General features: G+C 50.5%; 46 protein-coding genes. 40 read left to right on the top strand and 6 right to left on the bottom strand.

What is annotated here, in order from left to right:
• Positions 1–317: 317 nt before the first annotated feature.
• The 5 genes from ACTHRH_RS20065 to ACTHRH_RS20045 all read left to right on the top strand — a co-directional run bounded on the left by ACTHRH_RS20065 (position 318) and on the right by ACTHRH_RS20045 (position 6,875).
• On the top strand, positions 318–1,202 hold the full coding sequence (locus ACTHRH_RS20065) for a carbohydrate ABC transporter permease (RefSeq protein ID WP_144939186.1): 885 nt from the start codon (positions 318–320) through the stop codon (positions 1,200–1,202).
• The gene (locus ACTHRH_RS20060; protein WP_144939207.1) at positions 1,202–2,032 is read left to right on the top strand and encodes a carbohydrate ABC transporter permease; all 831 of its coding nucleotides are present in this window, start codon (positions 1,202–1,204) and stop codon (positions 2,030–2,032) included. Before ACTHRH_RS20065 ends, ACTHRH_RS20060 begins: the two co-directional genes overlap by 1 nt.
• A gap of 35 nt (positions 2,033–2,067) precedes the next feature.
• A complete protein-coding gene (locus ACTHRH_RS20055) occupies positions 2,068–3,360 on the top strand; it encodes an ABC transporter substrate-binding protein (protein ID WP_379286474.1) in 1,293 nt (430 codons plus the stop codon).
• A 106-nt stretch (positions 3,361–3,466) separates the two neighbouring features.
• Positions 3,467–5,314, top strand: coding sequence for a cache domain-containing sensor histidine kinase (locus ACTHRH_RS20050; protein WP_440417329.1), 1,848 nt, complete (start codon positions 3,467–3,469; stop codon positions 5,312–5,314).
• Positions 5,292–6,875 carry a response regulator transcription factor gene (locus tag ACTHRH_RS20045; protein ID WP_440417327.1) on the top strand — a complete coding sequence of 528 codons (1,584 nt, stop codon included), beginning with the start codon at positions 5,292–5,294 and terminating at the stop codon, positions 6,873–6,875. The genes ACTHRH_RS20050 and ACTHRH_RS20045 overlap by 23 nt, the downstream gene beginning before the upstream one ends.
• 454 nt (positions 6,876–7,329) lie before the next feature.
• Here ACTHRH_RS20045 and ACTHRH_RS20040 read toward each other — a convergent pair whose 3' ends face one another.
• Positions 7,330–8,211: a polysaccharide deacetylase family protein gene (locus ACTHRH_RS20040; protein ID WP_440417323.1), complete on the bottom strand. Its 882-nt coding sequence runs from the start codon at positions 8,209–8,211 to the stop codon at positions 7,330–7,332.
• Positions 8,212–8,525: 314 nt separating this feature from the next.
• Here ACTHRH_RS20040 and ACTHRH_RS20035 point away from each other — a divergent pair, with 314 nt between their 5' ends.
• From ACTHRH_RS20035 to ACTHRH_RS19990, 10 genes are all read left to right on the top strand, one after another.
• Complete coding sequence (locus tag ACTHRH_RS20035) at positions 8,526–8,975, top strand: MarR family winged helix-turn-helix transcriptional regulator (protein WP_440417347.1); 450 nt, start codon at positions 8,526–8,528, stop codon at positions 8,973–8,975.
• 122 nt (positions 8,976–9,097) lie between these two features.
• Positions 9,098–9,496 (top strand): DoxX family protein, encoded by a 399-nt coding sequence (locus tag ACTHRH_RS20030; protein ID WP_379286483.1) that lies wholly within the window; start codon positions 9,098–9,100, stop codon positions 9,494–9,496.
• Between the two features lie 132 nt (positions 9,497–9,628).
• Positions 9,629–10,579 (top strand): ring-cleaving dioxygenase, encoded by a 951-nt coding sequence (locus tag ACTHRH_RS20025; protein ID WP_440417320.1) that lies wholly within the window; start codon positions 9,629–9,631, stop codon positions 10,577–10,579.
• On the top strand, positions 10,576–11,184 hold the full coding sequence (locus ACTHRH_RS20020; RefSeq protein WP_144939175.1) for an alpha/beta hydrolase: 609 nt from the start codon (positions 10,576–10,578) through the stop codon (positions 11,182–11,184). Before ACTHRH_RS20025 ends, ACTHRH_RS20020 begins: the two co-directional genes overlap by 4 nt.
• Positions 11,181–11,792 (top strand): flavin reductase family protein, encoded by a 612-nt coding sequence (locus tag ACTHRH_RS20015; RefSeq protein ID WP_379286487.1) that lies wholly within the window; start codon positions 11,181–11,183, stop codon positions 11,790–11,792. Before ACTHRH_RS20020 ends, ACTHRH_RS20015 begins: the two co-directional genes overlap by 4 nt.
• 138 nt (positions 11,793–11,930) lie before the next feature.
• Entirely contained in the window at positions 11,931–12,500 is a 570-nt protein-coding gene (locus tag ACTHRH_RS20010; protein WP_379286489.1) for a TetR/AcrR family transcriptional regulator, read from the top strand.
• A gap of 131 nt (positions 12,501–12,631) precedes the next feature.
• Entirely contained in the window at positions 12,632–15,805 is a 3,174-nt protein-coding gene (locus tag ACTHRH_RS20005) for a bifunctional cytochrome P450/NADPH--P450 reductase (protein ID WP_440417317.1), read from the top strand.
• Between the two features lie 617 nt (positions 15,806–16,422).
• Positions 16,423–17,199 (top strand): delta-lactam-biosynthetic de-N-acetylase, encoded by a 777-nt coding sequence (gene pdaA, locus ACTHRH_RS20000; RefSeq protein WP_440417315.1) that lies wholly within the window; start codon positions 16,423–16,425, stop codon positions 17,197–17,199.
• Positions 17,200–17,464: 265 nt separating this feature from the next.
• Positions 17,465–18,826, top strand: coding sequence for an extracellular solute-binding protein (locus ACTHRH_RS19995; protein ID WP_440417313.1), 1,362 nt, complete (start codon positions 17,465–17,467; stop codon positions 18,824–18,826).
• A 215-nt stretch (positions 18,827–19,041) separates the two neighbouring features.
• Entirely contained in the window at positions 19,042–20,538 is a 1,497-nt protein-coding gene (locus tag ACTHRH_RS19990) for a DHA2 family efflux MFS transporter permease subunit (RefSeq protein WP_440417311.1), read from the top strand.
• 256 nt (positions 20,539–20,794) lie between these two features.
• Here ACTHRH_RS19990 and ACTHRH_RS19985 read toward each other — a convergent pair whose 3' ends face one another.
• Complete coding sequence (locus tag ACTHRH_RS19985; protein ID WP_260982144.1) at positions 20,795–21,910, bottom strand: ATP-binding protein; 1,116 nt, start codon at positions 21,908–21,910, stop codon at positions 20,795–20,797.
• A 262-nt stretch (positions 21,911–22,172) separates the two neighbouring features.
• Between ACTHRH_RS19985 and ACTHRH_RS19980 the strand changes: the two genes are divergently transcribed.
• From ACTHRH_RS19980 to ACTHRH_RS19860, 25 genes are all read left to right on the top strand, one after another.
• Positions 22,173–22,997: a M55 family metallopeptidase gene (locus ACTHRH_RS19980; protein WP_440417309.1), complete on the top strand. Its 825-nt coding sequence runs from the start codon at positions 22,173–22,175 to the stop codon at positions 22,995–22,997.
• A 440-nt stretch (positions 22,998–23,437) separates the two neighbouring features.
• The gene (locus ACTHRH_RS19975; protein WP_440417307.1) at positions 23,438–24,460 is read left to right on the top strand and encodes a hypothetical protein; all 1,023 of its coding nucleotides are present in this window, start codon (positions 23,438–23,440) and stop codon (positions 24,458–24,460) included.
• Positions 24,461–24,468: 8 nt separating this feature from the next.
• The gene (locus tag ACTHRH_RS19970; protein WP_440417345.1) at positions 24,469–26,010 is read left to right on the top strand and encodes an ATP-binding protein; all 1,542 of its coding nucleotides are present in this window, start codon (positions 24,469–24,471) and stop codon (positions 26,008–26,010) included.
• A gap of 144 nt (positions 26,011–26,154) precedes the next feature.
• A complete protein-coding gene (locus ACTHRH_RS19965) occupies positions 26,155–26,847 on the top strand; it encodes a hypothetical protein (protein ID WP_144939161.1) in 693 nt (230 codons plus the stop codon).
• An 86-nt stretch (positions 26,848–26,933) separates the two neighbouring features.
• Entirely contained in the window at positions 26,934–28,544 is a 1,611-nt protein-coding gene (locus ACTHRH_RS19960) for a DUF4127 family protein (RefSeq protein ID WP_440417305.1), read from the top strand.
• A gap of 286 nt (positions 28,545–28,830) precedes the next feature.
• Entirely contained in the window at positions 28,831–29,406 is a 576-nt protein-coding gene (locus ACTHRH_RS19955) for a histidine phosphatase family protein (protein WP_144939157.1), read from the top strand.
• 53 nt (positions 29,407–29,459) lie between these two features.
• Positions 29,460–29,927 (top strand): GNAT family N-acetyltransferase, encoded by a 468-nt coding sequence (locus ACTHRH_RS19950; protein WP_144939155.1) that lies wholly within the window; start codon positions 29,460–29,462, stop codon positions 29,925–29,927.
• A gap of 50 nt (positions 29,928–29,977) precedes the next feature.
• Positions 29,978–30,514: a shikimate kinase gene (locus tag ACTHRH_RS19945; RefSeq protein ID WP_440417302.1), complete on the top strand. Its 537-nt coding sequence runs from the start codon at positions 29,978–29,980 to the stop codon at positions 30,512–30,514.
• An 831-nt stretch (positions 30,515–31,345) separates the two neighbouring features.
• On the top strand, positions 31,346–31,495 hold the full coding sequence (locus ACTHRH_RS19940; RefSeq protein ID WP_379286508.1) for a hypothetical protein: 150 nt from the start codon (positions 31,346–31,348) through the stop codon (positions 31,493–31,495).
• Positions 31,492–32,613, top strand: coding sequence for a hypothetical protein (locus tag ACTHRH_RS19935; protein WP_440417300.1), 1,122 nt, complete (start codon positions 31,492–31,494; stop codon positions 32,611–32,613). The genes ACTHRH_RS19940 and ACTHRH_RS19935 overlap by 4 nt, the downstream gene beginning before the upstream one ends.
• Before the next feature lie 217 nt (positions 32,614–32,830).
• Positions 32,831–33,634, top strand: a complete 804-nt coding sequence (locus ACTHRH_RS19930; protein ID WP_440417298.1) for a hypothetical protein — start codon at positions 32,831–32,833, stop codon at positions 33,632–33,634.
• The gene (locus tag ACTHRH_RS19925) at positions 33,586–35,613 is read left to right on the top strand and encodes a right-handed parallel beta-helix repeat-containing protein (RefSeq protein WP_440417296.1); all 2,028 of its coding nucleotides are present in this window, start codon (positions 33,586–33,588) and stop codon (positions 35,611–35,613) included. Before ACTHRH_RS19930 ends, ACTHRH_RS19925 begins: the two co-directional genes overlap by 49 nt.
• A 24-nt stretch (positions 35,614–35,637) precedes the next feature.
• The gene (locus tag ACTHRH_RS19920) at positions 35,638–37,716 is read left to right on the top strand and encodes a hypothetical protein (RefSeq protein ID WP_440417294.1); all 2,079 of its coding nucleotides are present in this window, start codon (positions 35,638–35,640) and stop codon (positions 37,714–37,716) included.
• A gap of 12 nt (positions 37,717–37,728) precedes the next feature.
• Positions 37,729–38,736: a hypothetical protein gene (locus ACTHRH_RS19915; protein ID WP_379286516.1), complete on the top strand. Its 1,008-nt coding sequence runs from the start codon at positions 37,729–37,731 to the stop codon at positions 38,734–38,736.
• A 167-nt stretch (positions 38,737–38,903) separates the two neighbouring features.
• Complete coding sequence (locus ACTHRH_RS19910) at positions 38,904–40,691, top strand: cache domain-containing sensor histidine kinase (protein ID WP_440417292.1); 1,788 nt, start codon at positions 38,904–38,906, stop codon at positions 40,689–40,691.
• Positions 40,669–42,150 (top strand): response regulator transcription factor, encoded by a 1,482-nt coding sequence (locus ACTHRH_RS19905; RefSeq protein ID WP_379286520.1) that lies wholly within the window; start codon positions 40,669–40,671, stop codon positions 42,148–42,150. The genes ACTHRH_RS19910 and ACTHRH_RS19905 overlap by 23 nt, the downstream gene beginning before the upstream one ends.
• Positions 42,151–42,245: 95 nt before the next feature.
• Complete coding sequence (locus tag ACTHRH_RS19900) at positions 42,246–43,160, top strand: ABC transporter permease (RefSeq protein WP_379286522.1); 915 nt, start codon at positions 42,246–42,248, stop codon at positions 43,158–43,160.
• A gap of 129 nt (positions 43,161–43,289) precedes the next feature.
• The gene (locus tag ACTHRH_RS19895; RefSeq protein WP_440417289.1) at positions 43,290–43,571 is read left to right on the top strand and encodes a hypothetical protein; all 282 of its coding nucleotides are present in this window, start codon (positions 43,290–43,292) and stop codon (positions 43,569–43,571) included.
• A gap of 33 nt (positions 43,572–43,604) precedes the next feature.
• Positions 43,605–45,884: a hypothetical protein gene (locus ACTHRH_RS19890; protein ID WP_440417287.1), complete on the top strand. Its 2,280-nt coding sequence runs from the start codon at positions 43,605–43,607 to the stop codon at positions 45,882–45,884.
• 380 nt (positions 45,885–46,264) lie between these two features.
• Positions 46,265–47,671: a cytochrome ubiquinol oxidase subunit I gene (locus ACTHRH_RS19885; protein WP_440417285.1), complete on the top strand. Its 1,407-nt coding sequence runs from the start codon at positions 46,265–46,267 to the stop codon at positions 47,669–47,671.
• Positions 47,655–48,671, top strand: coding sequence for a cytochrome d ubiquinol oxidase subunit II (gene cydB / locus ACTHRH_RS19880; protein ID WP_440417283.1), 1,017 nt, complete (start codon positions 47,655–47,657; stop codon positions 48,669–48,671). The genes ACTHRH_RS19885 and cydB overlap by 17 nt, the downstream gene beginning before the upstream one ends.
• Positions 48,671–50,413 (top strand): thiol reductant ABC exporter subunit CydD, encoded by a 1,743-nt coding sequence (cydD, locus tag ACTHRH_RS19875; protein WP_440417281.1) that lies wholly within the window; start codon positions 48,671–48,673, stop codon positions 50,411–50,413. Before cydB ends, cydD begins: the two co-directional genes overlap by 1 nt.
• Positions 50,410–52,179 carry a thiol reductant ABC exporter subunit CydC gene (cydC, locus tag ACTHRH_RS19870; protein WP_440417279.1) on the top strand — a complete coding sequence of 590 codons (1,770 nt, stop codon included), beginning with the start codon at positions 50,410–50,412 and terminating at the stop codon, positions 52,177–52,179. The genes cydD and cydC overlap by 4 nt, the downstream gene beginning before the upstream one ends.
• A gap of 187 nt (positions 52,180–52,366) precedes the next feature.
• On the top strand, positions 52,367–53,128 hold the full coding sequence (locus ACTHRH_RS19865) for a class I SAM-dependent methyltransferase (RefSeq protein WP_379286534.1): 762 nt from the start codon (positions 52,367–52,369) through the stop codon (positions 53,126–53,128).
• Positions 53,129–53,371: 243 nt separating this feature from the next.
• The gene (locus ACTHRH_RS19860) at positions 53,372–54,298 is read left to right on the top strand and encodes a lysophospholipase (protein ID WP_440417277.1); all 927 of its coding nucleotides are present in this window, start codon (positions 53,372–53,374) and stop codon (positions 54,296–54,298) included.
• A gap of 21 nt (positions 54,299–54,319) precedes the next feature.
• Here ACTHRH_RS19860 and ACTHRH_RS19855 read toward each other — a convergent pair whose 3' ends face one another.
• From ACTHRH_RS19855 to ACTHRH_RS19840, 4 genes are all read right to left on the bottom strand, one after another.
• Positions 54,320–54,901 (bottom strand): hypothetical protein, encoded by a 582-nt coding sequence (locus ACTHRH_RS19855; protein ID WP_440417275.1) that lies wholly within the window; start codon positions 54,899–54,901, stop codon positions 54,320–54,322.
• Positions 54,902–55,111: 210 nt separating this feature from the next.
• The gene (locus tag ACTHRH_RS19850) at positions 55,112–56,230 is read right to left on the bottom strand and encodes an NADH:flavin oxidoreductase (protein WP_379286540.1); all 1,119 of its coding nucleotides are present in this window, start codon (positions 56,228–56,230) and stop codon (positions 55,112–55,114) included.
• Between the two features lie 56 nt (positions 56,231–56,286).
• Positions 56,287–56,685: a MerR family transcriptional regulator gene (locus ACTHRH_RS19845; RefSeq protein WP_440417273.1), complete on the bottom strand. Its 399-nt coding sequence runs from the start codon at positions 56,683–56,685 to the stop codon at positions 56,287–56,289.
• 273 nt (positions 56,686–56,958) lie between these two features.
• On the bottom strand, positions 56,959–57,513 hold the full coding sequence (locus ACTHRH_RS19840) for a MarR family transcriptional regulator (RefSeq protein ID WP_379286544.1): 555 nt from the start codon (positions 57,511–57,513) through the stop codon (positions 56,959–56,961).
• Between the last annotated feature and the right edge of the window lie 158 nt (positions 57,514–57,671).

Here is a 57,671-nt window from a genome sequence, read left to right as displayed (position 1 = left end):
GGAAAAAGCCGCGCAGTGCCTTATTCTAAAACGATAATGCAGGTCCTTGGAGCGGTTTTGTGCGGAATGGCCCCATTTAGAGAAAAAGACCTGCACATTTGAGCGTCTTTCGCCTTCTTTTTGGAAAAAGGCACGATTTTAATGCATTTTTGCTCGTCTTTGCGGCGTGTTTTTTCCGACCCGGGTGCGACGTGCGGCTTTCCCTTGCTCATCAGCAGTCGGATTTTTCCACCTTTTTATCCCGATTTGTACGTGTATTTGCTTTTCTGTTCTTTGTACACTAGGAATCGATGCTTCGTCGAAAGGAAGGTGAAAACATGCGGTACGGCAGAAAAGGGAAAACGCTCGTCAACCATCTGGTGTTTGTCGGACCGGCTTTTATATTCTTTGCTCTCATCGTCGCCATTCCGTTTGTGATGGGGATGATCTATTCGTTTACTTCCTGGAACGGAGTCAGTGGAGAAGTGCAGTGGGTCGGCTTCGAAAATTTCAAAAAGATATTTACGAGCGATAAGCAATTTTTTGCTTCATTCTGGTTTACGATCCGTTTTACGGTTGCGGCTGTCCTGCTATCTAATGTGATCGGTTTCATTCTTGCGTTGCTGTTAACGGGGCCGATCAAAACGAGAAATATGCTGCGGACCGCCTTCTTTTTACCCAATGTCATTGGCGGATTGATTCTCGGTTTTGTCTGGCAGTTTATATTCGTGAAAGGTTTTCCTTCAATTGGGGAGGCCACCGGAATCGGATTTTTCAAGCTCCCTTGGCTGGGGGATGCATCAACGGCGTTCTGGGGTCTGGTCATTGTGTTCGTTTGGCAGATCGGGGGATACCTGATGGTTATCTATGTGGCGGCTCTGCAAAATATCGACGATTCCCTGCTGGAGGCGGCGCGAATAGACGGTGCCAATCGCATGCAGATTTTGTTCAGAATGATTCTCCCGCTCGTTGTTCCGGCTTTTACGGTTTGTTTGTTCCTGACCTTGTCTTGGGCGTTCAAAGTGTTTGATTTGAATCTGGCTCTGACTAACGGCGGGCCGTATGGATCTACGGAATCGGTAGCCATTAACATTTATCAGGAAGCTTTCCAATATAACCGTTATGGACTAGGCACGGCCAAAGCCTTCCTGTTCTTCCTGATCATCGCGCTGGTGACGACCGCTCAAGTTTACTTTACCAAGAAGAGGGAGGTCGAATATTGATGGAAACCCGGTATCGGCCGCGAACGTTCGTTGCCGAAGCACTGTTGATTGTGATCGCCATCATTTATCTTGTTCCCTTCTATTTTGTGCTGCTGAACTCCTTCAAAACATTAGGGGAAATTATGGTGGATACGGCAGCTTGGCCGCAAGCTTTTACACTCAAAAACTTCTCGGCATCGTGGGAGGCGATAGATTTTCCGAAGGTGCTGCTCAATTCCGTCCTCGTCACTTCACTAAGTGTCACGGGAATGGTGATTATCGGGGCGATGGCGGCCTGGAGGCTGGTGCGCTTTCCCGGGAAGGTCAGCACGGTCCTGTTCATTATGTTTATATCGGCGATGGTTATCCCGTTCCAGTCGATTATGATTCCACTGGTCCAACTGACCAAAAATATCGGGTTGATCAACAGCATTCCCGGCCTGATCGTCATCTATTTCGGCTTCGGAGTTTCGTTTACGATCTTCCTGTTCCATGGCTTTGTCAAAAGCGTGCCGTTAGAAGTCGAAGAGGCGGCGATCGTGGACGGCTGCGGCGATCAGCGGTTATTCTGGTCCATCGTCCTCCCGCTGCTTAAACCGATGATCGTGACCGCTTTGATCTTGAACAGCCTTTGGATATGGAATGACTTCCTGCTGCCTCTGCTGATGCTGCAGGATCGGGAATTGCGCACCATTCCGATAGCGCTCTATTCCTTTTTTGCCCAATATTCCAAGAAGTGGGATTTGGCTATGGCAACCTTGACCATGTCGGCAGCGCCCATCATCCTTTTGTTTCTCAGTTTGCAAAAATATATCATTAAAGGGATCGCTGCGGGTTCAGTCAAGGGATGATCATAGATTATAATGATGAGGAGAGGGGATCGCAGGTGAAAAAATATTTGGCAATCGCTGTCGTCCTGGTTCTAATGGGGACCTTGTTCGCCGGATGTGCAGGAGGCGCGAACAATAGCGCGGGGGACGGCACCAAGCAAGAGGAAGGACAGAAGGGCTCCGGCAAGAAGAAGGAGCTTACCGTGTTCCACTTTAAAGTCAATATCGACAAGGAATTTCAAGAGCTGCTTAATGTCTATAATGAGCAGCATCCGGATGTTAATGTAAGGCAGGAGGTTATCGGCGGCAGCACGGACTGGCGCGCCCTGCTCAAAACCCGCTTCGCCGGGGGAGAGGGTCCAGACATCTTCGTTGTGGAAGGCTTGTCCCAATTGGAAACCTGGAAGAATCAGGTCGTAGACCTGTCCGGGGAGCCATGGGCAGAGAAAGCGTTCGAGACGGCCAAGGCCGGTGCGATGCTGGACGGGAAGTTGCTGGCTATGCCTTACAATATCGAAGGCTATGGATTGGTTTATAACAAAGATATATTCAAGCAGTTGAACATCGAGCCTCCGAAGACGCTATCCGAGCTGCGTGAGGCCGCAAGAACGCTCAAGGAAGCAGGATACATTCCGTTTGCCACGGGATTCGGGGAATGGTGGGTCATCGGAATTCATCTGATGAATGTCGCCTTTGCACATCAGCCGGATCAGGATGCTTTCCTGCAAGGCTTGAATGACGGGTCCGCCCATTTTGCAGACAATCCGGTCTTCCAGCAGTTTAAGGACTTGTTCGACACGATCATTGAATACGGCGATCCGAATCCGTTGACCAATGATTACAACACGCAAGTATCGTTGTTTGCCACCGGCAAGGCCGCGATGATGCAGCAGGGCAACTGGATGGAGCCGCAAGTATTCGAAATCAATCCGGACATGAATATGGGACTGCTGCCCATTCCGATTAACGATGATGCGGAAGCGATGGATAAGCTTCATGTCGGAGTTCCGTTCAACTGGGTCATCAACAAGGATTCCAAAAATATTGATGAAGCCAAGCAATTCTTGAATTGGCTCGTGACCGATGAAACGGCACAGAGCTATATGACCGAGAAGTTTCTGTTCATCCCTGCTTATAATCATATCGAAGCCGACAATCTCAAAGGCTTGTCGCAGGATGTTATGAATTACTCCAAAGCCGGTAAGACATTGCCGTGGGTATTCCCCAAATGGCCTGAAGGGGTAGATAATCAGTTCAGTTCGGCCATGCAAGGCTATGTAGGCAAGCAAAACAGCTACGAGGAAATGCTGAAGCAAATCCAGTCCTCCTGGGATGAGTTGAAAAAATAAGGAGCCCCTGGGTCTTCATCAGGCTGTATCAAGAGAAAACATGCCCATTCCATCTATGGATACATGGCGCATGTTTTCCCTCGTTTTACGAAAAGGATGATCTGACATGCTTCGTTCGAGTATTCGCAACAAGTTAATAGCTCTCTTGCTTCTGGTAGTGGTGATTCCTTCGGGTATCTCCATTCTGCTGACTTATCTCCATACGGTAAAATCGACGCGGGAGCAAACCATACAGGAAAATATGCGCCTTCTGTACCAGGGCAAGAACAATATCGAGAATTATTTGGAAATAGTAGACCGACTGACGCTCTCCGTCTACAAGCATCCGGATTTCATGAACGTGCTGACGACGGGAAACCGGATGAATGATTATGAAAGCATCCAAACGATCAAAAAAATACTGTCCTCAATGTATCACTTCAATGATGATATTGAGCAGGTTTTCTTGTATTTGGACAAAAGGCAGCAGGCGTACTCGGTCTCCAAAAAATATGTGTTTAACGCCAAGCATCTGGACATCCGCGAGCACCCGGTGTTCGAGCCTGCGTCCGCAACCCGGGGTCATTCCTGGCTGGAGCCCCCGCATGTCATGACCCATTACGGAATCGGCGGACAGATTGTCGACAATCCATCCATGGTGTTCAGCCTTCACCGATTGCTGGCGAATTACCCGGATAAGACGCCGCTAGGCTATTTATCGATCGATTTTAGTACAGAGACGGTCCATCAGTTAAGCGAGCATCTGTACGATGAGGACAAGGAGCAGTTGTTTCTGGTGGCGCCGGGCGGGGTGGTGTTCTTCTCATCCGGTGAAGCCGATGAATCCGGCGAGTCGGCCGGGATGGGAGAATGGCTGAGGGCGGTTGAAAACGCTTCGACAGATAGCGGTTATCTCCATTGGCGCGATGACGAATTCAACGGAGTGATTTTCTTTGAGAAGCTGTCCGAGTCCGTAGGCGGATTGTATTTGGTCAAAAGAATACCGAACGAGGTCATGTTCGAGAGTGCGCAGAAGATGATCCGGATGAATATTGCCATCGGCTGCATTATGCTCGTTCTGGTCATTGCCGCGACGACGCTCGTCACCTTCCGCATCACCTCGCCGATTCGCATCCTGCTTCGCACCATCCGCCGTGTAGAGAAGGGGGATATGGATGTGGACTTCGGGGTGCAGAGCCGGGATGAAATCGGCCTGTTAAGTTTGCGCTTCCAATCCATGATCCATACGATCAAGCATTTGCTTATGCGCGAGCAGCGGCTGGAGCTGCAGAACCGAACGAATCAGTTGAAGGTGCTGCAATCGCAGATCAACCCTCATTTTCTGCATAATGCCCTGCAGTCGATAGGCTCGCTGGCGGTGGACAAAGGAGCGCCCGAGGTGTATAAGCTCCTACGTTCCCTATCCTCCATCATGCGTTACAGCATGGAGACAGAGGAAAATCTGGTTCCGCTGTCCAAGGAAATAGAGCATGTGCTGGCTTATCTGCACCTGCAGCAGGAGCGGTTCGGAGAACGGCTGTCCGTCGAGGTACAGATCGATGATAGGGCCAGAAGCTGCATCGTGCCCAAGATGATTCTGCAGCCAATCGTCGAAAATTACTTCAAGCACGGCTTCCAAGCTTCCAAAAAGGCCGGGAGCCTGCAGCTGGAAGCGGCTTTGCACGAGAGCGGGGAGCTGCAATTGATGGTGCGGGATAACGGTCCCGGTCTGACGGAGACGGACCTTAACCGTTTGCAGAAAGGACTGAACGAAAACCATCTCGGACATGAGCTGAAAGGAATGGGACTGACGAATACGAATAACCGTCTGAAGCTCTATTTCGGGGCAAGGGCTCGTCTTCGCCTTGAACCGACGCCGGGCGGGGGATTGACCGTTTGGCTGATACTCCCGGCCATTACGGATGCATCCGAGCTGGAAGGAGGGATGAACGATGAAGGTGCTGCTGATCGATGATGAACGGCATGCCCGTTCCGTCTTGAAGAAGATGGTGGATTGGAGCGCAGCAGGAGTAGCCACACTTTTGGAAGCGTCTGACGGGGAGGAGGCCATAGCTGTCATCGAACGGGAAAGGCCGCAGATCATCCTTACGGATATGCGTATGCCCGGCAAGGACGGGGTTTCGCTGCTGGAATGGCTGGACACCTGTCCTTATCCTCACAAAACGATCGTCATCAGCGCTTATAGCGAGTACCATTATATGCAGCAAACGATCCGATACGGAGGCTTCGATTATTTGGTCAAGCCGGTGGACCCGGAGGAGGTTGCGGAGAGAGTACGGAAAGCGGCGGAGGAGTGGCGGGAGGAAGAACGGGAACGGCTGGAGAGCATCGAGAATCGGATTCGGGTGAACGAAGTCACCCCGCTCTACTGGGCCCATGCTTTTGCCCAATATGCCAAACAACCGGATAACGGGTCCGTATTGTTAACCCGCCTGCAAAGCGAATTCGGTTTTGTTCCCGGACAAACTCGGGGCCGGGTCGGGCTGATCGCTTTCGAGCCGGCTGCCGAGAGGGTGCGGGAGAAATTTCGCGACCGTGTCGATTTGCTCAGGTTTGCGGTGGAGAATATCGTCAACGAAATGATCGGTTTCCCGGAGAAGGGGCTTGCCTTTGCCATGCTCGGGGAGGAGGGCTTCGTGCAAATCTTGATGAAGGATACGGGCATCGAGTCTCTATGGTTAGGTAAAATAGGTGCCGCTGTGCGCAGGATTCTGGGCGTGGAGATCGAGATCATTCTTGGCGAGGAAGGGCCTTTTCCCGGTTTTCTGCAAGAGATCGGTTCCCCGCTTATAGATATTTACATGCATCGCAATTTGCTGAAGCCCCGTACGGAATACGTATATACCCGAGCGGATATGGAGGAAATGAAGGGCAGGCCGCTTACGGAAGGCGGAGACTTGAAGGCCGCCGTTCTGGGCGGAAATGAATATGCTATCCGGCAGCATATCGACTCCCTGATGAGCTCGCTGGAGCAAGGGGGAGGAACGCTCCAGCGCAAGCAAATCGCGATTTGGGAGAAGGAGCTGGATTTGCTGCGGGAGCAGTTGTCAGAGCAGGAAGCGGAGAGCACCCGTCCGCTGGTTTATTGGGCGGAAGACGGGTGGTTCTCTCTGCCCCGATTAAGAGCCGATTTGCTGAACCGGCTTTTGGAGCTGGCCGGACGCGTGTCTGCCGAACGTGAATCGGGGTATAAAGTGATCAAGCAGGTGCGGGAATATATCGACGAACATTACGGAACGCCGGTCACTTTGCAGGAGCTGGCCAGCAAGTTCAGGCTCCATCCCGATTTGCTTGCCAGGCATTTCAAGAGAGAAACCGGCCATAATCTCAAGGATTACTTGACCCGATTGCGCATGGACAAAGCCAAGACCTTGCTGTCCGGCCATACCTTAAGGGTGCATGAAGTTGCAGAGGCCGTCGGCTTCGCCGATGAGAAATATTTCAGCAAGGCGTTCAAAAAACATGTCGGCCTCACTCCAAGCGAATATAGAAAACGCCGCGGAAACGGCGGCTGATGCAGGCGGTATCCAGGGATATGGAAGGGATTGCCAATCGGTTTTATCCCTATCTGCCAGCCCGGTCTGACGTGGCGCTTAGCGGTTCGGTGCGGTTCGGCTCGGCTCGGTGATTCCGTGGTTCGGTTCTGAATTTCTGCTCTTTTGACTGGTATCCCCTTTAATCAGGAGCGACTCGAAATCCGACAGGCCAAAGTTTTTGGTTCGGGATTCTCTCGTCCAATAAATGAGATAACGAACACGACATACCGGTAAAAGATCACCCCATGTATCTGGATTCTGAGCAGAGGGGATAACAGTCCAAAGCCCGAAGCGAAGATTGATTGATCTGATAGGGTTGATTGAAGGGGAATCACATCGCGCAATTTAGAAATGCGGTTGTATTTGCGAGACTCTTATCTCCAAGGAACGGATGTCCGGGAAGCCGGGGAATCGGGAGTACTCCTTCCATGGGTTATTCCTTATAAGCAGGGATGCCGAGCAGTTCCGGCAGAGAGGCGAAGGAATACCCTTGTTTTCTCAACGTTTCAATAGTGTAGGGGAGAGCATTGACGGTGTTCTGAAGATTTCCTCCTGTACCGATGGCACTATGCTGCAGGATAATAGCGCCGGGCCGCGCATGCGAAAGAATATTGGTGGCGACCTGCTCCGCCGTTAATCCCGACCAGTCAAGACTGTCAACATTCCACAGAATTATTTTGTATTTCAGGGCCATGGCCGTTTTAATCAACGGATCGCTTAACGCACCGTAGGGAGGACGGAGCAGCGCCGTTTTCCTTCCGGTCAAACGGTTGATTTCGCTCTCGGTCCGGAGGATTTCATTCCTCACCTCGTTAACCGGCAGCTTGCTCAGATCCGGATGATTCCACGAATGATTCCCGACGACATGCCCTTCTCTTACGATGCGTTTCAGAGAATCCGGATATTTCTGAATCCGCCATCCGACACAGAAGAAGGCCGCTTTCACCTTATGATCCCGCAGCACATCGAGAACCTGCGGCGTCCATGTTTCATCCGGCCCATCGTCATAGGTGAGGGCGATCTTCTTCACCGCCGGACCGTGCAGGATGACTTCATTCGGATAAAGGGCGGACCAGTCTATTAACTGCGGCTGAGGAGGCCGTTCTTGCGCGCTCTCCGGTCCTCCGGCATGTTCCTCCGGAATTCGATACCCTCCATGTAGGGGAACCATAGGATGACCGACAATATAAGGATAGTACGGTAAAGCAGGAGCAGAGGGGGAATAACCGCGCCATAGCCCATGGGGCGCCGGGACTGGGGAACCGGACGTGCCGCAGCAAGGACACGCGGGAACATAATAAAAGGGGTATCGCATGGGTCACCTCTCCTTGATCTCATTCTTATAAGTCTATGCCCGCCGGCTTTTCCACATCCCTGCAATGATATGATGAAGCCGTCTATGCTGCACTTAAGAGGATAGCAATCGTCCAATTAAGTTATCACTAATCATTCGTATATAAAGATCAGCCACAGGGCTGTTGACAAACTTTGTCCCAAGAAAAGCTATCTTTTTAAGCGATTATCGTTTCTCCAAAAAAACCAGAAAGAGAACCCTTGACAATTATATTAAAATCAATTATCTTTAATTCAAGATAATCAAATCCGAGATAAATGAAAGGAGGGAGCATGATGCCGCAATCTTTCGATCCGCATACTTCGGTTTCTTTGAAGCTGTTCATTGTGTTGTCTAAGGCTTACAAAACCATTATGGAGCGGGCGGTTCAGGACATGAAGAAGTATGGTCTGACGCCTACGGAATTTATGATTTTGGAAGTATTGTATATCAAGGGAAAAATTCCTCTGCAGCAAATTGGCGAGAAGATTTTAGTTACAAGCGGGAGTATAACCTACAATATCGACAAGCTTGAAAGCAAAGGACTCTTGCAGCGAATTCCCTGCGACAAGGATCGGAGAGTCATTTATGCGGAAATGACCCGGCGAGGCAAGGAATGGTTTTCCGATATTTTCGATAAGCATGTTGAGGTGGTTGTGTCCATGACGGATGCTCTAAGCATGGATGAAAAAAGAGAGATTACAGAACTGCTGAAGAAGCTGGGTAAAGGAGCCGAAGCCGGATAGCGGGTCTATAGTCTATAAGCTTACGGCGGTGAAGAAGTTATAACGACTGGAGCCATATTTTTTTGCATAATATCTTTAATTCAAGATTATTAATTTCAAATTAAATTTAGGAGGTCATTTATATGACAGCATTAGGACTTTTGATTATTCGTTTGGTTATTGGTTTATTGTTTATCGGACACGGGGCACAGAAGCTTTTTGGCTGGTTCGGTGGTTATGGACCTAAGGGGACGGGCGGCTGGATGGAATCGGTCGGAATCAAGCCCGGCGTGTTAATGGCGGTATTGGCCGGATTGATGGAACTGGTCGGCGGAGCGTTATTCGCCCTAGGTTTTCTCACTCCATTGGCGGCTGCGCTTCTGGTGTTGACCATGCTGGGGGCTATTGTTAAAGTGCACGCTCGCAACGGGCTGTGGTCGACCGCCGACGGTATCGAATATCCGCTTGTGCTGCTGGTAGTGCTCATTGGCGTAGCAATGATCGGCGCAGGCACTTATTCCTTGGATTTTCTGCTTCAATAAGCCGGCAAGTCCCGGAATTTGGTTCGGTGTTTAAGAATGGGGTAAGGGGAGAATATATTCCAAACAGCAGCAGCGGGAACCCGTTCTTCCCCTCCCTACTTCAAGAAAATCAAACAAAAAGGAGAGAGAATTATGTCGTTACAAACGGCTGGAATACACCACATAACTGCTTTTGCCAGAGATCCGCAGGCGAATGTCGATTTTTACGCAGGGGTATTGGGTCTGCGGCTTGTCAAAAAAACAATCAACTTCGACGCCCCCGAGGTATATCATCTTTACTTCGGGGACCAGGCGGGCAGTCCCGGAACGATCATGACCTTCTTTCCATGGCCGAACTCGCGCAGAGGTCGGGTTGGAGGGGGGCAAGTAGGAGTTACCACTTATGTCGTCCCGCCGGGAACGCTGGAATTTTGGGAAAACCGCTTGAAAAGCTTCGGAATCTCCACGGTGAAGCAAACCCGTTTCGGCGAAGAATACGTTCAATTCTCGGACAATGAAGGCCTGCGGCTGGAGCTCGTCGAACGGGAGGAAGGTCCGAACAGCGAATGGTCGTTCGGAGGCATTCCGGCGGAGAAGGCCATCAAAGGCTTTGGCGGAGCCATTCTGTTTAGCACGGATGCGGCCGCAACGAGAAAGACACTGGAACAAACCCTCGGCATGAAAAAGATAGGCGAGGATGTGGGGTATACCCGGTACCGGGCGTCAGGACAGCTCGGCAACATCATCGATGTTCCGCATTCCGACATTGCGATGGGGGCGGGGGGAGCCGGGACGGTACATCATATCGCATGGCGTGCCAAAGATTTCGCGGAGCATGTGGATTGGCGCGTGCTGGCGGAAGAGCAAGGCTATCAACCGACTCCGCTTATCGACCGGCAGTACTTTAATGCGATCTATTTCCGTGAACAAGGCGGAATCCTTTTTGAAATCGCAACGGATCCCCCGGGTTTTGCGCGCGATGAAGCTCCTTCGGCACTGGGAGAAAAATTAATGCTGCCGGAATGGTATGAGCCGTACCGGTCTGAAATTGAAGCGAATTTACCTCCTATTGAAATCAGAGCGATGGAGGGGAAGCAAGAATGAGACATCTTTTTGAACAGGGCTCAAACCCTGAAGCGCCGACGCTCGTACTGTTTCATGGAACGGGAGGTAACGAACGCGATTTGCTCCCGCTGGCGAGGATGATTTCTCCGGAATCGTCCGTGTTGAGCTTACGCGGTAACGTTTTGGAGAACGGAATGCCTCGTTTTTTTAGACGGCTGTCGGAAGGGGTGTTCGATGAGGAGGATCTGATTTTCCGGACAGGCGAGGTTTATCAGTTTTTGCAGCAGGCTTCTGCTCAGTATTCTGTGGACCCTGGCCGGTTAGTAGCCGTCGGTTATTCGAATGGTGCTAATATAGCGGGAAGTCTGCTGTTTCATTATCAGGATGCGCTGCAAGCGGCCATCCTGCATCATCCGATGGTTCCGCGGCGAGGGATTAAGCTTCCTGTTTTATCGGGAATCCCCGTTTTCATTGGCGCCGGCCTCAACGATCCGATTTGCCCGGCAGCCGAAACGGAAGAATTGCAGCAATTGTTAGGCGAAGCCGGTGCGAAAGTAAGTGTTCATTGGGAGCGCTATGGCCATCAGCTTACGGCGACCGAGGTGGAGGCGGCGGCCGCCTGGTTCAAGGAGCAATCGTTATGATTGCTATTGACCCGGAGAGCCGGAATGAGAGGGAGATTTACAAGCTGCTTATCGGCAGTGTTATCCCCAGACCGATTGCTTTCGTAACGACGATGACCCGGGATGGGGTGCTTAACGCGGCGCCGTTCAGCTTCTTCAACATCGTCTCGAGCCAACCGCCGATGCTTTCCATAGCAGTTCAACGCAGCAAGGGAGCCATGAAGGATACGGCGAGGAATGCCATCGACAGGGGGGAGCTTGTCCTGCACATCGTGGACGAGACCAATGTTGAAGCCGTTAATCAAACGGCGGCAAGCTTGCCCCCGGATGAAAGTGAAGTGGCCCTGGCCGGTTTAACGCCGGTAGACAGCGACATTGTATCCGTACCGGGTGTGAAAGAAGCGAAAATCCGAATGGAATGCTCGCTGGAACAAGCGATTCCGCTTGGGGGCCTGGCCGGAACTCCTGCTTGCGATTTGCTGATTGTTCGAGTCGTTCGCTTTCATTTATCAGATAATATTTATAACAATGGTTATATCAACCCCATAGGGTTAAGGCCGGTTAGCCGAATGGCGGGGAATGATTATTCCACGTTAGGCGAGTTGTTTTCCATCGAACGGCCGCAATAACAGAGATAGCTCTATTCGGGGCCGGATCAATAGATCCGGCCCTTATGGCCGTTCGACCTTCTTGACATTTTTACAGGGATCATATAAATTATTTTTGAAAGGAATGAATATTCATTCCGCGAGTTGGGAGGCTGTCAAATGTCAAAAAACAAAAGAATGGATATTTTGGAGGCTGCATTAGAGCTATTTGCCGAACGGGGCTACGACGGGACTACGGTGCCTACGATTGCGGATCAGGCACAGGTGGGAGCCGGCACCATCTATCGCTATTTTGCGAACAAGGAAGTCCTCGTCAACTCGTTGTTTCAAGAATGCATCCAGCAGCTTACCAATACCTTGATGACAAACGTGCCTCCGGCTGCGGCGCCGATCCGCGAACGCTTTAAGCATATTTTCTTCCGTATTAGCGAATATGCAGGCGCTCATGGTCAAGCTTTAACTTTCATCGCTTCCCATTCGGATGCCCCGTTCCTGAATGAGAGCAGCAGAGAGATGTTTGAACAATTTCTGGATTTAATTCGCGGTGTTATAGATGAAGGCAAAGAACAGGGGATGATTTGCCCGCTGCCTTCGAATGCACTGATCGCTATGGTATATGGAGCGATGGTCCAGCTTTTTAATATGATGAAGACCGGAGCACTGGAAGAAACGCCCGGTTTGTTGGCGCAAATTGAAGAATGCTGTTGGAACGCTATTCGTGTTCATTGAATAGCGAAGCTTTTTGCCCGAAACGGAATGAATATTCATTCCGTCCCTGCGTAAAAGTTAACACTTTTGTGAGGGCTGTATACCCCCAGGATACCAGTTCCATACTAACCTTTATCAGGAGGAGAATGCATATGACAACAACGATGATTCCACAACCCAAAACGTTCGGACCGCTTGGCAATCTTCCTTTATTGGATCTCGGTAGTCCGGTCCAATCCTTGGTCAAGCTGGCGGATCAGTATGGGCCTATCTTCAGAATGGATTTGCCCGGGCGGTCGGATTTATTTATATCCAGCCATGAGTTGGTAGCCGATGCTTGCGATGAGTCCCGCTTCGATAAGAAAGTATGGGCACCTTTGCAGAAAGTCCGCGCCTTCACCGGGGACGGATTGTTCACAAGTGAAACGGATGAGCCTAATTGGCATAAGGCGCACAATATTCTGCTGCCCAGCTTCAGTCAAACGGCCATGCGCGGTTATCACGGCATGATGGTCGATATTGCGCTCCAGCTTATTCAGAAATGGGCGCGCCTGAATCCGGATGAGAGTGTTGATGTGCCGGAGGATATGACCCGATTGACGCTGGATACGATCGGTCTGTGTGGGTTCAATTACCGTTTCAACAGCTTCTATCGGGAACAGCCGCATCCTTTCATTACAAGTATGACCAGGGCACTGGGCGAAGCCATGAGTCAGCTGCAGCGCCTGGATATTCAGGATAAGCTGATGGTAATTACCAAACGGCAGTACAAGCATGATATTCAAGCGATGTTCTCCCTGGTCGATAAAATCATTTCCGAGCGCAAAACCCAAGGCTATCAAGGTGGGGAAGATCTGCTTGCACATATGCTGAGCGGCAAGGATCCGGAAACGGGGCAGCCTTTGGACGATGAGAACATCCGATACCAAATCATAACGTTTCTCATTGCCGGGCATGAGACGACAAGCGGGCTATTGTCCTTTGCTCTTTATTTCCTCCTGAAGAACCCGGATAAGCTGCAGAAGGCTTATGAGGAAGTCGATCGCGTTCTAACCGATCCGGTGCCGAGCTATGCTCAGGTTCGCGAACTCAAATATATCCGGATGATTCTGAATGAATCGCTCCGGCTGTGGCCAACCGCTCCTGCTTTCGCCTTGTACGCCAAGGAAGATACGATGCTGGCCGGGAAATATCCAATGAAAAAAGGTGACAGCGTTAACGTGCTGATCCCTAAGCTTCATCGGGACACCTCCGTATGGGGAGAGGATGTCGAAGAGTTTCGCCCGGAACGGTTCGCCGATCCGAGCCAAATTCCTTACGACGCCTATAAGCCGTTCGGGAATGGCCAGCGGGCATGCATCGGGCAGCAGTTTGCCCTGCAAGAAGCGACATTGGTACTGGGAATGGTGCTTAAGCACTTCGAGATTATAGACCATACGAACTATCAGTTGAAAGTGAAGGAAACATTGACGTTAAAGCCGGAAGGCTTCACGTTGCGGGTTCGCCCCCGGGGCGGGCAGGTTTCCTATACTTTCTCCACGGCGGAGACAACGGCACCGGCGGGGAACAAGGGCGAGCAGGAGGTAAAGCCTGCGGTGGAAGCCCATAACACGCCGCTGCTTGTGCTTTACGGATCGAATATGGGCACGGCGGAGGGCATTGCACGAGAGCTCGCGGATACGGCCCGTTATTGGGGCTTCCGCAGCGAGGTGGCTCCATTGAGTGATCGCGTAGGCAAGCTGCCCAAAGAGGGGGCGGTCTTTATCGTCTCGGCATCTTATAATGGGAAGCCGCCAAGCAATGCCCGTGAATTTGTGCAATGGATTGAAGGAGTGGGGCCCGGCGAGCTGGAGGGTGTACGCTATGCGGTGTTCGGCTGCGGAGACCATAACTGGGCCAGCACGTACCAGCAGGTTCCCCGGATTATTGACGAGCAGCTCGCGGCCAAGGGAGCGACACGGTTGGCTGTCCGCGGGGAAGCGGATGCGAGCGGCGATTTCGAGAAGCAGGTCGAGGAATGGAGCGGGAAGATCTGGCCGGAAGTGCTCAGTGCTCTCGGACTGGAAAACATCAACGTTCCGCAGCAGGAACGAAGCACGCTGACCATGCGGTTCGTCAGCGGTCTTGTAGGAACCCCGATCGCCGACAGCTACGATGCGCTCCTTGCTTCGATAACGGAAAATCGCGAGCTGCAAAGTGAAGACAGCGAACGGAGCACGCGCCATATCGAGATTTCCCTGCCGGAAGGCGTCTCTTACCAGGAAGGGGATCACCTCGGGGTTATCCCTGAGAACGCGCCTGAGCTGGTAGAGCGTGTGCTTCGGCGGTTCGGGCTGAATGCCAGCGACCATCTTATTATTAGCGCGAGCGGACGCAGCGTCGTTCATCTTCCGCTCGACCGTCCGATTCGGGTGTATGATTTGCTCAGCCACAGTGTAGAGCTGCAGGAAGCGGCAACGCGTGCCCAGCTTCGTGAGCTTGCGGCATTTACCGTCTGCCCGCCTCATAAGAAGGAGCTGGAGGCCCTCCTGCAGGAGGAAGCCTATAAAGAAGAAGTGTTGGACAAACGTTTAACGATGCTTGATTTGTTGGAGCAGTATCCGGCCTGCGAGCTGCCGTTCGAGCGTTTTGTCGAGCTGCTGCCCTCGCTTAAACCGCGGTATTATTCCATCTCCAGCTCTCCCAAGATGCAGCCGGACAAGGCAAGCATTACCGTCGGCGTTGTACGCGGACCGGCCAAGAGCGGGCGCGGCGAATATCGCGGGGTGGCCTCGAATTATTTGGCCGCACGTCAGCCCGGGGAGCCCATCGTTCTGTTCGTCAGCTCGCCGGATTCCGGTTTTCAACTGCCGGAAAATCCGGAAACGCCTGTCATTATGGTCGGTCCGGGAACCGGGATTGCGCCATTCAGAGGTTTTCTGCAAGCCCGCAGCGCTTTGAAGCAGGAAGGCGCCAAGCTGGGTGAGGCTCATTTATATTTCGGCTGCCGCAACGAAAAAGACCAGATTTACCGGGAGGAAATGGAACGGTTCGAGCAGGAAGGAATCGTGCGCGTGCATACGGCATTTTCTCGAATAGAAGGAGCCGAAAAGACTTATGTCCAGCATCTGATGTTGAAGAATTCGCGGGAAATCATCCGTTTGCTTGACCAAGGTGGAAGGCTCTATATATGCGGAGACGGGAGCCGAATGGCTCCTGAGGTCGAGCTCGCTATACAGGAAGCCTACCGGGATGTTCATCAAGTCAGTGAGGAGGAGGCCCGTAAGTGGCTGAAGGGCTTGGAGAAGGAAGGTCGTCTTGCCAAGGATGTCTGGGCTGGAATCTAAATTGTCTGCAGGATATTGTAAAACTGCAGGTCTTTTGGGAAAAAGGCCGCGCGGTGGCTTATTCTAAAATGAAAATGCAGATCTTTTGGGAAAAAGCCGCGCGGTGGCTTATTCTAAAGCGAAAATGCAGATCTTTTGGGAAAAAGCCGCGCGGTGGCTTATTCTAAAGCGATACTGCAGGTCTTTTTGGGAAAAAGCCTCGAGGTGCCTTATTCTAAAGCGAAAATGCAGGTCTTTGGAGCGATTTTTGCGAAATGGGCCTATATTGTCCAAAAAACCTGCACATTTGAGCGTCTTTTGCCTTCTTTATGGAAAAAGGCGGGATTTTAGTGCACTTTTGCTCGTCTTTGACGGAGTCGATACCGACCCGGATGCGACGTGTGGCTTTCTCCAACGCCAATTGCTCCAATGGACAACGATGAAAGAGGGGAGTGATTGTGAGTGGAAAATTGACCGCTAGCCTTGTACGGAAAACTTCGAAGGCATACGTACTTTATAGGGTTTTCACGCACCTCTTTCATGTTAAACATCTATCCAGTACATGAATATTGGTAAAGCGGACAAAAATAAAGGCTGAAACCAACGTTCAAATAACCTTTACTGGAGTGATTTAACGAATGAAACGAATTGCGGTACTTTTCTTTCTAATAACGCTGATGATCTTTCCCTTGCAGACAGAGGCGGCGTCACCCGGAGGAGCCCATCACTTTGGCTTCAAAAAAAGCAAGAACGGGCAGCTGCCCTCCATCGATCAAGAAGGGTTTAAGGACATTGTTCAAAAGCACGGCGCCATCTTCTTGGGGGATACGACACAGAAAGAGCTCTATCTCACCTTTGATAATGGATATGAGAATGGCTTTACGCCCAAGATTTTGGACATATTAAAGGAGAAGCAGGTTCCCGCCGCCTTTTTTGTCACCGGTCATTTCGTCAAGGATCAGCCGGATTTGGTTAAGAGAATGGTTAGCGAAGGCCACGTCGTTGGCAACCATTCCTGGAGTCATCCCGATATGACCCGGATTTCCAAGGAGCAGATCCAGAGCGAATTGGATAAGGTGAAGGAGAAAGTAGCCGAGCTGACGGAGCAGAAAGAAATGAGCTTTCTACGCCCGCCCCGGGGAATCTTTAGCGACCGGATGCTTGGGGTCAGTAAAGAATTGGGATATACCAATGTGTTCTGGTCAGTCGCGTACAAAGATTGGGATGTTAACGACCAGCGGGGCGGAGGCTATGCTTACGAGAAAGTGATGTCCCAGCTTCACCCCGGAGCGGTCATCCTGCTCCATTCCATCTCCAGCGACAATGCAGCCGCATTAGGTCGGATCATAGATGAGGCCCGGCAGCAGGGCTATGAATTCAAGAGTCTTCATCAGCTGACCGTCAAAAATTATTAGGCCGGGATTATGCACAGAAAGGATAGCTGCGCAGGTTTGTCTGCGCAGTTTTCTTTTTTTGAAGTCGTACCGAACCTCGCTTGGGAACGTATGATCCCGCTATTTTTCACACCATATTCACGCCGTTTTTAGTATATTTAGGAAAAACTACGTCTCAAGCATCATGACCGATCAGTTTTAATAAAGGGGGGGATAGGGTTGTTTCAAGCGCAGATTAATTTGTAAGCGCATAAATTAATAAGCTCATAAGGGAGGTTTAATATAAATGCAGATGCATTTAAAAAAGTCACTGTTCTTATTTGCTCTACTCATACTTATTGCTTCATGGATGACAGCCTGTTCCACAGATGTGGCTGAGCCGGGGGAACCCGACCAGACAAGTGAAGAAGGGGGCGCAGAATCCAATGGAGAATCTGCTGAAGAGCCCTGGGCTTATCATGGAGATCCCGTCACGCTGAAGATGTTAATATGGATAGACGAAATAACGTTTAATTCCCGGTATAAAGAGCAGATCGAGGCGCAATTCCCCAACATTAAATTGGAGCTGATCAGCGGGAACCCGGTTGGCTCCGAGTTTATACAGGAATTAATAGCCAAAGGAGAAATGCCGGATATTAACGTCGGCAATCCAAGCAAAGAGCTGGTTGAAAATCTGGATTTCCTGATGCCGATCGATGAATATATCGAAAAGACCAATTTCGACTTAAGTATTTTTCAAGAAGGAATCGTTGACAATCTGCGCTCGCTGGATCCTCTCGGACAAGGACATCTGTATGGTCTGCCGGTCGAAAACAGCGTAAGGGCGCTGTTTTACAATAAAGATATTTTCGATTTGTTCGGAGAGCCTTATCCCGAGGATGACATGACCTGGGACGAAGTGCTGGAGATCGCATCGCGTTTAACGGTCAACCGTGAAGGGGTTCAATACAGGGGGCTCGTTCTCGCTCCGAACAGCACGCCTTTTATGCAGCTTGGCGTACCGGGCACCGACCCTCAAACCGGTGAAATTGTTTTTGCGGATGATCCCAGAACGAAGAAATTTTTTGAACTGCTGGACCGCTACAGGAGTATTCCCGGTATAGTGAACCCTGATACCAAGAATAATCCGGACGGCTTTAGCGACGGTAAGCAGAATATTGCCATGTGGGTCAATAACTCGCCCTGGCTGGAGCTGTTAACTCGTGTGGAAGGCTTTAATTTCGACATGGCCGCCGTTCCTACCTGGGCCGATATGCCGAACATCGCACCGACTTGGGGAGCCCTGCCGTTTAACATTACCAAGCACAGCAAGAACAAGGATGCGGCATGGTCTGTAATCTCCTACCTGGCTTCAGAGCAGGGGCAAATCGCGTTATCGCAGGCAGGAAGCCCGCCGGTTATCAAAAGCGAGGAAGCGATCCGTGAATTTACATCCATGCATGTTAAGGAAGAATATAATGTGACGGCACCATTCTCTCAAACTTTGGCCAAACTGGCGCCGTATTCGCCGTACGATGAAAGCTTCAGCGATTTTATCGCGACGAAGTCCGCGGAATTTCTGACATCGGATCAAGATGCGGTACAATTTATCAGGAAAATAGCGGAGGAGTACTCCGTCATCGTGGATGAGGTGAAGGGGCGCAAATAAATCGGTTCCCGGCCGAACTTGATCGGATAAAAGAATAGGAGCTTAAAAAACTGACATGCCGAATGTCAGTTTTTTCTTTTTTTTGCAATCCTTTCAAGGGCTCGAAAAGGGGAGCGTCAAATAGCAATCGATAAGAAATCTGAACTACGGCCGCATGCTAAAATAGGGAAGTTCTTAAGAAGCCGGAGGGATATCCTCCGGTCAGGAGAGGAGAAATGAATTCAGCTATGTCCGAAATGAATGACCAACGAAAGTCTGCCTTCGGAACTAAAAGCAACCGTCTGATTATATGGGTCATGGTGCTGGGAGTGTTCGTCGCGATTCTGAATGAAACCTTGCTCAATGTAGCCCTGACCCCCATTATGAATGACCTGGGGATATTGCCCAATACGGCGCAGTGGCTGTCGACCGGTTATTTGTTAGTCATTGCCGTCATGATCCCGGCCACCGCCTTCTTAATTCAGAGATTTACGACAAGAAAGCTGTTTTTGACCGCTATGGTCCTGTTTGCCGCCGGTACGCTTGTTGCCGCTTTGGCTCCGGGTTTTGCATGGCTGCTGGTCGGAAGGCTCGTTCAAGCCAGTGGAACGGCACTATTATTTCCGCTATTGACTAACGTCGTACTGGCCATGGTTCCTATGGATCGACGGGGAGCCGCTATGGGGACGATCGGGATCGTCATCACCTTCGCCCCTGCGATCGGTCCGACACTATCCGGCCTGATTGTCGCCCATTATAGCTGGAGGTTACTATTCTATGGAGTCTTGCCCATTGCGGCATTCGTGATCCTGTTCGCATATATGCGCTTGACGAATGTGCTGGATTCCAGCCGTCAGAAGGCGGATCTTGTTTCGATGCTGCTGTCTGCCGTCGGATTCGGCGGCATCGTATATGGGTTCAGCCGCGCCGGGGAAGGACACGGGGGCTGGTCTGATGCGGATGTGCTCCTTCCCGTGGCAATCGGCGGAATAGCGCTTATAGCGTTTATCCGCCGTCAGCTGAGGATGAGGCAGCCGATGCTCGATCTCCGGGCTTTTCAATCCGGCATGTTCTCACTTTCCGCAATTATCATGCTTATTGTTATGATGGCGATGTTCGCCACGATGATGCTGGTGCCGATCTTTCTTCAGACCGCGCTGGGTTACTCCCCGCTTGAAGCCGGTTTGGTCATGCTGCCGGGCGGGGTAGTCATGGGAATCATGTCTCCGGTTACCGGCAGAATGTTCGATCGGTTCGGAGCGAGGGGATTGGCGTTGACCGGCCTGATTCTGATGGTTGTCGCTCTGGTCGGGCTCGTCTCCATGACATTGTCGACTTCCTATCTCGTCATTACAGGGATGAATACCTTGATGATGCTGGGGATATCGATGCTGATGATGCCGCTCATGACCAATGGGCTGAACGCTTTGTCTCCATCGCTGTACCCCCATGGAACCGCGATTTCCGGAACGATTCAGCAAGTAGGGGGTGCTATGGGAATGGCGCTGCTTGTCACCGTCATGTCGAACGGCTCGGACCGTTTCAAGGCGGGGGCAGAGCGCACCGTGTCCAAGGAGCAATGGGAAGCATTGGCCACGGCAGCAGGAATGAAACAGGCCTTTCTCTTCGCATTGGGGCTTGTCATAGTCGCTCTTCTTCTGGCGGTCTTATTCCTTAGACGCTCATCTTCCCCGCAGGGGGAAGCGGAAGGGCAGCGAATCAACGCCCATTAAGAGACAAACGATAGCACGGGGTTGTCTCATCAGTCGATCTATGATTTATCAGCCCCGCCAGGGTTTAAATTTGGCTGCTAAAAAAGGACCCCGTTTCCACTTATAGTGGGATTTGAGGTCCTTTTTGCTTCATTTTTGGGATGTTTCCCGTTTTATGCGAAAGCTTTTGAGACAGCCCCGTTTCGTCGAGGATCGCTATGCCCAGTATTCATTACACCCATCCGAGAGCGACTATCGGGCCGGTCGCCCTTCTTGCTTATTCCACACGGATTCGAAGCCCGGGGTAGGCTTCATGCAGTTCGTGAACTCGCGCCTCGATCTCCGCTCTGTCAAAGCGGCCTGCAAACAGCTCCCTCTCGGGGCTGAATGTAACGCTCGTTCCGGTCTCGTTCGTCTCGCCAACGGTCATTAGCCCGGATTGCGGAATGCCGTGCCGGTAATCCTGCCGATAAATTCCTCCGTCTCGGCGGATTTCCACACTCAGCCAGCGGGACAAAGCATTGACCACCGCGATGCTGATCCCTTTCTCCGCGCCGGGAGCGAAGAACGACAGCTTGGGATCGCTGAACAGGTCGAGATTCGTCATGACGGATTGCACGGCAGGCTGGCCGGTTTGCGGCAGCAGCTTGGTCGAGATGCCCCGGCCGTTATCCGCCACGGTGACACTGCCATCGTCATGCAGGTAGATTCCCATCTCGCTGCAGAAGCCGGCTTGATGCTCCTGAATCGTATTGCTGACAACCGCCCACAGAAGCTGGTGGGGATCATAGCCTTCCTTCGCGGGAGCGCCTAAATAGCTGTGGGCTTCATTGCGAGCTTCCGTCATGGCGATATAATCGCTGGTATCGATTAAATCCGCGACGGCCGATAACAGGAACAGAACAGGAAAGCGCCGGTGGACCGGAATCGTATAGCGCCCGCCCCGTTCTTCCTGCATCAGTAAATCAGCCCCGGTCAATGCCTTCAAATGGTGGTAAAGCTGCCCGGTCGTCCCCATGTTCAGCCGTTCCACCAGTTCCGCCCCGGTTAGAGGCTCGTTCCATACCTCCAGGAGCAGCTCCAGCCGCTGCTTGTGCCCAAGGGCGGAAAGCACCTTGGCCGCCTTCGCCCTGTTAACGCCGAGCAGTTCGTCCGCCTGCCTTTGCTGCGGTTCACACCGTATCGTTCGGTCACCGCTCCGGTAAGAACCCGAGAAGTAAATTGAGCAGGATTCGATGCCGTCTTCCTGCAGAAGCTCTGGCTTCTCCGCACGGTCATTCCCTCCCTCGAAAACAGGCTGTTCTTCCAGCCCGGCCATTCGCCGAACCAGCCTCTCGATCTCTGCCATCCTTGCTTTCAAATCATCCAACTCAGCACCATAATTTCGATCCACGCATCCCCACTCCTTGAGAGCTGATTTAAACACGCTATCGATTCGCTGATTTAAAATTACGTAATTACGTGTTTACGTATATTTTAACTTAAATTGACATGGTTGTAAATGGATATTTGCGTTGAACGGTGTAAAAGTCACTCCAGGGGATGGCCCGGATTATTTTTTGAGAAAGAAGGGGATTCCGGAAAAACCTAGAAATCATTTGGATGGGGAACCTTCAAATATGGGGAAGAATTTGAAAAATCGGAGGAAGATAGCAATGAAATTGTTTATGACCGTAGATATGGAAGGCATTACGGGGCTGGTGGATCCGACGTTCGTCAATTCCAGCATGCAGCATTATACCCGAGGCCAGCAGCTGATGACCGATGAAGCGAATCACGTAATCGATGCGGCATTTCAAGCCGGATGCCGGGAAGTCATAGTTAACGACAGTCATTCCAAGATGAATAACCTTCTGATCGAGAAGCTTCACCCGGAGGCCAAGCTGATTTCCGGAAATGTCAAACCATTTTCGATGATGCAAGGGCTGGATGCCAGCTTCGATGCTGCGGTGTTCCTTGGCTATCATGCACGTGCGTCCATGAAAGGGGTTTTAAGCCATACGATGATTTTCGGCGTTCGTCATATGTACATAAATGATGTGGTGATCGGTGAATTCGGATTTAACGCCTATTTGGCCGGTTATTACGGAGTGCCTGTCGTCATGGTTGCAGGGGATGATGAAATAGCCAAAGAAGCGGAGGCTCTTATTCCGGGAATCACAACGGCCATCGTTAAGGAGCAGGTTTCACGCACGTCAGCGGTCTGTCTTACCCCTCACAAAAGCGGCCGGCTTCTTCGCGAGAAAACGGCGCAGGCCCTGCAAAATCTGGAGAAGGTGAAGCCGCTCACCCCACCCGACAATCCGCTGCTCCGGATCGAATTTGCGAACTACGGCCAGGCGGAATGGGCAAATCTGCTCCCGGGAACTCACATCGAGGAAGGGACAACGATCGTCTCTTATCGAGCCAAGGATATTTTGGAAGCCTACAAGGCGATGATCGTCATGACGGAGCTGGCGATGAAAACACAATTTTGTTAAAGGTCCGGCACGTTTTGAATGAAACGTCATATCATGTGTCGGTCGCTATTTTTGCCAATGAAGGCTGCTGTAGTTTGGAGGGAGGCATTGCTTTTTCAACTTTCGAATACTTTAGCGGGGATGAAGATAAGACGGTCTTATTGCTTAAAATAAAGTAGAGGTAACGATCATCCGCAGCTTTCGGAGAAAAGCACCCGTCTCCCAATATACGTAAACTCATGCCGGGACTGTGGGCATGAGCTTTTTTCCTTTGGCGGTAGAGGAATTCGTTAATCGTTAAGGGAAATCGTTGAAGGAACCGTCAATGTTTTACATAAATTAAACACTTGTTTATAATGATTTATAGTTAAATATTAGGTAAATTTTTAAACACGGAGAGCATCCATTTATTGGGTTCTTCCCATTCCGGTTTAAAGGTTGAGCTTAGGAGATCGAGTCATTTGCCTATTAGCCGAAACAGAGTCCAAGCATGGAAAACCATTGTCATCGTAATCCTATTTCTGGCTATCCTTATTGGTGCGCGTTTATTCTGGATAGCGATGTTTTATCATGCGGATCAGCCCCATGCCGTGAACGGCCGGCTCGACTTGCGCGGCTGGGATGCCGAGGAAGGCCAGACGATTAAGCTGGACGGAGAGTGGGAATTTTATCCTCATGCAATGTTGGCGGATCAACCGGGGGTACCCCTTGGAGTCGAACCCCATATACTTTCGGTACCGGGAAAATGGAATGATTCCATGCAGCCGGAAGGGAGCACTCCCTATGGCTATGGCTCGTATCGTCTGCAAATTCTCGTAAATCCGGAAGATGAATACACCTATACCATCCGTATTCCAAGCGTTAGAAGCTCGTCGGCCTTGTATGTCAATGGGCGGCTGCTGGCCCAATCCGGGGAGCCCGCCGCGGAGGAGAAGGAGTATGTGGCGAGGAATGTTCCTTATTCCGCCTCCTTCTCCACGAATGGCAGTGAAGTGATCGACATTGTTATACAAGCGGCAAATTATAAGGATTCCCGTGGCAGCGGGATCATCCGCTCGATCAAGTTCGGTACGGAAGCGGCAATGGCACGCGAGACGCAGCTATCGATCAACATGCAGCTAATCTCTGCCGCCGTATTTCTTGTACAGGCTGCTTTCGGGATTATATTGTACATTCTGAGTTCCAAGGATAAGCAACCGCTATATTTTTCCCTAACCCTTATTAGCGCGGTACTGACGATTTTATCGGGAAGCGAAGACAAATTATTGCAGTACTGGTTCCCGATGAGTTACGATTGGAGCTTTAAATTTGTCGCGCTGGCCCTTATCGGTCTTACCGTTGCTTTGATGCTATATGTGAAGCCGCAGATTCCTGTAATTATGCGAATCATCGTACCTGGATATACGGTCCTGTGCGCGATTGCCGCATTGCTGGTCGTTCTTATGCCCGGCTGCAGCTCCGAAGCTTTTCCATGCGAACGATAGCAACGGGAGTGTTGGACATGCTTCATTTCATGACAGAAGGGAAGCGGGTGCGCCTGGTCAATCGTATTCCGGAACAATTTCCGGATGTGTATGCGGATGAAAACCGGGTCATCCAAATCGTATACAATCTGCTTCACAATGCGGTCAAATTTACTAACGAAGGTGAAATTGCGATTCGGGGAGTAGTAAAAGACGGAAGGGCGCATATTGCGATTACGGATACGGGTATCGGGATGGATGAGGACACGCTGCGATATATCTTTGAGCCTTATGAGCAGGGCGACCCCGGAAAGACGATGGTTGAGGGAGGCTTTGGCCTCGGGCTTAGCATTTGCAAACAGCTGGTAGAATTGCACGGAGGAACGCTAAAGGTTAGTTCTGCACCCGGACAAGGCTCGAAATTCGTCTTCAGCTTGCAGATTTCCGACTCCGCCGCAGCACAAGAAGAATCGAAGACGGGAGTCCTTAAATCGATTGATGACGCTAGAACGGTATTGGCCGCTGCTTCCGAGGCCGGCTCGATCTCCTCGCTGCAACCAGGGCAGGAAAATCAGTCTGATCCATCCCGAATATTAGTCGTAGACGACGATCCGGTTAACCTGAACGTGATCTATAATATTCTTTCATCGGAAGGATTCGATATTACGGCGGTAACGAGCGGTTCGGAAGCGCTCAGTATGCTGGATACCAAGGAATGGGATTTAGTTATTTCCGACGTCATGATGCCTAATATGTCCGGGTATGAGCTGGCGCGCAGCATCCGCGAGCGTTATCCGGTCACGGAGCTTCCCATTCTGCTCCTTACGGCCAGGAACCGGCCCGAAGATATCGCAAACGGCTTTCTGTCCGGTGCCAACGACTACGTGACGAAGCCGGCAGATGCGTTGGAATTAAGGTCCAGGGTACATGCGTTAACCGAGGTAAGAAAGTCGGTGCGGGACCGGCTGCGAATGGAGGCAGCATGGCTTCAGGCGCAAATTCAGCCCCATTTCTTATTCAATACATTGAACGCTGTAACGGCTCTAAGTGAAATCGATCTGGGGAAAATGCGCGATCTGATTGATGAGCTGGGCAATTTTTTGCGAAATAAATTTCAGTTTCAATACAAGGATGAGCTTGCCCCGGTAGAAGATGAGCTGAATATCGTCCGATCCTATCTCTATATTGAACAGGTGAGATATGATGACAGGCTGCGCGTCGCTTGGGAGATCGGAGAATGCAAGGATTTGAAAATCCCGCTGCTAACTATCCAGCCCCTGGTCGAAAATGCAATAAAACACGGCATCATGAAGCGTTCCCGTGGAGGAAATATTGTTATTCGGATTTCTCACTTCGATACTTATGCAGAAATATCGGTGGAGGACGATGGTGTCGGGATGGATGAAGCCCGATTGCAGCAAATACTGGACAGAAAACCGGACAGCAAGTCGGGAGTCGGTTTGATTAATACGGATCGAAGACTAAAACGGTACTATGGCAAGGGACTTCAAATAGAAAGCATGCCAGGCGTTGGAACTAAGGTATTCTTTATTGTTCATACGAAGAAATAAGCTGGTAGGATGGCAATTCCCGTGGTCCGGTGGGGGATTGTGTCCTTTTAGCAAAAAAGGATTGACGTTATTCGCAGTGTGCTGATACAATGTGGTCAATCCCGACTGGGAGCGCTCTCAGTCGATAATATATCGGAGGTTTCAATGAATCAGCTTGTTCAGTTGCTGCAACAAAAGACAGCGTTGATCGTCAGTCTCCCCGCAAATTCCTTGGAATTGTTCCAAGCGGCAGCGGAAGGTGGAGCGGATGCTATCAAGATTCACTTCAACATTGAGCATCGTGCCAGCGGAACGTCGTTTGGTCCGACAACGGAATATACGGATTTGTTATCGAACATGCGCGGGATGTTCGCCGGATCGATCGGGGCTGTGGCAGGGGACTCGCCTCAGAAAGTAACGAAGGAAGAAGTGGACCGGCTGGTTTCCTTCGGAGTCGATTTTATTTCCTTGTATTCCCGGCATGCGCCTGGTTGGATGCTTAGCGACAAGAGGATTGACAAGATGCTGGCAGTAGGCGCCGATTATAGAGAAAGCACTGTCACCGCATTACGGTCCCTGCCGATCGAGATGCTGGAGGCCTCTATTATTCCACCTCAGGAATATGGCGATCCTTTATCCATCGACGATTTGCTGAATTACCGCTGGCTTGTGGAAAATTCAGGGAAGCCGGTTATCGTTCCAAGTCAACGGAACCTTCAGGTCGAGGAGCTGGAGGCCCTTCAACTTACCGGGGTGAGGGGAATCATGATTGGAGCGATTGTGACCGGAACCGATGCGAGTTCGATCTATGAAGCGACGAGAAGATTCCGGAGCGAATTGGACCGCTTGACTGAATAATTGGACGGTTGGTATAAGAGAGACGGAGGTTCCGAATAAATGGCATCGCAAGCCAAGTAATGAACGCAGGATCGGAGCGTGGAGTTATGAGACATCGTATTGCGCTTGTTCCGCTGGATAGCCGGCCGTGCTGTCAGTGGTTCCCGCGAAAAATTGCAGAGATCGCCGACGTGGATCTGCATATGCCACCAATCGAAATGCTTGGAAAGTTCATGACCCCCGGACACTGTGAGAGCATTCATGGTTGGCTGCTCGAGGCGGCAGATTCGGTCGATGGTTTGGTTGTAGCTGCCGACCAGCTCGCCTTCGGCGGCCTGATTGCTTCGCGCACTAACGAACGGGCTTTGGAGCAGGCCCGGGAAACGCTGGAGGCATTACGTGCCGTTAAGGCAAAGTACCCAAGCAAGCCTCTATTTGTCTCGAGTGTACTCATGCGTATTACAATAACAGGAAGGAATGCCGAATACGTAAAATATAAACACCTTGTGCAGCGGTATTCGGAGCTGTCCGACCGGCATTTGCGGTTAAAGGAGCCGGGTCTTGAGCAAGAGATATTGCATGTCAAGGCTCAGATTCCGAATGAAATTTTGCTGGATTTCTTCCAGGCGCGAGAACGAAATATGTGCATCCACAAGCTGCTGATTGATTGGACGGCAGAAGGCATCATCGATTATTTAAGCATCACACAGGAGGATGCCAGCCCTGTAGGCGTTCACATTAAGGAGCAGTGGGAACTGCAGCGTTACATCTACGACCGACATGTTCAGGCCAAGACGATGATATATCCCGGCGCGGACGAAGGAACCCAAACCTTGCTCGCCCGTATGGTGCAGAGGTTAAACAGACGCAAGGCGAAAGTGTTTCCGAGATTTACATCCGAGGCGGGCAAGCAGGTCATTCCGGAATTCGAAGATCGTCCTCTGGAAGAAACGGTCAAGGCGCATCTGCTGGCAGCGGGCGCGGTAATCGTAGATTCGCCGCTGGAGGCGGATTTGATATTAGCGGTGAACTCCCCATTGAATAATATTCACAATGGTGGGAGCGAGACGGAGCCGGTGAATGCTTTATTCAATCCGCGGCATCTGATCACCGATCTGGCGGAGAATGCCCGATACCACTTAGAGCAGGGGCGGCGAGTGGCGATTGCGGATGTGGCTCTGCCCAACGCTTCTGACATTGAGCTGGTCCGTTACTTGCTCGATGAGCGCCTCTTCACCCGGCTGTCCGGCTATGCCGGCTGGAATACGGCGGGCAACAGCCTCGGTACGTGTATTTCCCACGCTATTGCCCGCACGATGTATGAGCTGCAGAGACCAGGAGGAGCGCCGACTCTTCCGGCGAATGAGACGGTGGATAATGCGAGCAGGCCTGAGAAGGCGCATTACTCGTTCCTGATATCCCGGCTTATGGATGAATGGGGCTATCAGGCACAGATACGCGGGGAAGCAAACCGATGGATCGAAGCGAATCTGTCGGTCAGTCCTTGGGATCTGGAGACAGAGTACGATCAGGTAAACGCCAGGATCATTCAACGGATAAAGGAGCTGTTTGAGGCTACGAAGCCGCTGATTTGTGCCGGAGATCGTGGAGTGGGGGAAATCCCGGCAGCTATCCGGGACGCTGAACTCGTTCTTGTGCAATTGCCCTGGAACCGAACGTTCGAGCTGGATGTCCGTGTAGACGTAGAGCTAGTATAATGAGAAGCAAGCTCCCCGATTGAATTCGTTTAATACGTTTGAATATTGAACACTTAACCGCCTATTGGCGGTTTTTTTGCATAGCGGGAGAGTCTGCTGCTGCAAAGAGCGAAATTATCCCATCTTTCCGTTGATTTTGCTTGCGGCGTCGTTTAAACTTCATAGAAAGCGACCTCTTAGATGGGCATTTTTAGTAGGGTATCCGCGTCATCCCTTGTCCTTCTGAGGCGCTTTTTTCATTTTGGCAAGCCATTTATCCGTGAAATTTCCTTCAGGGAGGGTTTATATGAAAACCACAATCTATATGGTAAGACATGCGAAAGCCCCGTATATTTTCGGACAGGAGCAAACGAGAGGGTTGTCTGAGGAAGGTCTGGCCGCCGCACGCAAAGTAGCCGACATTTTAGCAGAAGTGGAAGTTGATTATATTATTTCAAGCAATTATAGGAGAGCCGTGCAGACGGTTCAAAATTTGGCCGAGAGAAAAGGGCTTCCCGTTATCGAATTTGACCAATTAAGAGAAAGAGCCATTATTGGGCTGGAATATGAGGCGGAGTGGGAAGATTTGTTGAAGGCGATTGAAAAATCATTCGCTGATCCGGATTTTGCACTGGAAGGCGGAGAATCGACGAGGGAAGCTCAACAACGAGCCATTCCGGTCATCGAGGAGCTCCTTAATGATCACCGCGGCCAAAATATTGTGGTCGGTACTCATGGAAACATCATGACAATCATAATGAACTATTATAATAAAGAGTTTGGCTTTGATTTTTGGAGAAGCATTTCGATGCCGGACATCTATAAGCTGACCTTCACCGGTAACCGGTTGGAAAGCGTCGAGAGAGTATGGGAAGTGATATGAAATCGGATTAACCAGTCGTGATGCTTTAATCGCAAGAGGCAAGGAGGATTTAGGTGAAAATTAGACCATATCAACCCAAGGATCAGGAAGCTGTCCAAAAGCTGCATTGGGCAGGACTTGATCAATTCAATGCAAGGATGGACGGGCCCGATATAGATCAAGATTTGGAAAACATCGAGCAGATCTACATAAACAACAACGGGGACTTTATTGTGGGACTGATAGATGACCGAGTGGTAAGCATGGCGGCTTTTCGCAAAATGACGGAAACGGTCGCAGAAATCAAGAGGATTCGGGTCGATCAGCCATTTCAGAAAAAAGGGCTTGGGCAGCAGATTTTATCTGCACTGGAAAAATCGGCCGAGGAAAAGGGCTATCGGAAGCTTAGATTGGACACGACAAGCAGCCAGCAGCCGGCCCAAAAATTGTTTGAAAGAAACGGTTATCAGGTGACAGGACGAAAATTGTGGAATGATCTGGAAATCATATTTTATGAAAAGGACATTTCCCCGATCATGTGACCATCCTTTACACTAAACTATTAAACATTTTTCGGGGAGAGAGGGTTCTAATGGATAAAGTTAATAATAGGAAAAATATCGTTCTAATAGGTATGACAGCCTGTGGGAAAAGCACCATTGGAGCTTTGATTGCCAAAGAACTGGATATGACATTTATTGATACAGACCTTACCATACAACAAAAATACGGTAAGCCATTGTGGCAATTACTTGAGGATGTCGGAAGTAAAGAATTTATTATTAAAGAATCCAAAGTGATTTGCTCGCTTGATTGCATAAATTGTTGTATAGCAACGGGTGGGAGCGCTGTCTATTCCGATGAAGCTATGAACTTTTTAAAGCAAATAGCAGTTATAGTCTATATTAATCTTTCATATCCGAACGTAGAAAAACGATTTGCCGATATAGATATAAAAAGCCGCGGGATAGTTATGGATAATGGGACAACACTGTTTGATGTATATAATGAAAGAAAAATATTATACAGCAAATATGCCGATTACACGATCGAGGCCGATGATAAGTCTATCGAAGAATTGGTAGCGCAAATAATTAGCTTATTTTCAAAAGAAAGCAAATGCATTTAAGAAAAATGGGTTGCCTCATCTCATCCCAAGATTTCAAATGTTCCCCTGACCCGCTTATTCGTATCGAATCAATCTCGCGTTTTGAGCCGGACCGCTCACTTAATCTTGCTATTCTCAAGCTTCTGACTGTTATCCCCTTCGCTCAGACAGATAATTACCGGATCTTATCTTCTGAGTCGGTCAACATTTTTATAATGGAATGACATTTATTTAGATGGGCATGTCCGGAATAAGTCCACTACAGAGTGTAGGACAGTTTACATAAGTTCGTTGAGAGATATCCGTATAAAAACACGGGTTGATCAAAAATAGGGACGTTTGGTTACCCCGCAGGGCAGACTTCTGACTATAGGGGATAGCAGTCAAAAAGGGAGAAGTAAAGGAAGGCAGCCTTCCGGGAGGAACTGAGTATAAGGGATACCAGTCAAAAGAACATAGAAAGAGGATTGAACCGCCAGATGAAACTGAGTGAAGGGGATAGTAGTCCAAAGGGACGTAGAAAAGAAGCAAATCGGTTCCAAAGACCTGCACATTAGCAGGTCTTTGTCTTTTGGAAACGTATTAAAGGAGCGATTCGGCAAATTGCGATTGATACAGTTTGGCATACAGGCCCCCCAGCTTCGGCAAATGCTCGTAAGTTCCCTTGCTTCACGATTTGGACGGATCGATCCAGCGTGGGGGCTTAGTACAAAAATATGTTACATCATTAGTTATCGAATTTATGGAATTTGCCGAAGGGGCCGCAGAAACGATCATCTGCATTGACTGGGCCTGCATGCGGAGCTAGAATGCTGTTAGCATCCATGCTCGGGTGCAGAAAGGATGATAGCATTGAATATGCTGCAAGATAATGTATTAACCGTCTGTCTGGGGTCGACAGGGCGTTCGGCGCCGGCGATGTTTTTGGAGCGGGGAGCCATTCTGTTCGGATGCGACATCCATCCTATCGGCATCAACCCGGCCATCGGGGTGCATCTATGATGCCGCTCTCAACCGCATCCGTCTCGATTGACTGCCGTCATTCCGGAGGCAATATTCGTGTTCTGTCTATTGAAGATGATCTTGTGTTGCTGGAGCAGGATTTAAGGGATTCTTCAAACTGGTGGTTTTATTGGAATTTTTCTGCTATCGCTTCGAGCGGGAAGACGATAAGATTTCAATTTGTGAACGGGGAGGTGGTCGGGCCCTGGGGTCCTGCCGTTAGCTTAGACGGAGTTAATTGGCGATGGCTGGGCGAAGAGTCTCTCTTATCGAGGGAAGCCTTTACTTACACCTTTCGGCATGGAGGTGAGAAAGCGTATTTTTGCTTTTGCATCCCTTATCAGCTGTACCATTTCGAACGTTACTATGCCCGCATTGCCGGCCGCAAGGAAGTGAATCGGGGAGTGCTGACGCATTCTGAACAGCTGCGGCCGATTCCAATATTAACGCTGGGCAACCGCAATGCGGATCGGCATATTTTCTTCACGGCAAGGCATCATGCATGCGAATCGGCTCCTTCCTATATGCTGGAAGGTTTATTCGATTCCCTTCTTGCGTCTGATTCATCTCCGGTGTTGGAACGATTTCTGCTTCATTATATTCCGTTCATGGACATAGATGGAGTCGAGAACGGCGACCAAGGCAAAGCAAGGATTCCCCATGATCACAATCGAGATTATATAGAGGAGCCCATTTACCGTTCAACCGGAGCATTAATGAACTACGCGGAAGGACTAAAGACTGCCGTAACTATCGATTGTCATAGTCCGTATAAGTGGGGAGATCGGAACGACGTCCCTTTCTTTGTCAAGCGAGACTCGCCGGTCAAGGAGCGAATCGAAGCGCTCAGCGGATTATTGGAACAGGCAAGCGGCGAACGCCGCGACAAGGACGCCATCAGGCATTCATCCGCCCATAACATAAGCATGGGAGAAGACTGGAATCTGCCGGGCAGCACAACATGCGCTAACTTTTTCGAAGGAACGGGGGCCTCCTTGGCCTGCAGCTTTGAATTTCCTTACTTCGGAAGCGGCCAGACCGCCGTTACCCCGGATAACAGCCGAAGATTCGGACAAGATTTTGCATATGCTCTCGAGCAATTCATCCTGACGATGTGAAGAAGTTCATAATTTTGTTCTATATCGATCAAAACAATGTTAATAAAATACGTATGCACGGAATGATACAATTAAATTGAAAAATAGGACATAGGAGGGGGGGGATGGATTCCAGTGCATCACATCATAAGTAATGGATTGAAAGCGATATCATAAATGAGATGCCGCTTCGTGGACAGGATCGCTATCCAACCATTTGGAAAGAGAGGCCAGAGTAATGAGTTACTATCTCATTGACGTTAACGAATGGGGGATCAGTAATGATGGAACGAATCCGCTTGAAACGACACAAGGAATCAATAACGCTCTGCAATGGGCATATCAGAACGGGTATTCCTATGTAAAGCTGCCGGAAGGCGTATACACCGTATCGAAGGGATCGGCTTCCAAGGATTACAGTGAAAACGCGTGTATCCTGCTGCAAAACGATACTACTCTGGATTTGTACGGTTGTGTCATTCAGAAAGAGGCCAATGGCTGGGATTACTATGCTGCTATAAGTATTGTGGAAAAAAGAAACGTGACGATCCTCGGTGGAAAAATAGTCGGCGATCATCTTGCCCATGATTATGCCACATTGGCAAACTCCATTCACGAAGGTTGTATCGGAATCATCGTAGAGCGCGGATCGCGAAATATTACGTTAAATGGCGTAGAAGTCATGAATTTCCCCGGATATTGCGTAAGTCTGTCAGGGACGTATAGTCAACTGGTTGTAACGACTTCCCCGGATTGGGAAGCGGGCACATTTGATCCGGTCACCGGTACCGACGTTGCAAATGCAGACTACATGAGAATGAAAGAAATGATTACGTTAGCTTCATTGGCCACTTCATCAGGCGGAAGACCAAACACTTCGACGAATGGAGGATATTTCTGTTTAAACTTTCATTACCTTATGATCTGTCTCAAATCATTCCCAGCACGATTTATATTACGATCAACGCTTTCCAATATTCACGCGGCATTCGTTTGCTCAACTGCAATATCCACGATTCTTTTTCTCTTGGAGCAGCCATAACGGGTGCGCAGCAAGTAGTCATCGAAAACTGTGAATTTTACCGGATGGGCCATTCGACTCCAGTGGCGGGCAGACGACTATATCCGTTTCCGATGGGGATTGATATCGAGGACGGAACGAATATCAACCAGCATATCATCATCCGAAACAATATATTCCGGGACAATGAAAGTCTTCATATAAGTATTGTGCATGGAAGAAATATTCTGATTGAAAACAACAAGTTCGACTCCGTGAGGAATGGCTTAAGCGGCGGTGTTGTTTTCCAAGGTTCCAGGGGCACGAATATAGTATCCCAATATAATCAATACAATTGCGTAGTTGGTACGGGACAAGGAGCGAGCGGTTCCGTATACTTCAAACAGGACACATTCTTAAACGCAACGATGTCCATTAACTATGAGTCCGTTTACGAAGGATGCATGTTTGAGGACGTTTCCTTCCTCCTGATGATGAAAGCGCATCCGGATTTTTCCGCAGGAACGAATTATGCCGGCAGTGTCGGCACTGCCGTACTTCCTTCCGTCAAGAATGCCGCTTGGTTAAACAATCCGTTGTATCACGTCCTTATTACTCCGGGCGCCCTTCCGTGGTCCTCCGGCACCTCATATACGGTCGGAAAACAAGTTACTCATGCGGGGAAGGTCTATCGGTGTACACAGGCAGGGAGCGGCAAGGCTGCGAATGCGCCGACTCATGCAAATGGCGATCATACATACGCAGACGGCTATACGTGGTCTTTTGCAGGCGCCATGATCGAGCCGGCATGGGCAACAATCCCTGGAGGCTATACGACAGAAATAACAGGTAGTATATGGCAGGCGTTCGCATATGATGCTCCCTACGACACAGTTACCTTCAGCCATTGCAAATTCAATTATAACAAAAAGGAAGCTGCAAGAGGTTGGTTGAATCGCAGGGGACTCGCCGAGTTTAAAAATTGTAAATTTACATTAAACACCTCTTCCAGGTTGTTCAGTGATAATTCCCAAGGCTGGGATTTGATCGGGAAGAACGCCTTGATCTTTCGGGATTGCGACTTTCGGTTCATTAACTCTTCTGCCAAACTTGGAGAACTGTCCTTGAACCGACTATCTATTGTCGGGTGCGGTTTGTATGGCGACAAGGACGGATGGGCATCAGCAGGATTCTGGAAGGTTAATGACGCGCTTGTACAGAACTGTATCCTTCATAATTTTGACATGAAGCTATCTGGACTTCCGAACTCATTTACCAAAACCGCCCGGATCAAAAATAACCGGATCGTTCTGAATAAAGAAAAACGAGTCTTTGGTGCGAATAACGAAGGAATTTACCTAACCAATTTCGAGAACGTGCTCATTGAAGGAAATAAGGTGTCTATGCAGCATCCGGCGCAGCTCAACAGACCGTTCACGATATATGCCGAAAAGCTTCTAAAAATAACCGATAATTATCTTGAATCAAGTTATAGCGGCAACAAAATCGAGCTGTTCGGCGCGTTTAGAAATAATGTATACACTGCAAAGGTGCCGAAATTAACAGCATATATCGGTGAGAACCTCGTTCATCAGATGACTGTTCAGCAGGATAGCACATTCACTGCTCAGCTATTGAAATTACTTGGCGATATTTCCACAGATATCAACGCGGCTTCGGTCGGAACGGGCGATCGGATGGCCGGAATCCCGACCTCCGGGGCATATACCGTAGGGCAAATCCTATATCATGCCGCTCCTGCCCCGGGCGGATATATCGGATGGGTTTGTACAACGACGGGAATTGCAAATGATACGGAATGGACATCCGGCAGTCAGTATACAATCAACACCTTGGTCAATGCTGCGGGCAACGTCTACAAATGCACGGCTACAGGCCAATCTGGCAGTTCGAATCAACCGGCAGGAACTGCGGCGACCGAGAAATCGTATCCGGATGGGTACTCATGGCTATATATCGGAGCGTTGGCTGTCTTCAGGCCTTTCGGCTCCATTCAATAACCATTAGGAAGGAGTGATATATCGATGTTTAGGCATGTGCTTCTAGGAACCATTATGTTGTCCAGCTTACTTATGGTCGCGTTACCGGTCAAGGCATCCGCATCGAGTCTTGAATACAGAGAAGAGCTGACCGAACAGGTCGCTCAGATCGATTTGAGGATGGGATTAACGCCCCGGCCCCTTCTGAAACAGTTTCTTGAAAGTGTGCGTGATCGAGCGACTTCCCTGCTAGGCTCCTCCGAGATATTACCGGAAGATGTCCAGGTCACCCGGAAGGCATTGAACTACGCGTTGAAGCTGGCTGCGGATATCGAGAATGAAGATGTATGGGCTGACTCTCCGTTTATCGTGTATGAAGTTCCGGCGCTAAGTCCGCTGCCGAGGCTGCCCGATGATATTCCGGAAGACGGCGTCGTCAGTGATCGGGTTTCGGTCATTTCGGCGCAAGGCGAATTTGAGGCCGCCTCCTTCGTTCTCGCCCCTTTGAGCGACGTAAGCTCACTCACTTTCACCATAACCGATTTGCATGGCAAGGGAGGTTCGATCCCCTCCAGCGCAGTTGATTTGCGGGTGGTCAAAACCTGGTATCAGGGCGGAACGGGATGGTACAGCTATTTCAGCGACCCATCCAAGAGCGTGCTGGTGCCCGAGCTTCTGCTGCATGATGAAAATCTGGTTCAAGTAGACCGGGTTGGGAAAAGGAATTTGTTACGGGTGGACTACCCGTCCGGATCGGAATATGTGGACATTTCCAGCATCCCGGCTGCGAAATTTGACTTCTACTCGGAACCGGTTGAGGATAGCCCGACGCTGCTGCCTGTTACGCTTAAGCGCGGAGAATCAAAGCAGATGTGGGTGACAACGAAGGTGCCGCTCGAGACGCCTGCCGGAATTTACAGGGGCACGATAGATATTGCCGCAGACGGGGCTCCGGCCGGCAGCATCACGCTCATCATTCGCGTGCTGCCGTTCGAGCTTCCCAAACCGAAGACGTACTACGATTTGAACAAGGACTTTTACGTCATGCTTTACCACCACAGCAGATTGAAGGAAACACTGAAAGCGACCAACGGGAACAGCGAACTGGCTGAAACGAGACTTCTGAACGAATATCGCAATCTGGTCGATCACAATGTCATTAATCTCCCCGGGCCATATTATTCGGCCGCAGACAAGAATACCTTCCTCCGGCAGCTGGAGCTGATGCGGCAGGCCGGACTCGAATTGAATCCGCTATTCGGCGTCAAGCAAGCGTTTCCTCCGTACAGTATCTATGTACAGTACAACAACTATTTGAATGCCAAAGCAGCTTATGAAGCGAACCCGACAGATGAAAACAAACAGAAGATGGACACCTTCTATAATGCATGGCGCAACGGCATTGACAATCACAAGCTCGAAGTTGACGAAGCTTTGGCCATTGCTTCCGGTGCGGCCGGTCATACGAACCTTTACCTGGATGGTTGGGATGAAGCAGGTTGGGGCATGCTTCAATTCCAGCAAGAGATGTGGAAGTATATTCAGGACAAGGGAGGTAAGATTTATGCCACAGGTCATGCGTCACATTTAGCTCTGGGCATTCCGGAAAATTTCTTGAACTGGGTCGGGGAACCGACGCGCGAGAAAGCGGATCAGTGGCATGCTCTGGGCGGTGATCGGCTCATTACAAACTATGCTTACCCGCACACCGGCCCCGAGAATCCGGACTTGATGCGGCAGCGGCACGGGATGTGGCCGTACAAAGCCAACTATGATGCCACCTACAATTACATCTATTCCGAAAACCCCACGAATATCTGGAATGACAACGCATCCTCCGAATTCCGCGCCTTCAACCTGGTTTATCCGACCAAAACGAATGTGATCGACACCATTGCATGGGAAGGTTACCGTGAGGGAATCGACGATATCCGTTATGCAACTAAGCTTAAGCAGGTTGCGGCTGACGCGCTGTCCTCCGGCGTTCCAGAGCGCATTACGGCTGCCAATCATGCGTTGAACTGGCTCGAATCCGTCGATGAACGCTCGACGAATCAGGATTTGCTAAGGCTTGAGATGATTCGCCATATTCTACACATGCTCGACCTGCAAAATGGGCAGTAGGAGGAGAAAACGATGATCAAAGCGACCAATCGATGGATAGCGATTCTGTGGGTGCTTGTATTATGCGGGTCGATATGGATAAACACGGGGTATGCGAGCTCCGACGGCAAAAAAGTTTACGAAGTCACCTATGCGACGGAAGATTTATCGACTCCGGACCGTTGGATGCAAAGCTCCTACTTCAACAATCCGCAATACAAAGATACACGGTTTGAAAACTATACTAATCTTGCTCCGATTCCGCCGGGCGGCGAGCATGAGACGGCCTTTTACATGGTATACCGCGAGGATGGCTTGTATATGTTCGTCCAGTCCAAGGAGCCGGAAATCGATGAGAACGGCCAGCCGGTAGAAAATTCGCTGGAAATCTTTATCGCTACCGGCGAAGGAGATCTTCCTTATCATCAGATCATCATACCGACATCCGGATCCCCGATAGAATATTATGAGTGGCAGAGCGAATTCCGGCATAACCGACCGCTGAAGGGCAGTGTACAAATAAATTCGCAGCCAATCCCCGGCGGCTGGGGAACGGTCGTTATCGTGCCCTGGGAGGTTGTATATGACGCAATTCCGATAGATGGAGGCAACTGGCAGTTCAACTTGATCCGCTGGTCGTCCGTAGATGGCCAAACTTGGGGCGGGAAAGTACATCAAACGGGACAGTTCAATCTGCTTCATTTCCAACAGCCGACAACAGATCAGCGTATGGCCATCCAGAAGCACATGCTCACCAAGGCATGGAATAAGTTCCGGTCAACTTCCGAGGCGCTGACAGAATACTGGTTGAATAACCCCGAGACATCGGAGACGGCTTTCTATCGCCAATGTGTCTTGCCCTTGCTGGTCAAGGGAAACGCGCATGAAGCTAAAATGCGCAACCTGGATCGTTTGAATGCCCAACAGATCAATCAATTGTTTCAGAATGTTCCATATTGGATGGAGCTTCGTTACAACGTTGACGATCAACGTCAAAAGTATATCCGAAACCTGCTTCTGCGCGGAAATCCGCCTTCATAGGTTCATCGAATCGCGCACATACGCTTGATATCAGGCAAAAGTCGCCTCCTATTCGGAGAGCGGCTTTTGTCAACTTTCTATCAGCGCGGATGATGGAAACGGTCGGGATAAAGTAATAAAATAGCGATAATTACAAAGGAAGGAAAATTGGTGATGTGATGCATGCTGTGAAGCGTTTTATAAACCGGATAACTCCTGCCAAGTTGAAGTATCGTTTCTTTTATGCATTTATCCTGTTCGTACTGATCCCTATTGGGGGCATTCAAATCTATCAGTTCAACAAGCTGGAAAGCTTGATTGAATATCGAATCAGCGAGCTAAATGAAAACCAGTTGGAACAAATCGCGCAATCGTTCGAAATGATGAAAAGCAACATCATCCTGTCCATGCTGACCTTGGAGAATGATAACAACGTCATGGCCATCTTGAAAACACCTTCGCAATACGAGCGAGTGGAGAGAATCAGTATGCTGGAGGAAAGATTCAACACGCTGCAAACCTATGAGTACAGCTCATATGTGCAATATTCGCTAACGGATAATTACGGCAACCACTACAGCTCCTCCAAATCGGCTGAGAACGGCAATCAGGTCATCCCGGAGAAGGGATTTAATCGCCTGCTGCATGAGGATACTTCCTATCACTTGCTGCTAAGGGAAACAGACAGAAACGAATTATGGGATCGTTCGCCCCTGTTCACCTTATTCTCGGTAGTTAAAGATGCGAACAATGAACCGATCGGCATGTTGCGGATCCGGCTTGATTATAAAGAATGGTTCAAGTCCATCGCCAAGGAAATATCCACAGGTCAAAGGTACTTCATTTCGGATGCCGACGGACAGATCATCGCCCAGACGAAAAACGGGCTGCCCTTGCAAAACGGCATCGTTCAACAGCTTATTTCCAAACAGCGCGAAGGCGGCTTCCCCACTTATTACATTGACAAAACAACGAATGCTCTCATTAACATCCGATATCTTCCATCACTTGATTGGTATATTATCAACCTTTTCCCTTTGGATTTGTTTTTGGGAGATTTAAAGGCCATGCGGGATCAGGTATTAGTTACGTTATATATCATGTTCGGTATTTTCGCGGTCATCACCTTGCTTATTTCCGCTTCCATTACTCGCCCTCTACAGCAGCTGCAGGTGAAAATGATGGAAATGGTCCGCAAAAATCTGAAGCTGCATCTTCCCGAGGATCAATATAAAGGGGAGATTCTGGGGCTCCACCAAGCCTTCAATCAAATGGTTTACGATATTAATCATTTAGTGGCCCAATTGAAGATTGAAGAACGGCAGAAGGAAGCGATTCATTCCCAGATGCTATTGAACCAGATCAATCCCCACTTTTTACTAAACACGCTGAATTCCATCAAATGGATTGCTTTGGATGACAAAAATGAGACCATCGCGGAGATCTGCGTATCCCTGGGTAAATTGTTGGAATCCGGCTTGAATTCGGAGGTCGAACTGATCTATCTGAAAGACGAAATCGACTTGGTAGGCTCTTATGTGTATATTCAAAAATATCGCTACGATAATCTGTTTGACATCGTATACGAGGTGGATTCCACCCTAGATTATGCGTTGGTGCCCAAGCTCGGTCTGCAAACTCTTGTGGAAAATGCGATCCATCATGGGTTCTACCAGATGGAGTCGGGGGGGATCATCGTTGTTCGTGCTTATACGGAAAATAAGAAGCTGCATATTGAAGTCGAGGACAACGGGATCGGTCTGGAATATGCGAAACAGGTCGCGTTCAAACGCGGTCGAAGGGGCATCGGACTTGCCAACTTGCGGGAAAGATACCGCCTTTTGTTCAGAGAGGATGCGGAAATTAAGATCATTCCGCTTACCCGGGGGACGAAAGTAAAGCTCTCGTTTCCGTTACTGATTTCGATTCCTTACAGCTTGGGAGGGTTGAGTCATGTGGAGAATTCTAATTGTTGAAGACGAAGTCCATGTAAGAAGATCGTTGAGGTCAAATATAAACTGGAATGCAAGCGGATTCGAGGTGATCGGCGAGGCAAGCAACGGATTAAGGGCACTGGAGTTTATAGAAGAACATCAGCCGGATCTTGTGCTTTGCGATATCGTCATGCCGATCATGAATGGAATCGACCTTTTGAAGAAGACGAGGGAAGCAGGCCTGCCCTGTCTCTTTGTCATGCTGACCTGCATGAATGAATTTGAGTATGCACGACAGGCACTGCATAACGGGGCTTTTGATTATGTGTTGAAGCTGTCCATGAATGCCGAGGTCTTGCGGGATATATTAACGAAAGTGGATGAGCAGCTAAAGCGAATGGCGGGAGAAACATCGCTTCGATTATTTTACGAATATCGGCAATATTATCGGGAAATGTGGGAGAAGGTGACGGATGTTAAGCCCGAGAAGGGAAAACCGATTGAGAATAGAGCGGGAGAAATGATGCCGTTCGTTTCGGTCTGTTCGGTACTGAATGGCACCGGTATTTTTTCGGTTGAAGATTTTAAGGCATTGAGGCTGGTGGAGGAAGACAAACATGCCGTTATCCACGAATTTTCCGCTCTCGGTCACACCACTATGTTCTGTTGGAGCCGGCAAGAGCTTAAAGTGAATCCGCTTCGCGGCAGGGATGCGCCCTTCCCCATGGTCCTCTGTGCATCCGTACCCGGCTCGCAATTGCCGCAAGCGTGGAAAAGCACATTGCGGAAGCTGGACGAATTTTGGTATAGCGGGCAACAAGGATTTCGTTATTTCGAACAGGGAGATACAACCGAAGAAAGCGGTCATTTCGTATCCTGGAAAATCGAGCGAAAGTTGATCCGATCTTTCGAGCAAATCAGAATAGAGGAATGTGAAGCCTTGATCAAAGACATATGGGAGCGGATGGAACGGGGAGTATTTCCGATGCATGTGGTGAAACAGGCGGCGAATCAGTTCAGCCGATTGATGTTCCGCATCGCGCAACGTTCGGAGGCGGATACGGACGATCTTTCCGTTTGTACAAGTCACGAGGACTTGCTCGCCAAACTGTTGGCCAGATTAAGGGATGGAATGGGAGGAGGCAGGAGGGTGGAACCTTCCATGACCGATCATCATGAAATCAACAAAGTACTGGATTATATACATGAACATTACGACACCAATATCACTCTGAAATCACTTGCGCAATTTGTTGCTCTGGAGGAGCACTATCTGAGCAGTTTGTTCAAGAAAAAAACAGGGGCCAATTTCATCGATTATTTGCATTGCCTTCGCATCGAGAAAGCCAAGCATTTCATGGACCATACGGATATGACGGTCAGTGAAGTGGGAAGACGGGTCGGGTTCCTGCATGATAATTACTTTATCAAAATATTTAAACGATATACGAACATGACCCCGAATATGTACAGGCATTCGGAGAAATGCCGAAATGCATAATATTGTTCTACCAAGTTCAAAACGTTGTGAATTATGTGCGAAGGAGGAGGCTGATACAATGAATTTGTAAAAGAGCGTCAGGGGGAGGTGAATGAATGCAAGGGGGAGCCATTGCAAGAAAGGCATGGCAGCATCGAGTGTTTTACTTCATGCTGATTCCTGGTTTAGTATGGTACGTCGTCTACAAGTATGTTCCGATGTATGGCGCGATCATAGCATTCAAAGATTACGATATGTTGAGAGGAATCCTGTCCAGTCCATGGGCGGATCCATGGTACAAGTATTTTCAACAATTTTATGAATCGCCCTATTTTTCCCAACTGCTGATCAACACCATTACGATCAGTTTCTACAGACTGTTGTTTGGCACGGTGCCTCCCATATTGATGGCGCTTTTGTTCAACGAATGCCGGACGAACTGGTTCAGAAATCTGATTCAGACGATAAGCTACATGCCTCATTTCCTGTCGTGGGTCATTATTTATGGGATTTTGCTGGCCTTCCTTTCCCAATCCAGCGGGCTGTTGAATCGCTGGATCGTCGAGTGGGGCTGGAACGCGATTCCGTTTCTTCAGTCAACGGACTGGTTTCGCAGTATCCTGATCGGCTCGGATATTTGGCAGAATGCCGGATGGGGGGCGATTATTTACTTGGCAGCGATGGCGGGAATCGATCCGACTCTCTATGAGGCTGCCAGAGTAGACGGAGCGAGCAGACTGCGAATGATCTGGCACATTACGCTCCCCGGAATACGTAACGTTATCGTCCTGCTGTTAATTATGAGACTTGGCTATATGCTCGACGCCGGTTTCGATCAAATTTATATTTTTTATAACATTCAAGTTTATCCGGTAGCAGATATTATCGATACTTGGGTGTTCCGTACCGGTCTCCAGCAAATGAATTACAGCTTGGCATCGGCGGTCGGTTTATTCAAATCCGTAATCGGGCTCATTCTTGTTCTGGGAGCAAATAAGATTGCGAAGCAATGGGGGGAAGGCATTTGGTAAGAAGGGAATTCGCTAGTTGCACATGGGGAAGAAGGCAGGCATTGGAACAGAGAGAACGGAAAAATCGTTCGTACGGAATTAAGGGCGAAAGAAGTCGTGTTCATGTATCAATTGCTGGGAAGGAACGAAATGGAATATCTGAAGTCCGGATATCCGAAAGAGGCCATCGAATTTTCTGCAAATACCCCGCGTGTAGAAATCTTTAACGGGTACCTGGACATTCCGGACGGGTACAATCCTGCGGATGCCTACCGTTTCATGGAAGAGGAAATAGCAAAATTTATCTATGGCAAGCGTTCTATAAGCGAATATGACGATTTTCTGGAAAAACTGCTGACAACGTTTAAATACCAATTGATGCTGGATTCGGCGGAAAAGCAGTTAAAAGAACTGGAGATTATCAAAAATTAAGCTATGGACGGACCTTTATAGGGGGAGAAGGGGATGAAACACAATTTATTGGCCGGGATCCCGGAAGCGCACACCCGGTACACGCAGCTGCCGAACGAGAAGGGGCATAATGCGGTATGGGATTTCGTACGATCGCCCGCCGACCGATTTTATATAAGCGTATGCGGCGAGAACGAAAAGCCGTTGACGGCTTTGCTGTATGAGTATTATCCGAAAACGGGGGAGCTGCGGCTGATCTTCGATGTGGCGGATGTCTGGATCGTCGATCCGGCGCATATGCCGCCGAGCAAAATTCACACGAGCATCGATTTTCTGCCGGACGGCCGGCTCATTATGGCAACCCACAACACGGCGCCGGCTCCCGGTCATAAGCAATGGATGTTCGAGCAGCATTATGAAGACCAGTGGGAAGGGTATCCCGGGTCCATTGTGATGATCGTCAATCCCGACACGAACGAAGTGCAGGTCAGAGGAATTCCCGTACCGAGGGAAAGTATATATGGCGGCATGTTGGGAAACGATCCGAGATACTATTATTTTCTCGGGTATATGAGGGGACATTTTTACCGGTTGGATCTGGAAACGAATGAGGTTAAAGATTATGGCAAGGTGTCAGAATATTCTTCATGCAGACTGGCGAAGGACGATAAGGGACGCCTGTACGGCAGCTCTTTTACCGGAGGTATATGGAGATACGACCCCGAACGGGACGCCATCGAAGACCTGAAGATAAGATTCATGTCGCCACACGGAACCAAACAACGAAGGCAGTTTATTTTTGCACTTCGCTCCCCCCGAGGCACTTTGTTTATGGTCGATAATATGGATGGGGAAATGATCGAGCTTCATCCGGAAACGCTGGAAGTGACCAGGCACGGTCCGGTTCATCTGCGCCATCAAATACCGAGGAACTCTTACGGGATCGGAGGGCTGGCTGCGGACGACAACTTCGTTCTGTATTACGGGTTGAAAACATACGACGAGTATTGCCCGATTCGGCTGGTCAGATGGGATATTTTAAGAGGAGGGAAGCCGGAAAATCTGGGACTCATCACTCCGGGCGGCAAAGATTCGCAATACATTTGCGAGATGCTTTTCGACCGCGACGGTTGGCTTCACATGGTCGACGTATGCGGGGAATTTTCCCCGTACGTATTGGCGGTTGATGTAAACAAGCTGCAGCCTCCGGGGGAAGATGCGCCAGACGTGCAGATTCGGCCTTATACCGAACCGGATTATAACGGGGTCGGAAGTCCGGCATTTATGCATATCGCGGCTGAGACGGTTCGCACTTTGCCGCTTCACCAGTATATGGGTTGGAAGGACACTGCGGTTAAGCATGTCTATGCGATGGACGGCAAGGTTTATGCCATCAGCGGTAAAGAGAGCGTGTATCTAATCGAATCCGACTATAGCGGTGAGGAACCTAAGGAAATCGCGGTCGTCCACGACGAAGGCGCTCCGGTATCCTGTGTGAATGCCGGCAAGAACAAGGCTGCGTTGCTAACAACAGACGGAAGCATCGTACTTATCGAGCTCGAACGGAACAGAGTGGGGCATAGGCTGAAGGTTCCTCAAGGTATCGAGCTTGTGAGACTCCACTTCATGTTGGAGGGGAACAAGCTGCTCGTCAGCGATTATGATGGAGCCGTATACGTTTGTGACCTTGGCAGCGGCGGCTTCCGTATGCTGCACAATATACGAATGGAGACTAATGACGCGGAACCGGTGAAGCTGAGTGAACATCGTGTATTACTGTCTGCCAAAAACGACGAAATGCGGATCTATGATATAAGCGAAATGCGCTCTGAGACGCTCGCCATTCGAACCCCTTCTATTAGAGGGAGGGCCTTCAGAGCGACAATAACAGGGGGAGCTGTTCTAGGGGACGGAACGATTGTGCTTGGAACGTACGACGGCATGCTGTTTACGCTCTCGTCAGACCTCCGCCGAACGACTGTGTACGGCAGGCTGCATTCCAGCGGTCAACTGCGGAATTTCATCAAGCGGAATCACGATGAAGTCATTGGGGTGTACGGTGGGACTAAGGACGCGGGGCATGTCTTTCATTTCTCGCGCGAATGCGGCTTCGTCGATTTGGGCAGGCCGCGTGTCGTTAAAGACAACATTGAGCTGCGCGACATGGATACGGAGTGGGCAAGTATCCATTACATCTCCTCCCTCGCTTACGATCCGGCAGACGGATGGCTTTGCGTCGCGTCGGGAGAAGAATACGGGTGCATTGTCCGTTATAAAGATGTTGCGTTCCCGACCGGAATGTTTTGTGCCGCTTCGGATTCATGGTTGAGTTGAAATCCTTAGAAAACCCACGGTTTTGGCTGCAGGAGAGTAGTAACTTTCCTGCAGCCTTTATTTTTTTGCAGGAGGGGATAACTCATGTTCCGTCGTCGCTTTTATGAAAATGCGCAATTTCTGAGGCTAGAGCAGCCTCGGAAACTTGCGCTTTTTCCTTCATTGTGGTTGTGGGCCGCTTGAGCAGCATTCAAGCCTTTTTTCGCTTTTCTCTGCCTGCTGTTCTGCTCATAGAAGGCGAAAACGCTGCCATTAGGAAAGTTCGCTGTATTGTCATTTTAAGTCAGAATAAGTGTGACAAACATCACATGTATGGCGAGGGGGATCGGTCATAATGGGGGTAAGGCGGTATACAAATAGAAGAGTTGGGGGAAACGTCAATGGATATGGTTATTCTGTCGCGCATCCAATTCGCATCGACGACTATTTTTCACTTTTTCTTCGTTCCGGTGTCGATCGGATTGGCCTTCCTGATTGCCATCATGGAAACCATGTATGTAGTTAAAGGGAATGAAGAATACAAGAAGATGGCGAAGTTCTGGGGGAAGCTGTTCCTGATTAACTTTGCCGTCGGAGTCGTTACCGGGATTATCCAGGAGTTCCAGTTCGGCATGAACTGGTCGAATTATTCCCGCTTTGTGGGCGATGTTTTCGGCGCACCGCTGGCGGTCGAGGCGCTGCTGGCGTTCTTTATGGAATCGACGTTCATCGGCCTGTGGATCTTCGGCTGGGATAGGCTGTCCAAGAAGGTTCATCTCGCCTGCATTTGGCTTGTCGTCTTCGGCACCGTCATGTCTGCTTTCTGGATTCTTGCCGCGAATTCCTTTATGCAGCGACCGGTCGGCTTTACGATCAATAACGGCAGGGCGGAGATGAACGATTTCTTCGCTCTGATCACGAACGGTCAACTGCTGGTGGAATTTCCGCACACAATATTCGGAGCTTTGGCCACAGGCGCGTTCCTGATGGCGGGGATCAGTGCCTGGAAGCTGCTTAAGAAAAGCGATTCGTCATTTTTCAGAAAATCGTTTCAGCTCAGTATTGTCGTTGCTCTCGTTACTTCCGTTCTGGTGGCTGTCTTCGGTCATCAGCAGGCGCAGTATCTGATCCAGACGCAGCCTATGAAAATGGCCGCCAGCGAAGGGTTGTGGGAGACGAGCGAGGACCCCGCCCCCTGGACGGTGATCGCCGCCATCGATCCGGATAAGCAGGAGAACTCTATGGAATGGAAAATTCCATATTTGCTCAGCTTCCTGTCCTACAGTAAATTTACCGGCGAAGTAAGGGGCATGAAGGAGCTTCAAGCCGAGTATGAGCAGAGCTACGGGCCCGGAAACTACATTCCTCCGGTACGCACAACGTTCTGGAGCTTCCGCATCATGGTGGCGGCCGGAACGCTGATGATTTTGCTCGGCATGTACGGTGTCTACTTGGCTGTGCGCAAGAAGCTCGGCCAGGGAAACCGTGTCTTTATGCGGCTTATGATCTTCTCGATCTTCCTGCCGCACATTGCCAATGCATCCGGATGGATCATGACGGAGATCGGCCGACAGCCGTGGACCGTATTCGGGCTGATGCGCACAGAGGACAGCATATCGCCCAGTGTGACCGCCGGGGAGGTTCTGTTCTCGCTTATTGCTTTCTCGGCTATTTATACCGTACTGGCCATAGTCATGGTGTATTTGTTCCTGCGGGTGATCAAGCAAGGACCTGACGCCGCTGCGCCAGTTGAATCTCGGGATTATGATCCGTTCGATCGGGAGGGATATCATGCTGTCTCTAAATGAGCTCTGGTTTATATTGGTTGCCGTCTTGTTTATCGGATTCTTCTTTCTGGAAGGATTCGATTTCGGAGTAGGCTTATCCACCAAGCTTCTGGCCCGGACTGACGGGGAACGCAGGGTGCTGATCAATTCGATCGGCCCGTTCTGGGATGCGAATGAAGTGTGGCTGCTGACGGCAGGCGGGGCGATGTTCGCCGCCTTTCCTCACTGGTATGCCACGCTGTTCAGCGGTTTTTACATGCCGCTCGTCGTTGTGCTGCTGGCTCTGATCGGCCGCGGCGTCGCCTTCGAATTCAGGGGGAAGGTGGACAGCGTACGCTGGAAGAAAACATGGGACCTGGTTATCTTCCTGGGCAGCCTGCTGCCTCCGTTTCTGTTCGGCGTCGTCTTCGCCAGTCTTCTGAAGGGGCTGCCGATTGATCAGAATATGGAGATGAATGCCGGGTGGTTGGATATGGTCAACGGATACACGGTGACCGGCGGAATAACGGTCGTCATGCTTTGTCTTGTGCATGGCCTGATGTTCACGACGCTGCGCACGATGGGCGAGCTGCAGGAACGCGCCCGCAGGATGGCGAGGAGCCTGTTGTTTCCGCTGGCCGGCCTGCTCCTTGTGTTTGGTTTCATGACCTATTGGATGACCGATATCTTTGCGGTGCGCGGGGGCATATTAATCCCTCTTGCCGTAGTCGGAGTGCTGGCTTTCGTACTGGCCGGTTATTTCATCTCCAAACGCAGGGACGGGTGGGCGTTCGGCATGACCGGTACGGTCATTGTCTTGTCCGTTGCTTCCGTCTTTATCGGTTTGTTCCCGCGCGTTATGATCAGCTCGCTGGACAGCGCGTTCAATCTGACCATCCATAATGCGGCTTCCGGCGCATATTCTCTCAAAATCATGACCATTGTGGCCGTCACTCTGCTGCCCTTCGTGCTGGGCTATCAAATATGGAGCTATTTTGTCTTTCATAAACGCCTTCATGAGAAGGGGCATCTGGAATACTGATGGATAAACATTTACTGGGGTATAAGGGGGCCAAAGGGACCGTAATCGTCCTTGCGCTCCTGATCCTGATACAAGGCATTTCTATTGTATACATGGCTAAAGGGCTGGCGGAGGTTATTTCGGCGCTGTTTGAAGGGCACGCTTTGCGGGAGCAAAAAGGTCCGCTGCTCGTATTTCTGCTGGCCTTCCTGGGCCGGCAGATGACGTCTCTGCTGCAGCAGAAGACGGCCCAGCGCTTTGCTCAAGCGATAGCGGCGGATATGCGCAGGAAGCTGATGGAGCGGTTGTTTCATCATGGGCCAAGATTAATCCGGGCGGAAGGAACCGGGAATGTGGTGACCCTTGTGCTGGAGGGCGTCTCCCAGTTCCGCACCTACCTGGAGCTGATCTTGCCCCGGATGATCGGAACGGCGGTTATACCGGTTATCCTGCTCGGATACATCTTCCTGCTGGATAGCGTATCCGGCATCATTTTAGTTGTAACGATGCCTATTCTCATTGCTTTTCTTATTCTGGTCGGGCTGGCTGCGCGCAAGCAAATGGACCGTCAGTGGAAATCGTACCGGACCTTGTCGAATCATTTCGTTGATTCGCTGCGCGGGCTGGAGACGCTGAAGTTTCTCGGGCGCAGCCGCTCGCACAGCCATACGATCGGGCAGGTGAGCGACAAGTACCGGTCAGCGACGCTGCGCACGCTGCGTGTCGCTTTTCTGTCCTCCTTCGCCCTGGACTTCTTCGCGATGCTATCCGTGGCGTCTGTCGCGGTAAGTCTGGGATTGCGCCTGGTTCAAGGACATATGACGCTGGCTGTCGGCTTGACTGTTCTTATCCTGGCGCCGGAATACTTCCTGCCGGTCCGGATGATCGGGGCCGATTACCATGCTTCCTTGCGGGGCAAGGAGGCAGGCAAAGCCATTCATGCGATCATCGGCCATACCCGGGAAGCATCGGTATCTTCAGCATCCTCGGAATCCGGCCCGCCTCCCGATTATGCATGGACGCACAAGAGCACCTTGGCGCTGGCCTCGATTCATGTCCGGCATGAAGCGGAAGGGCCCTATTCCTTGCAGGATGTTTCCTTCAAGCTTCAGGGGATGCGAAAAATCGGCATCATCGGTGAGAGCGGTGCCGGCAAATCGACGCTGATCGATGTGCTGGGCGGCTTCCTGCCCCCTTCTTCCGGGTATTTCGAGCTGGACGGTCATCACGTCTGTGCTCTTAACGGAGATTTCTGGCGGCAGCAGATGGTCTACCTTCCGCAGCATCCTTATATCTTCAACCGGTCTCTGGCGGACAATGTCCGCTTCTATGCGCCGGATGCTTCGCAAGAGGAGGTGGAGCGCGCGGTGGCTGCCGCCGGACTTTCCCGTCTGGTCGAAGCCTTGCCTCACGGAATGGATGAAGCGATCGGCAACGGCGGGCGGAGACTGAGCGGAGGACAAGAGCAGCGTATCGCGCTCGCCCGTGCCTTCCTGAGCGACCGGCCGATTGTTCTGCTGGATGAACCGACCGCCCATCTCGATATAGAGACGGAATATGAATTGAAGGAAACGATGCTGTCCTTATTTGCTGACCGGCTCGTATTCCTGGCCACTCATCGCCTGCACTGGATGCCGGATATGGACCAGATCATTGTGCTGGATAAAGGAAGAGTGGCTGAGACAGGCACTCATGAAGAGCTTATCGCACAGAAGGGCTTGTATTTCCAGATGCTTGCATCGCAACGGGAGGGGATTCTATGAAGCGGGAGGAATGGTTGCGTCCCTACACGAAGGCTTACTCGGGACGCATCGCGGCCATAGCCGTCCTGAGCTTGTTAACCGCCCTTAGCGCCAGCCTGCTTCTGTTCACCTCCGGTTTTCTCATCTCCAAGGCGGCGCTGCGTCCGGAGAATGTTCTGATGATCTATGTGCCTATCGTGCTTGTCAGAACGTTCGGGATCGGCAAGGCGGCCCTCCATTACATCGAGCGGTTGGTCAGCCATGATACGGTATTGCGTATCTTGTCCCAAATGCGCGTACGACTGTATCAGGTTCTGGAACCGCAGGCGCTGTTTGTCCGCTCCCGGTTTCGGACGGGCGAGCTCCTGGGCACTCTGGCCGACGATATCGAGCACTTGCAAAATGTATATCTCCGCACGGTATTCCCGATGCTTACGGCCGTAATTATGTACGGACTATGGATAGCCGCCTTAGGCTGCTTTGACCTGTCCTATGCGCTGCTTATGGGAGGATATGTCGGTATTCTTGTGTTTATTCTGCCGGGCTTGTCCCTATGGCTGACCAGGAAGAAATACCGGAGGATGAAGAAGGAACGCCAAGGGCTGTATCAGAAGCTGACCGATGCCGTCCTGGGCATCAACGACTGGGTCATCAGCGGAAGGGCACAGCAATTCGTCGGTTCGTACGAGAACGATGAACGGAAGGTGGCTGCCATCGACAGCGAGCTGAAAAGCTGGGGCAGATGGCGATTTTTGATCGGGCAATGTGTGGTCGGCATCGCTGTGGTGTCCATGATCTGCTGGTCGGAGCAGCTGACCGTCCGCGGGGATATTCCCGCTGTCTGGATCGCGGCCTTCGTGCTCGTCGTGTTTCCATTGATGGATGTCTACTTGCCCGCTTCTGAGGCTGTAGAGAAAATTCCCGAGTACCAGGATTCCAGGGCAAGGCTGGCAGGACTGAGCGATCCGTCGCCGGTGCAGGCGGGAGAGGCTGCTCCCCGGGGGCTGGTGCCCGAGCCATCCATTCCGGAAGAAGCACTGCGGCAGGCACGGCAGCACGCGGACATCCGCTTGGATCAGGTCCGTTTCCGGTACGATGGCGCAGCGGATCGGGTGCTGAACGGGATTTCCCTCCATATCCCGCAAGGAGCCAAGATGGCGGTTCTGGGGCGGAGCGGGGCCGGGAAATCTACCCTGCTGAAGCTGATTCAGGGAGCAATTACGCCGGAGAGCGGCCGGGTGACCATTAACGGGGTGAGTGCAGACCGGTTCGGCGAGCATATTCCTGAAGTGATGGCGATGCTGAACCAGAGCCCGTACCTGTTCGATACGTCGGTGGCGAATAATATTAGGCTCGGCAGACCGGATGCAGCGGAGGACGAGGTTCGGCACGTGTCCCGCCTGGTCGGGCTGGACATGCTGATTGAATCCTTGCCTGCAGGCTATGCCACCCCTATGCTGGAAGCTGGACAGCGGTTCTCCGGCGGGGAGAGGCAGCGGATTGCCCTGGCCCGTATCCTGCTGCAGAATACGCCGGTCGTCCTTCTGGATGAGCCGACGGTAGGGCTCGATCCGAAGACCGAACAAAGCCTGCTGGCCACCATATTCGATGCGCTGCAGGGGAAAACGCTCCTGTGGATAACGCATCACCTGCTGGGTGTACATCAGATGGATAAGGTGATTTTCCTCGAAAACGGAAAAATTACGATGAGCGGCCCGCACGCCGAATTAATGGCACGGAATGCCCATTACCGGCAGCTGCACCATCTGGACTACCCTGCCGGTTAACCGCCGGCTTGGAACGGAGTACCGGCCAAGCGCGAAATGAAGTTGACCTGAGGGGGAAATTGTTTAAAACTATTTTTTCCAACAACTCCTCATGAGGATGTAGTATAATGCACGGGTTAGAGTTGGTAACTATGGAAAGTATCGGGATAGTGGATTTTCCGCTATGATTATCGGGAGGTAATATCACATGTTTAGTTATTATGGAAAATTGAGCACAGAACTCTATGATTTCACCAAGCCGGTCGGCAAGTCTATCTCCGGCGACATTGAATATTATACCAGTCGCTTGCAAAACCTGGGCGGCAGAGTGCTGGAAGCCGGGGTCGGATCGGGTAGAGTTCTGATCCCGCTTCTGGAGAAGGGATTCGTCGTGGACGGAATAGATTACTCGGCGGACATGCTGCACTCCTGCCGGGAACGCTGCAAGGAACGGGGCTTGGCTCCGGAATTATATGAAATGAGGCTTGAAAGCTTTCAGCTCCCGCATAAATATAAAGCTATCATTATGCCGACCGGCTCCTTCTGTTTGATAGAGAACAGAGAGGATTCGATCCGGGTATTGCAAAACTTTCTCAACCATTTGGAAGCCGGCGGCCGCATCATTGTGGATCTGCTGCTTCCCCATGATTTTAAAGAGGGAGAGATTGCAACCAAGGTTTTCGCTCTGCCCCATGGAGAAGGAATCACCCTGGAAAGCAAATCGATTGCGATCGATTGGGTTAACCAGCGAACGAATAGCATTTTAAAGTACGAAAAATGGAAAGACGGGAAGCTGATAGATACCGAGCTGCAGGAGTTCGGGTTAAGATGGTACGGGGTAGAGGAATTCCGGCTGCTTCTGGAAGGTCTTGGTTTCACGAACATCACTTGCTCCTCCGGTTATGTCCACGGCAAATACCCGACCGATCCCGGAGAAATTATCACCTTTGAAGCAGAGAAGAGGCAGTGACTAGTCTTGTATGAACGCCGCCGTTCGGAGATATCCCGAGGGCGGCGTTTGAATTTCTAAGGAAGTAATACTCCGCTTCATCCGGGCTCTGGCGCAGGGCTCAAGATCGTGTTACTATGTTGCCAAAGACATTATTACGGCAGTGGCCGGAGCTTGAAGCAGCCGGGGAGCACAAAGGCTGACCATACAGCCGGTAAACCGGCGGTACCAGGCTCCGGTCCAATCCAATCCGGGGAGATTATGATGAGAAGCTCACAAATTCAATGGACGGACAAGAACATACACGTATACAAATGGGAGCCTGATGAAGGGGAGAAGACCTGCGGGATCGTTCAGGTGGTTCACGGGTCGTGTGAGCACGCGAACCGATATGAGCGCTTCGCCCGTTACCTTACGGAGCATGGATGGGCTGTCTATGCCGGTGACCTGAGGGGACACGGCCGGTCGGTATCCCGGAAGGAGGATCTGGGGTATTTCGGGGAGAAGGACGGCTGGAGCGGGATGGTCGATGATGTGCACAAGGTGACGGAGCTTATTCGCGAAGAGTATCCCGATAAGAACATCGTCCTGTTTGGCCACAGCATGGGCTCGTTCCTAGCGCGCCATTATGCGATGCTGTTCGGCCGGGAGCTGGCGGGATTGATTCTTAGCGGATCCGCCCATTATGACAGGCTTTCTCTGAGGGCGGGCAGATTTCTCGCTGAACGGGAAATCCGGAGGAAGGGCATTAAACATCGCAGTATGCTGCTGTATAAGCTGACATACGCTTCCTTCAACAGAAGGTTCGAGCCGGCGCGGTCCAGGCAGGACTGGTTATCGCGGGACCAGACGGAAGTGGACTTGTTCCTTCAGGATGAGCTTTGCGGATTTGTGTTCACGGCCGGCGGCTTTCGTGACATGTTCGACGGCCTGTTATTTATTACCGACCCGGTCAACATCCGGCGGACTCCCGGTGATTTGCCGATTTATTTAATCTCCGGCAAGGATGACCCTGTCGGCCAATTCGGAAAGACGGTAAAGCGGGCCTATGACTCTTACCGGAGCGCCGGTTTAACCAATATTGAAATGAAATTGTACGACGGAATGCGGCATGAAATCTTGAATGAAATCGGCCGGGAAGAAGTTTATGGGGACATCCTGGGGTGGATGGCGAATATCAAGATCAAATAACCCCTTAGCCTGGGGGGTTAGTCAGAATAAGTATTTTAATCCTCTATTGTTTTCGAGCCATAACGAGAATTGTTCCGTTGATTTTATACCTTCGAATACAGCTTCATAAATATCTACGCTGAAAAATTTTTTCCGATAGTCGGGATGTCGGTGAAGGTAGTTCTTAAGTGCCAGTATAATTGGCCTGTTTGTTTCGTTGACCTTTGATTGCAGCGCGGCAAATTGTTCTTGCTTTTGTTTAAATTGTGTTGATTCAAGCGCCCATACATCTATCTTCCAGTCATTATTTAATATGGTGGTATATATTCCCCAATAAAGCCCCCTTGGCAAATGCGGGGACGCACCATTCCATTCATTGCGGTAATTCATCTTGGAAGGATTTAAACTATGAGCCAAGTCCTTACCCAGGTCAAAGAACTTGAATACGCTCATTTCATTATCCTCAAGATATATATCTAAATCTCTCCAAGTCATTAAATTTAATGAATAACTGCCGTGGACACAAGGTTGTCCATATTGATTCAAAATCTTCATTAGTCCCAACGCATTTAGCAGATCATTTGCTTCATTGCGTATTTTTTCGTTTAGCTCCTCGTAGGGCATAGATTACACCTCCATATTTTTTCATCATACCACAATAGTTGGATAGACTTGTTATTTGAAATGAATCACGGCGGGATTGTTTTTCATGAAGAGAGCACCCATTGGCAGCGCAAGGGTGCTCCTGTTTCTATATGTTCCTTTTCCATATTACTTTTTTATAGCTTAATGAATCCCATATCGCCTTCTCCAACATTATTGCTAGCGAACCTTCTAAACCAGGGTATTCAATGCCTCCGGTGTATAGGGAATGAGCTCGCTCAGTCGGCCTTCGCGAATTTTCGCCGCCCACTCCGGATCAGCGAGCAAAGCGCGGCCAACAGCGACTAGGTCGAACTCTTCGTTCTCCAATCGCTCCATAAGAAGCTGGATATGAGTGGCTTGGGCTCCCTTGCCTTCACTGAGGCTGCTCACCACATCTCCGTCCAGACCGACGGAGCCGACCGTAATGGTAGGCTTGCCGGTCAGCTTCTTGGTCCAGCCAGCGAGGTTGAGCGGTGAGCCTTCGAATTCCGGTTCCCAGTAACGGCGTGTGGAACAATGGAACATATCGACACCGGCATCTGTAAGAGGCGCTAACAGCTTGGCCAGCTGATCGGGGTTCTCAGCCAGCTTGACGGTATAATGTCCCGTTTTCCACTGGGAGAATCGGAAGACGATAGGAAAGCCGGGTCCCACCGCACGGCGGCACGCTGCTACAACTTCCGCGGCGAAGCGGGTCCGCCGGACCAGGTCGCCTCCATAACGGTCCGTGCGCCGGTTGGTGTTCTCCCACAAAAATTGATCGATAAGATAGCCATGGGCTCCATGAATCTCCAATCCGTCGAAGCCAAGCCGCTGCGCGTTGGCCGCCCCTTGAGCGTAAGCGTCAATAACCGCGGAGATTTCGGAATCGCTCATCGGTTCTGTGACTTGAACGCCCGATAACGATAATCCGGACGGTCCGATCGGCCGAACTTCCGGATTCGGCGGGTCGCCGATATTGCGCATCATGCCAATGTGCCATAGCTGCGGTATAATGCGTCCGCCTGCCTTGTGAACGGCATCCACAACTTTGGACCAGCCTTGCAGGGCGTCTTCGCCGTGAATATTGGGCCAGTCGGGATGGCTTCCCGCCGCCGGGTGGTTGATCAAGGTGCCTTCCGTGACGATAAGCCCGACACCGTTCTCCGCCCGCCTGCGGTAATAAGCCGCTACATTCGGTCCCGGTACTCCGTCAGGGGAGAAGGCCCGAGTCATCGGAGCCATGACGATCCGGTTCGGAAGGGTCAAGCTTCCGATGCTGAAAGGTTGAAACAACGCGCTACTAATATCCAATAGGATTCCCTCCATCTTCTTTATGGAAATGTCTGCATTCGATATTACTTCTTCTCGTTTTTAACGGACCCTTATTTAACCTTCCCTTGGCGTTTAAATTTCTTCCAGAAAGCGAGAAGTTCTTCCAATTTGGCCTCGGCTTCCTTCAAAGCCGCGATTTGTTTCCGGGTATCCCTCAGCTTGCCTTCGTATAAGTCAATCGCTTCGGAAGCGCAGGCGGCCGGTGCGTCAGCGTGGCGGGTTACCGCGGAGGGGATCCCTGAACTGCAGGCCAGGATAGGGGCGATCTCGTCAGTACGAAGTCCGAGATCAAGAAATAGCTGAATCATCTTCACCCTTTCTATGTCCGTATCATCATATTCCCGGTATCCGTTCTCCAGGCGCTGCGGAGCTATGAGCTCTTTTTCCTCGTAATAACGAAGGGACCGGATACTGACCCCGGTTTTATCGGACAATTCGCTAATTAGCACTGGTATCTCTTCCTTTCTGATTAGCTTATCCATAGATTAAAGGATGACATCGTGTGAGGGTCAATAACCTATTGAAAAAAAGTACGAGGCGTGGAAGGGAGGGGAGGCGGGCCCTAACGAAAGAGAATGGAGGTTCGTCCTGCAGGCTGCAAAGAGGAAGAAAGGGGTTGGGGGGACTCGGAGGTTAATGCAGTCTCCACTTGACTCAAGGTGTAGTGCCCCGCCCTGCGACGGGGAGCATGAGTCATTTCCCGCCTTGCCTAAATAGTACGCTCACTCGTTCATCTGATTTTGCGATTCCGGGCGAACCCATGAGGTTTCGAGGGCTTCCCGAAGGACCCGGGCAAGAAATTGAAGCTCCTGGTCGTCGTATTTCTGCAGAAATTGGACGACGCCGATTTTCATCTGTCTATGCAGAGCCTGATGGAGATGAAAAATCTCCTTTCCGAGGGGGGTCGTCTTGAACAGGATTTCCTTTTTATTGTGGGGGAGGAATTCCTTCCGGATTAAATTTTTGGCGGCCAGTCTCCGTGTAATTTTGGATACCGTTCCCTTGAATATCCCGAAATGCTTCGAAATGGTGATGCCATTCACCGGCTCTAACTGACCAACGGCATCGAGCACGTGCAGCTCCATAAGCGTCATATCCTGCAGCAGCTCGGTAGCGGCAGGATTGCCGCAGTTCTGTACCATCCACTGTCTCTCTTCATCATCCTCGGCTTCCGCCCTCTGTTTGATTTGACCGACCAGTCCCATGATCGTTTCAATCAAGGCTGCGCTGTCCTGTTTGTTCTCCAAGTGAGCACGGTTATCTGCTGTGTGAGTCATGGAATTATCTCCTTTAAAGTATTACGTTTAAGTGGATGGATTCCCTACAGTTAGTTTGCTCCTTGAGAGCGAAAAAGGGAGACTACCTTGAAAATCCGTCTATTTTACCGTCTGCAGGCATCGTTGCAAGCGGAGCGGCACGTCTAACTGTATTTTGT

The organism is Paenibacillus sp. SAFN-117 (genome assembly GCF_051966115.1).
Taxonomy (GTDB): domain Bacteria; phylum Bacillota; class Bacilli; order Paenibacillales; family NBRC-103111; genus Paenibacillus_L; species Paenibacillus_L residui.
The sequence above is the reverse complement of the archived record's forward strand: the minus strand, read 5'-3'. Positions and strand labels throughout refer to the sequence as shown.

What these genes read in the sequence shown, in the direction of transcription:
- ACTHRH_RS20065 (WP_144939186.1), top strand. Translation starts at nt 318, where the DNA reads ATGCGGTACGGCAGAAAAGGGAAAACGCTCGTCAACCATCTGGTGTTT.
- ACTHRH_RS20060 (WP_144939207.1), top strand. Translation starts at nt 1,202, where the DNA reads ATGGAAACCCGGTATCGGCCGCGAACGTTCGTTGCCGAAGCACTGTTG.
- ACTHRH_RS20050 (WP_440417329.1), top strand. Translation starts at nt 3,467, where the DNA reads ATGCTTCGTTCGAGTATTCGCAACAAGTTAATAGCTCTCTTGCTTCTG.
- ACTHRH_RS20045 (WP_440417327.1), top strand. Translation starts at nt 5,292, where the DNA reads ATGAAGGTGCTGCTGATCGATGATGAACGGCATGCCCGTTCCGTCTTG.
- ACTHRH_RS20040 (WP_440417323.1), bottom strand. Translation starts at nt 8,211, where the DNA reads ATGCGATACCCCTTTTATTATGTTCCCGCGTGTCCTTGCTGCGGCACG.
- ACTHRH_RS20035 (WP_440417347.1), top strand. Translation starts at nt 8,526, where the DNA reads ATGCCGCAATCTTTCGATCCGCATACTTCGGTTTCTTTGAAGCTGTTC.
- ACTHRH_RS20030 (WP_379286483.1), top strand. Translation starts at nt 9,098, where the DNA reads ATGACAGCATTAGGACTTTTGATTATTCGTTTGGTTATTGGTTTATTG.
- ACTHRH_RS20025 (WP_440417320.1), top strand. Translation starts at nt 9,629, where the DNA reads ATGTCGTTACAAACGGCTGGAATACACCACATAACTGCTTTTGCCAGA.
- ACTHRH_RS20020 (WP_144939175.1), top strand. Translation starts at nt 10,576, where the DNA reads ATGAGACATCTTTTTGAACAGGGCTCAAACCCTGAAGCGCCGACGCTC.
- ACTHRH_RS20015 (WP_379286487.1), top strand. Translation starts at nt 11,181, where the DNA reads ATGATTGCTATTGACCCGGAGAGCCGGAATGAGAGGGAGATTTACAAG.
- ACTHRH_RS20010 (WP_379286489.1), top strand. Translation starts at nt 11,931, where the DNA reads ATGTCAAAAAACAAAAGAATGGATATTTTGGAGGCTGCATTAGAGCTA.
- ACTHRH_RS20005 (WP_440417317.1), top strand. Translation starts at nt 12,632, where the DNA reads ATGACAACAACGATGATTCCACAACCCAAAACGTTCGGACCGCTTGGC.
- pdaA (WP_440417315.1), top strand. Translation starts at nt 16,423, where the DNA reads ATGAAACGAATTGCGGTACTTTTCTTTCTAATAACGCTGATGATCTTT.
- ACTHRH_RS19995 (WP_440417313.1), top strand. Translation starts at nt 17,465, where the DNA reads ATGCAGATGCATTTAAAAAAGTCACTGTTCTTATTTGCTCTACTCATA.
- ACTHRH_RS19990 (WP_440417311.1), top strand. Translation starts at nt 19,042, where the DNA reads ATGAATTCAGCTATGTCCGAAATGAATGACCAACGAAAGTCTGCCTTC.
- ACTHRH_RS19980 (WP_440417309.1), top strand. Translation starts at nt 22,173, where the DNA reads ATGAAATTGTTTATGACCGTAGATATGGAAGGCATTACGGGGCTGGTG.
- ACTHRH_RS19965 (WP_144939161.1), top strand. Translation starts at nt 26,155, where the DNA reads ATGAATCAGCTTGTTCAGTTGCTGCAACAAAAGACAGCGTTGATCGTC.
- ACTHRH_RS19960 (WP_440417305.1), top strand. Translation starts at nt 26,934, where the DNA reads ATGAGACATCGTATTGCGCTTGTTCCGCTGGATAGCCGGCCGTGCTGT.
- ACTHRH_RS19955 (WP_144939157.1), top strand. Translation starts at nt 28,831, where the DNA reads ATGAAAACCACAATCTATATGGTAAGACATGCGAAAGCCCCGTATATT.
- ACTHRH_RS19945 (WP_440417302.1), top strand. Translation starts at nt 29,978, where the DNA reads ATGGATAAAGTTAATAATAGGAAAAATATCGTTCTAATAGGTATGACA.
- ACTHRH_RS19935 (WP_440417300.1), top strand. Translation starts at nt 31,492, where the DNA reads ATGATGCCGCTCTCAACCGCATCCGTCTCGATTGACTGCCGTCATTCC.
- ACTHRH_RS19930 (WP_440417298.1), top strand. Translation starts at nt 32,831, where the DNA reads ATGAGTTACTATCTCATTGACGTTAACGAATGGGGGATCAGTAATGAT.
- ACTHRH_RS19920 (WP_440417294.1), top strand. Translation starts at nt 35,638, where the DNA reads ATGTTTAGGCATGTGCTTCTAGGAACCATTATGTTGTCCAGCTTACTT.
- ACTHRH_RS19915 (WP_379286516.1), top strand. Translation starts at nt 37,729, where the DNA reads ATGATCAAAGCGACCAATCGATGGATAGCGATTCTGTGGGTGCTTGTA.
- ACTHRH_RS19905 (WP_379286520.1), top strand. Translation starts at nt 40,669, where the DNA reads ATGTGGAGAATTCTAATTGTTGAAGACGAAGTCCATGTAAGAAGATCG.
- ACTHRH_RS19900 (WP_379286522.1), top strand. Translation starts at nt 42,246, where the DNA reads ATGCAAGGGGGAGCCATTGCAAGAAAGGCATGGCAGCATCGAGTGTTT.
- ACTHRH_RS19895 (WP_440417289.1), top strand. Translation starts at nt 43,290, where the DNA reads ATGGAATATCTGAAGTCCGGATATCCGAAAGAGGCCATCGAATTTTCT.
- ACTHRH_RS19890 (WP_440417287.1), top strand. Translation starts at nt 43,605, where the DNA reads ATGAAACACAATTTATTGGCCGGGATCCCGGAAGCGCACACCCGGTAC.
- ACTHRH_RS19885 (WP_440417285.1), top strand. Translation starts at nt 46,265, where the DNA reads ATGGATATGGTTATTCTGTCGCGCATCCAATTCGCATCGACGACTATT.
- cydB (WP_440417283.1), top strand. Translation starts at nt 47,655, where the DNA reads ATGCTGTCTCTAAATGAGCTCTGGTTTATATTGGTTGCCGTCTTGTTT.
- cydD (WP_440417281.1), top strand. Translation starts at nt 48,671, where the DNA reads ATGGATAAACATTTACTGGGGTATAAGGGGGCCAAAGGGACCGTAATC.
- cydC (WP_440417279.1), top strand. Translation starts at nt 50,410, where the DNA reads ATGAAGCGGGAGGAATGGTTGCGTCCCTACACGAAGGCTTACTCGGGA.
- ACTHRH_RS19865 (WP_379286534.1), top strand. Translation starts at nt 52,367, where the DNA reads ATGTTTAGTTATTATGGAAAATTGAGCACAGAACTCTATGATTTCACC.
- ACTHRH_RS19860 (WP_440417277.1), top strand. Translation starts at nt 53,372, where the DNA reads ATGAGAAGCTCACAAATTCAATGGACGGACAAGAACATACACGTATAC.
- ACTHRH_RS19855 (WP_440417275.1), bottom strand. Translation starts at nt 54,901, where the DNA reads ATGCCCTACGAGGAGCTAAACGAAAAAATACGCAATGAAGCAAATGAT.
- ACTHRH_RS19850 (WP_379286540.1), bottom strand. Translation starts at nt 56,230, where the DNA reads ATGGAGGGAATCCTATTGGATATTAGTAGCGCGTTGTTTCAACCTTTC.
- ACTHRH_RS19840 (WP_379286544.1), bottom strand. Translation starts at nt 57,513, where the DNA reads ATGACTCACACAGCAGATAACCGTGCTCACTTGGAGAACAAACAGGAC.